We start from the raw sequence: 57,671 nt of genomic DNA, 5'->3' as shown, positions 1-57,671 counted from the left end.
ACGACTGCTGCGGCCAATGCAGCCTTCCAAGAAATAAAGCCCGAAGGCGGCTGGACTGATATCATTCCTATTCGGCCTATCGTCTTAGGTGGTGATGATATGACAGTGATTATTCGCGGTGATTTAGCCCTTCGTTATGTGACGGCCTTTATGAAGCAATTTGAAAAATATACAAGCGAAGGAACTATGCGAACCATTCTCGAACAGACTGGTTTGCAACGATTAACGATATGTGCGGGTGTTGCATTCATCAATTCGTCTTATCCTTTTTATTATGGTTATGAACTGGCAGAACAGCTATGTAAGGAGGCAAAGGATAATGCCAAGAAACAGAACGAAACGTTGCCTCCATCATGCTTGATGTTCCATAAGGTACAAGACTCTTTTGTAATGAAGTATGCAGAAATCAAGAAGCGTGAACTGACAACAGCTTCAGAAAATTCGCTTTGTTTTGGTCCTTATTATTTGGAAAAGCAACAGACGCCAACAGGCTATTTCACTATAGATGAATTAGAGCAACTGAGTAAAATGCTGAACGCTGAGAATGCAGAAGGTATCAAGACAGGTATTAGGCAATGGCTGACGTTAATGCATGAAGACGAAGCGAAAGCACAACAACGATTGAAACGGCTCAAGGCATTGAATGCAGGTCAGCACGAATTAATCGGAAAGCTAACTATAGGGCGTAGCATTGGCGATAATAAGACTGCCTACCCCGCTTATGATGTTTTAGCATTCCACACGATTATGAATCAACAAACAAAGGAGGAGAAATCATGACCGACGTAAAATATAAAATAACATTCTATTCGAATTGGCATTGTGGTTCAGGGCTAGCCGCTGGTGCTGATGTCGATGAGTTGGTGATTAAAGATCGCAATGGCTTACCCTATGTGCCTGGCCGCACCATCAAAGGGCTTCTCCGCGAGGCTGCTATGATGCTTTCGCAGTTTACAGATGTGCCGCAAGATAGCATCAAACGGCTCTTCGGTTTGGGTGGCGGTGAAGGTGACTTGGGTAGTCGTAGTGTTGTGTCATTCACTAATGCGTCGCTTAGTGCAGACGAACAAGCCGTTGTTATTGCCCAAAAACTTGCAGAACATTTATATCAATCGGTCGCCTCGACAGCTATTGATGCCAACGGAATTGCAAAGGATCATTCGCTTCGGAAGGTCGAAACCACTATCCCTTGTGTGGTCTATGGTCAGGTGTTGCATGTTGACGAATGCGATATTGAGGTGCTTTTGCAAACTTTCCAATGGGTGAAGCGCATGGGATTGGGGCGCAACCGTGGTTATGGGCGATGTGAAATCAGTAAAGTAGATTAAGCTATGGAAAAGATACAATTTAAATGTGAGTTACTGTCCGACGTGGTTTTAAACGATTCTCCAGCGACAGAAGGTAAACGAAGATGTCTTGATTTCATTCCTGGTAGTAACTTCTTAGGCATCGCCGCAGCGCAGCTTTATCACACCGAGAACGATGAAACATGGCTGTTGTTTCACAGTGGCCATGTTCGTTTTGGCGATGCTCATCCTTCGTGTGACGGCAAACGGGGGCTGAAAGTCCCGGCTTCTTTCTTCTACCCGAAGGGAAGAAAGATAGAAGAGGCTTGTTATGTGCATCATCTTTTAGAGGATGATGAAGTAACACGTGCGTTGCAGTTGAAACAATGTAGAAGTGATTTTTACACGTTTAACTGTAAGCATATTGCTACAAAAGTATTCATTGGCAAAGACTTTACCATCAAGTCTGCCTACGATAGCGACCAGCGCCGTGCCAAAGATAATCAGATGTTTGGCTATGAGGCATTGTGCAAAGGGTTGGTGATGTATTTTTCTGTAGAGTTTGATGACGATGCTATTCATTATAAGGATGGCATCATCAAAGCCTTGTGTGGGCAACATCATGTGGGGCGTTCTCGCTCAGCACAATATGGTTGGGTGGAGATTTCTTTGTGCCCTTATGAGGAAGTGGCAACACTGTCGCAGCCCATCTCAATCCAAGGCAAGTCTTATGTGGCGGTATATGCAGACAGTCGGCTCATCTTTTTCGATGAAAATGGCAACAGCACTTTTCAACCAACGGCAAAATATTTAGGATTTACAGATGATGCTACTATCGATTGGAGCCTATCCCAAGTGCGTACGTTTCAGTATGCACCATGGAATTATCAGCGTCAGGCCTTTGACGCCGATCGTTGCGGTATAGAGAAGGGAAGCGTATTCCTTGTAAAAACGAAAGAGAAGATGCCTGCGACGAGTACAATAGGCTTTTATCAGAACGAAGGTTTTGGGCATATTGTTTATAATCCCGTGTTCTTACAAGCTAATAGCGATGGGCGTTCTTCGTTTTGTTTTACAGAACAAAAGGTAGAATCCGAGGTGAAAACGCCTAAGAAAATAGACAGTCAGCTAATCGATTTCCTTCAAATGAAGAAAGCGCATGCGAAGAATCAGAATGACATTATTAAAGCAGTTAACGAGTTTGTTGAGGAATACAAGGATCTCTTCCAGCGCGGGTCGTTTGCTTCACAGTGGGGAAGTATTCGCAATCTTGCCATGGTTTATGAGGATGATGAGACACTTAGAAAAATGATTGAGGGCTTTGTGACGCATGGCGTTAAGTCCGATGACTGGCTACAACGAGGAAGATATGAAAAATTAGAAGGGTTCTTAAATTGTAATGAACACAAAGGTCATTTGCAAGAAGCCGTTATCAATTTAGCCTCTGAGATGGCAAAGATTTGTAAATCTTAAAAAGGTAAGCAAGTATGGAACAAAAATATCGATTCAGACAGTTGGCAAGAGTGGTGTTAGAGCTGAAGACACCGCTTGCCATTGGGAGTGGAAATAAGAATATAAAAACCGATTCTGTCGTAGCGAAAGATGTGAATGGGCTGCCTTATATCCCAGGAACAACGTTGGCAGGACTCATTCGTCACGCCTTACCTGAGGGCAAAGTGCAAAGGCAGATGGGCTGGCAAGAGAAAGAAGGTGGTGAGGGCTCGCGTCTCATTATCACAGAAGCGAAATTTCTTTCAGCCGATGGAACGCCTATTGATGGATTAAGTTCTCGACAAGATGCCATCACACGATTGTGTCGTGAGCTCCCTATCCGCCAACATGTGCGCATCAATTCTCAAGGCACGGCTGTAGAGGGTGGAAAGTTCGATGAGGAGATTGTTCCAAAAGGCACACGTTTTTGCTTCGAATGTGAGCTGCTTTGTGAGGAAAAGTGCGATGATTTGATGGATAAAGTGATAGCTATTCTCCAGACAAACGATTTCCGTATCGGCAGTGGTAGTCGCAGTGGGTTTGGACAAATAGCTGTCATTAAGGTTTGGCGAAAGCTACTTGACCTTAGTAAGCCGGAGGAATTAGCACTTTATCTCCAGAAGTCGTCCTCGCTAACGCTGCTTTGGAGTGGCTTTGAAGAGGTGCCAACACAAGTGCTCTCATCAAACAGTTATATTCGTTATCAGTTGCATCTCCAGCCAACCGACTTTATGTTCTTTGGTTCAGGCTTTGGTGATGAGCGTTCTGATATGACCTTTGTCCGCGAACCGATGATTGAATGGGATGGCGACCATGCCCATGTTGTGACGCGCGAACAAGTTGTTCTCATCCCAGCTTCATCTATAAAAGGAGCTTTGGCGCATCGCACGGCCTATCATTACAATAAGTTAGAAGGTTTTTTTGCTGACAATAAGCCGATAGAAGAACTTGAAGACTATAGTGATAAGGGTAAAGAAGCTGTGAAAATCCTGTTTGGTTCAGAAGGGAATAGTGAAGGCAAGGATAAGCGCCGTGGACTGATTCTTTTCTCAGATTTCATTAAAGAACGAAAGAAATCATCAGAGGCAAAGGTGTTGAATCATGTTAAAATCGATCGTTTCACGGGTGGAGCGATGGATGGCGCCCTCTTTTCTGAAGAGGTACTCTATGCTTCAGGCGAATCTTTTGATATGGAGTTGTTGCTACACAAGCAAGAAATAAAGGAAGGGCATGTTATCCCAGCCTTTGAAGTTGCATTGATAGACCTTTGTAAAGGCTTCCTGCCCCTTGGCGGAGGAGTGAACAAAGGGTTTGGTACATTTACAGGAAGTTTAACGAAAGATGGAGAAACAATTTATGTATACGATAAATGATATTGATTTCACACTGCCTTATGAAGGCTATTTGTGGATGAGCAATGAGCATGATCCACGATTATTTAAACCCGAAGCCGTGGTCGATGCACAATTATTTAGCCTACGAAATCCCTTTGTTGTAGAGGGTTATTTGTATCATCGTGCCACAGGTGTCTCACTTAGTATTAAATATGTTGATGGCCAATATCTTGTATATCAGCATAAAGTGGAGCCGTCTGATGAACAGCATCCGGATGTAGACCACATCAAATACCTCACCTTACGCATGAGCGGCTCTCCCACGTTGTGGGCAAAGTTCTTGCGTTATTGGAAAGAAAAAGCAAATGATGAATGTTTGGGCATGGGGGTATTGGAAGTAGAAAAAGAAGTGTTTGTTGGATTTAGTGATAAGGAGGAGTAAATTATGACCTATATAAAATCACCTTTTAATTTCGTTCCTGTATCCAAAAATGTATATTTCCCAGATTGGGCGGAACAGATTTCTCACGATGTACCCTTCTCAGATGGTATAAGTGGTGTTATTCATCTAAAGATAAAGAATCATACTCCTATGTTTGTTCGTAACGGACACACAAAGATGGATGCAGAAAATAATACTGCAGAATATAGGAGTTTCTCAAATGTTTCTAATCAATATTTTATTCCTGCAACATCTATTAAAGGTGAAGTGCGCAATGTTTTAGAGATATTGAGCTTCTCAAAAATGGATGTAGACCATAATGCTTTATTTGCACAACGCGAGTGGAATAATCCTGAACTCTACTCCATAAAGGGCAATCAGCTTCATATTCTTTGTGGTTGGTTGAAGCGAAAGGGTGATGGCTATGAAATCATTAATTGTGGAAAACCTTATCGGATCAGTCATAAGCATATAGATGAATATCTTGGGGATAATATTTTAGAGCGTCATTTTTCACGTAAAAGTGCCTTTGATTTAAATAAAGAATTTGATAAATATGACCCTAAGACGGCAACTTTCAAGTATCATCTTTTAGAGGAAGTTAATGCTAAACTGGAGAATTTGTCTTTTGAAAAAGATGAAAAAAATTGTACAAAGTATAATCCCCGCAAAGTGTTTGTATCAGGAAGTGGTCATATAACTGGGACAATTGTGTTAACAGGGCAGCCCGATAAATGGACTGATCGAGATGATCCTAAAATTGAGAAGCAGCAGGGTAAATACTATGAATTTGTGTTTGCGAATAATGAAGAAATAGAAGGAAAGAGGATTTTTGAGGTTACGAAAGAAACCTTCGAGCATTATAAATTTATTTATCAAGACGCTAAGGATTGGAAAAGAATCAGAGAAAGGATTGAAAGTGATCAAGGTGTGCCCGTATTCTTTAGGGTTGAAAATTCAGAAATAAAAGATTTTGGTATGGCTTATCTTTATAAGTTGCCTTATGAAAGGACACCTTATGAAACCTTGCCCAATGCGCATCGTAGCGGTGCGCCTGATTTAGCACAATGTATTTTTGGCTATATATCAAAAGATAAGAGTTTGAAAGGAAGAGTACAATTTAGTCATGCTTTTTCAACCGACGCGCGACAAGATGACAATGTGGTCTTAGTTTTAAATTCTCCCAAAGCATCTTATTATCCCATATATATCAAACAGTCAGGACAGAACGGTATTACTGCGAAATACGATACTTATAACGATGGAGATTTGTCTGGATGGAAGCGCTATTATATTCGCAAATCCACCTGGAGTAAGGCTATGGAAAAAGAAAAACTAAATACAGTTATTCATCCCATAAAAGGAGGGGCAGCTTTTCATTGTAATATAACCTTCCATAATCTTCGCCCTGTGGAGCTTGGTGCATTGTTGTCTGCATTAACTTTCCACAATACTCCTAATTGTTATCATAGCTTAGGACAGGCAAAACCTTATGGATTTGGAAAGGTCTCTTATGAGATAACGGGTTTTGATTGCGATGGTGATGCTAAGAATAAAGAAGATTATATGGCTTGTTTTGAATATGCCATTACCAAGAATCTATCAAAGCATTCATTCACAGGAGGACTTTTTGATTGGCCTGGTTCTGATCAAATAGTAGCCTTACTGACGATTGCTACCAGTCAAGTTGATGGTAAATGGTTCCAATATATGTCTATGGATATGGGAGGGTTGAATGAGTTTGTTGAAGCTAAAGGAGGTTCTAAAAAGGAAGGGCAGCATGAATATCTTTCCCCTGTAAAGGTTATATTGAACAGAAGTGTTAAGCCAAGCTCTTTATTCGAGCTTGGGAAAAAGATTAATCAGCCTAAGATAGATGCAGAAAATCGAAAAATAAAAGAACTGTATACTCTTCGTTTTGAATCTCTCCTAAGTACACCTGAACATGAAGCTACAGCAAAGTTTGATGAAATGATTAAAAGGTTAGATGAAGATATTGAAAGTGAGCAAGATAGCGAGAAGAAAGATTTCTTGAGTATTTTGAAACAAGAACTTTTAAATCGGAAGCAAGAACTAACGAAAATGTTAGAACAAGACAAGGATAAACAAACTTTCGGAAGGGGTATTCTTGAATATCTTGCAACGGCATCATCTTATGGTAATTGGGATACTCATGTACGAAAATGGAAGAAATGGAGTATGGAGTATGATCATGGAAGAAATGTACTTACAGAATCTGAACAGCAAGATGCTTTGACGCAGTTGGCAGCAGCATACCATCATGCAAAGAAAGCAGATAAGAAGAAGTTTAGTTGGAAGAAAGCTTCAGAACTTCTTGGAATTGAAGTCAATGAGAATAACATCATGAATTATTTTAAAGGATAAAGCTTATGTCAAAGATACTTATTTCGTTCTTAGGGACAGGGAGTATGAAAAGACCTCAAAATGGGGATATGTCGGAAGGTAATGAACGTGAATACAAAACGGCTAAATACCATTTTAGGGATGGAGACGAAAAGGAACATACCTTCGTCGCAGCTGCACTTGCCGAACATAGTAAGATTGATAAAGTCATATTGATAGGGACAGTACACTCGATGTGGGAAGAAGTGTATCGGTATTTTGCAGAGAAAAATAACAAGTCTATAGATGAAGATGCATATTATGAAATTTCAGATTATTGCAGCAATTCCAATCATACTTCAGGCTTATACATTCCTCATCGAGAACTTATAGAACAGGCTATAGGAGATAATGCCAAAATCGTTCTTATCAAATATGGTATTACAGATGAAGAGATAAAAGAGAATATCAATATTGTATTGGGGCTTGAAGAAGTGCTAACAACCGATGATGAGCTCATTGTAGATATTACACATTCTTTTCGTTCCCTTCCTATTCTTTTAATGAATCTGCTGATTTATTTGCAAACGGTCAGCCGCAAGCGGATAAAAATTTCACACGTATATTATGGAATGTTAGAGGTTATGAGGGAATTGGAATATGCTCCCGTAACCGAACTTAATAATATACTTGAAATCAGTAAGTGGGTTACTGGCGCATATGCTTTTGAAAACTTCGGGAATGCTTATCAAATTGCAGACCTGGTTGAAAGTGAAAATAAAAGTGTTAGTGAACATTTACGCCGCTTTTCCGATTTGATGAATCTGAATCACTTAGGGTTATTGCAAAAAGAAGTGAATAGTCTTAAGTCTATCAGGAATATCAAATATAACTCTTTAGTTCCAAGTCTCATCATTACGCCTATTGTAAATTCCTTCATTACACGATTCGGAAATATTAAATCGCATGCTGTTTTCCAGCTACAATTAGCAAAATGGCAGTACGAACACCATAACTATACTGCTGCTTATATTTCATTGATTGAAAGTATAATTACTTATACTTGTGAGGTAAATAAAAAATCGTGGGAGGATTATAACGTGCGAGAAGAGGCGAAAAGAGCTTTACGAGATTCAAAAAGTGTATGGAAAGTGGATTGTCATCTGACTGATATTTTTCGTAAAATGAATAAGGTTAGAAATAGTCTTGCCCATTCTTTAGAAACTGATAAGACTGCCCAGGAGATGATTAGATTATTGAAAGATGAACTTCAAATATTAGAAAATATAATAAAGTAATTCATATATGGCAAGAAAACTCTTTATATCAGTACTCGGAGCAGGTTTTTATGAAAATTGTGTTTATGTGCAAGATGATTTTAAATCATCTCAAACACGATTCATACAGCAAGCCACCCTGGAGCTAATCGACTGTAAAGGCAGTTGGACTACAGAGGATAAAATCTGCATTTTGCTTACAGACAAAGCTCGAGAGGTGAATTGGGAGGTCACTTCGCGTGCTAAACCTAAGACGGACAACGCTGTTCCTTATGTGGGCTTGAAGCATATTTTGAATCAGATGGGATTGTCGGCTCAGGTGGAAGGAGTATCTATTTTGAGTGGGATGAACGAAAATGAGATGTGGAAAATCTTTCAAACGGTCTTTGATTTAATCGAGGATGGTGACGAACTCTATTTCGATTTAACACATAGTTTTCGCTACCTCCCCATGTTGGTCTTGGTGCTTGGTAATTATGCAAAGTTCTTAAAGAATATTCGGATTGCACATATATCGTATGGAAATTATGAAGCCCGAAACGAGACTGGGGCACCTATTATTAATTTGCTACCTTTAGCAGCACTTCAAGATTGGACCTTTGCTGCAGCAGATTTCTTACGGAATGGAAACTGTGACCAGCTTGTGCAACTCACAAAACGTACAATTCGTCCAATTCTTATCGAGACATGTGGGAAAGATGAGGTGGCTAATAGTCTCCAAAGTTTGACAAATGAGCTGCAAACGATAACGAATAATATTCAGACTTGCCGTGGGTTGGCCATAACACAGAACGATAATATGGCACAATTAAAACGATCAATAGAAACACTCACGACAGAGATTATACCGCCCCTAATTCCCGTTGTTAAAAAGATAGAGCTTTCTTTTGCTAATTTCTCTATAGATAAAAATACACTTAATGGACTCCATGCCGCACGATGGTGTTATGATAATCGCATGTACCAACAAGCAATTACCATTTTGCAAGAAACAATTGTGAATTTAATTTGTGAGCAAACGGGGCTTTCTGTAGAAGATGAGGAGGAGCGGATGCTTGTCAATTCTGCATTCTATGTTGTTTATAATAAGAAGCAGCAACACGAAGAAACGTGGAAACTTCCAAACGATAGTAAAGGTGAAGATGCAAAAAATAAAGTGAGAGAGCTTATTCAATTACCAATCGTTAATGCGTTATCTGGAAGTTTTAAGGTTGCTACCAATTTGCGTAATGATTTTAATCATTCTGGATTTAGGAATAACCCAATGAAAGCTAATAAAATGATTAAGAGCATTGGTGAGCGGATACAAAAAGTGTGTGATATTTTAATTCCAAACAACGATGTTCATTAACCTATCCAATCATCCGTTCTCCTCTTGGTCAGCAAAGCAGCTTGAGGCTGCAAAACGGTATGGTGATTTAGCAGAAATGGCATTTCCCAATATTGAGCCTAACTGTTCTACTGAGGTTGTGCGAATGCTGGCTACAGCTTATGTAACGGATATTATGGAGCATTATCCCGTGCAGAACCTCACCGTACACATCATGGGAGAGCAAACTTTCTGCTATCATGTTGTTCGGCAACTCAAACAAAGGAATGTTCGCTGTGTGGCTTCTACTACAGAGCGTATTGTGAAAGAAATAAAAGGGAACAAGAGAATAGTTGAATTTACTTTTGTTCAATTCAGAGAATATTAAGATGGAATTAATACTCAATACTTACGGCGTTTCTCTCAATCGTGATAATGAAAGTTTCATTATCAGTACTACCGACGGGAAACAACGTATACCGGCGGTTGGGATAGACAGCATACAAATCAGTCGTGGGGCACAAATCACAAGTGATGCGGTGATGCTGGCCGTTGAACGTGAAATAGAAGTGATGTTTATGGATAGGACAGGAAAACCTATTGGTCGCATTTGGAGTCCTAAGTATGGCAGCATATCCACCATTCGAAAAGGGCAACTTAACTTTGTCTATTCTCATCATGCGGTTGATTGGATAAAGGAGGTGTTGCTCAAGAAGATTGAAAACCAGCAAGCTTTGATGCTGTTATTCAATTCTGATGGGCAAACAGAGGCGACCACTGAAAAAAATATTTCTCGATTGGAGGACTATCGTAATAAGATACGTGCTCTGGATGGCGACATCGTGAATGATATTGCGCCGAAGCTTCGTGGTTGGGAGGGACAGGCTTCACGTATCTATTTCAATATCATCAATGCCTTTCTTCCCGAACAGTTCCGCTTTGTTCTCCGTTCACAGCATCCGGCTCTTGATGTCGCCAATGCTTTCCTCAACTATGGCTATGGCATTCTCTATGGACGCATAGAGGGTGCGCTCATTAAAGCGGGCATTGACCCCTATATCGGTGTACTTCATCGCGATGATTATAATCGGCCAGTGTTGGTTTATGATGTTATTGAGATGTATCGTATATGGGTTGACTATGTAGTTTATACGCTCCTTGCCCAAGATATTATTACCGAAGAGTTTTATTCTGTCCGCGAAGACGGCTCTTATTGGCTTGAAGCTCTTGGACGGCGTGTACTCATCCAGTCTCTCAATGATTATATGGACGAAGTAATTACCATCAAAGGAATAACGCGGTCACGGCTCACGCAACTTTCTCTTTATGTGTAATCTCTTGCTCAACAATTTAAGAATGAAAAGTGATTATGCTATTATTCGGAACCAACATACAATCGGCTGCTGATGAACTGAAGAAAGTTCAAGAAGAATATCTTTACAACAGTCTGCGTAACTCTAAGCCCACTATTGCTGCCACCATTCAGCAACTGCGTATCATTTATAACATGGATGCGAAGGGCTATGCCCGGTTGAAGCGGAAGCTTCCTTATTTTGTTTGTGGGCAGTTTAATCCTGCATTCCGTCGTAAAGAGAATTTTGCCTATACCGAACGTTTCATACTCGACTTCGACCATCTCTCTTCCATGTTCTTGTCGTTGAAGACTGTTCGTGATGAGATTATTCGTGATGAACAGGTGATGATGTGCTTTGTTTCGCCCGGTGAGGATGGATTGAAGGTGATGTTTCGGCTCAAGGAACGCTGCTACGATGCCGGTCTCTACTCTATATTTTATAAATCATTTGCTACCATTTTCGCCATGCGTCACGACTTGATGCAAATCATTGACAATAAGACCTCAGATGTTGCGCGCGCATGCTTTGTCAGTGTCGATCCTTTGGCCTATTATAATCCAAATTGTATACCAGTGGATATGAAGGCTTATCTTGATGAGACCAATCCTGCAGCTGTTTTTGAGATAAAACATGAAAATGAAGAGCATGATAAGCTGGCTAAAAAGAATGAAGATAGCGCTGAACCACACCTGAAAGATCCCGATAAAGAAGTGATAGACCGCATCCGTCAACAGCTTAACCCCAATGCACGCCCACAATCCAATGCTCGTGTCGCTTTCGTTCCCGAGAGGCTCAATGAGATTATTGGCGAATTAAAAATCTTTATTGAGAAGATAGGGCTACAGGTCACGGAAATCCTCAACATTCAATATGCAAAGAAAATCAGAGCGCGCTTAGGACAAAGAGAAGCAGAGATAAATCTTTTTTATGGCAAACGAGGTTTTAGCGTCGTTATCTCTCCACGTCTTGGAACCAACGAAGAACTTAATAGCCTACTTGCAGAACTCGTAAGGGAATTTCTTGAAAAGTAAGAAAAGGATGAAGTATGCGAAAACCAATATCATATATTGATATTTTGCGGAAGCTAAGCAGAGCAGGGGTCGCAAGGTCGCCGGCTATCAACCGTCCGGTTGGCAATATCTCTGCTTTGCCGACTCTACGGGAACGCGTTGATTTTCTTCTCGGAATAGTAAACAAACCAATAAGACCAGCAACAAATATGTTGTTCTTTGTGATGTATGACATTGAAAGTAATAAGGTGCGCTATCTTATCGCCAAATATCTTGAGCGGCATGGGTGTACCCGTATTCAACGTTCTATCTTTCTTGCCGACCTCGACAAAGCCATATATGATCAAATTAAAGCTGACCTCACTGAGGTGCAGTCTCTCTATGATAATCATGACAGTATCATTGTGTGTCCGATTTCTACCGATCAGCTTCGTGCCATGAAGATTATTGGTTTAGACATTGCCGTCGATGTGATAACGCGTTCTCGGAATACATTGTTCTTTTGAATTAGCATTGCAGCCTTTTGATAAGGAATATTTAACATCATGCTCTTTGGCTTCTTGAATAAAATTATTACCTTTGCACCCGTTTCTCAAGCGGTTAATTTCTGTTAAGGACGGACGAGTATATTGTCTTATACTTATTGAGTTGCTTTATTTATAAGGATACCAAGTCTTTACTCTCTGTGAGTATCTTCCATTAGAACAAGGATTAAGACGCCCGACAGCAACACCATCAAAGCCTTTGGGTTCTCTGTGAGTATCTTCCATTAGAACAAGGATTAAGACAAGCGTAAGATAGACATTGAAATGGTCGGTGTCCTCTGTGAGTATCTTCCATTAGAACAAGGATTAAGACGATTAACTTCAGCATTTATTGTTGTCTTATTTTCTCTGTGAGTATCTTCCATTAGAACAAGGATTAAGACTTTCTTTGTTGCCATAATTTTGTAATTTTTAAGGGGTCTCTGTGAGTATCTTCCATTAGAACAAGGATTAAGACACCGAAGCACCATGTCGTTTCAAAAGGCAACCTGCCTCTCTGTGAGTATCTTCCATTAAAACTAAGGATTAAGGCACAGCATAGGTTTGGGATACTATACCATCAGTAACTCCCCTACTTTTCTACTTCGCGGAGCATGTGAAACTACTTCACGGAGCACGCGAAACAATTCCAGCCATATTAGGCGCTAATCTCAGCCATATTGCGTGGTAATATGGCTGAGATTAGAGCGCAATATGGCTGAGATTACGCGACGTGTCGGTCGGCCGGCCGACCGATGGCAGGCAAAGCGCTTAAAAAAATGAAATATGTGCACATTCTATCCATGTGGTGAAGCATCTTTTAATTATTTATATTACCTTTGCATCACTATTTCGAAATAAATCAGTATTCTAATAAATGAAACAGTACAAGTTAGTAGACAACGTGCTGGGTTGGCTCGCTTTTCTGATAGCCGCCTTTGTTTATTGTTCTACGATTGAGCCGACAGCCAGCTTTTGGGACTGTCCTGAGTTTATCACTACAGGCTATAAACTTGAAATTGGACACCCTCCTGGGGCACCGTTCTTCATGCTTACGGCTAATCTTTTCTCACAGTTTGCGAGCAATCCGGCAGACGTGGCACGCATGGTCAACATGATGAGCGCCCTGTTGAGCGCAACGACCATCATGTTCCTCTTTTGGACGGTGACGAACCTGACGCGCAAGCTCATCCTTAAAGATTGGAACGGGCTCACAACGGCCAAGCTCATTGTCATCGAGGGAGCTGGTCTTGTGGGCACACTCATCTATACATTCAGCGACACCTTCTGGTTTTCGGCTGTCGAAGGCGAGGTTTATGCCTATTCATCTGCCTTTACGGCCATCGTGTTTTGGCTCATTTTGAAGTGGGAAGACCATGCCGACGAGCCGCACAGTGACCGTTGGTTGGTGCTGATTGCCTATATGACAGGCCTCAGTATCGGCGTGCACTTGCTCAATCTGCTTTGTATTCCGGCCATCGTTTTGGTGTTTTGCTATCGCAAGTTCCCCCATATCGAACTCAAAGGTTCGCTCATTGCGTTGCTTGTTTCGTTTGCTATCGTGACAGCCGTGCTCTATGGAGTCGTTCCGGGCATCATAACCGTGGGCGGTTGGTTCGAACTTTTCTTTGTCAATGTGTTGGGTTGTCCGTTCAATACGGGCGAAATCATCTATATCCTGCTGCTTGTTGCCACTGTGCTTTGGGCCATCTATGAAAGTTATACCGACAAGAGCGAGAAGCGAAGCAACATTTCTTTCGTGGCTTCGGTAGCCATGCTCGGTATTCCGTTCTATGGTTATGGCTGGTCGGCCGTGCTTATCGGCATCGTTGTCCTGGCCATACTCTGGTTTGCCTTGAACTATAAGCACACGGTTGACAAGAAGAAAGTGAGCTATGTCACGTCGCGCATCAAGAACACGACCTTGCTTTGTCTGCTGATGCTGATGATTGGCTATTCAAGCTACGCGCTTATCGTTATCCGTTCAACGGCCAATCCGCCCATGGACCAGAACTCACCGGAGGATATCTTTACTTTGGGCAGCTATTTGAGCCGTGATCAGTATGGAGACCGCCCGTTAGGCTATGGCCAGGCCTACACTTCTCAGATAGCGTTACAGGTCGACGGCAACATGTGCAAGCCCGAAATGAGCGAAGGCGCACCCATCTACGCTCGTAAAGAGAAGGCGAACGCCGGGGAAAAAGACTCCTATTTCGTGGTGAGCCACAAGAACAAGTACCGCTATGCACAGAACATGCTCTTCCCACGCATGTACGATCAGGCGCATGCACAGGCCTATGAAGACTGGATGGGCGGTGTCGACGGCACGAATGTTTCGTATGATCGTTGTGGAGAACCCATGACGGTGAAGGTTCCAACACAGGTGGAGAACATTCGTTTCTTCCTTTCCTATCAATGCAACTTCATGTATTGGCGTTACTTCATGTGGAATTTCGCCGGCAGACAGAACGATATTCAGGGCAATGGTGAGTTGGAACATGGCAATTGGATTACGGGAATTCCGTTTATCGACAATGCACGATTGGGCGATCAGAGCAAATTGCCCGACGATTTGCAGAACAATAAAGGCCACAACGTGTTCTATTGTCTGCCACTTTTGCTCGGACTCATCGGTTTGTTCTGGCAGGCTTGGCGTGGACAGCGGGGCATTCGGCAGTTCTGGGTGGTCTTCTTCCTGTTCTTTATGACGGGTTTGGCTATCGTTATCTACCTCAATCAAACCCCGATGCAGCCGCGTGAACGCGACTATGCCTATGCCGGTTCGTTCTATGCCTTTGCCATTTGGTGCGGTATCGGCGTAGCTGCCATCTATGATTTGCTCAAGAAGCGGCTGCGTGTCAGCGAAACAGTTTTGGCAGCCGTGGTTTCGGTCCTTGCATTGCTGGTTCCCATTCAGATGGCCAGCCAGACTTGGGACGACCATGACCGTAGCGGCAGATACACTTGCCGCGATTTCGGCCAAAACTATCTGATGACGCTTCAGGACAAAGGCAATCCTATTATCTTTACCAATGGTGATAATGACACGTTCCCGCTTTGGTATAACCAAGAGGTGGAGGGTGTCAGGACCGACGCTCGTGTTTGTAACCTGAGTTATCTGGCTACCGACTGGTATATCGACCAAATGAAGCGGCCTGCCTACAACTCTCCTGCAGTGCCAATCAGCTGGCCTCGTCTTGATTTCTGCTCGGGAACGAATGATTATATCACCGTGCAGCCCGAGGCTAAGAAGCAGATTCTGCAGTTCTATAAGGAGAATCCGGCACAGGCTAAGGCGCAGTTCGGCGACAATCCGTTCGAATTGAAGAACATCATGAAGTATTGGGTGCGTTCAAAAGACGCCGACATGCACTTTATTCCTACCGATACGGTCTACGTAACGATAGACAAACAGGCCGTGAAACGCAGCGGTATGTTGATGGAGTCTGATTCCATTCCCGAAAAGATGGTGATTTCGCTTGCCGGGAAGAGCGCACTCTACAAGAACGACCTGATGATGCTCGAGATGATTGCGCAATGTAACTGGACACGTCCTATCTATGTGGCCCTCACTGTGGGTGAAGAAAACTACATGAATCTTGGGAACAACTTCATTCAAGAGGGCTTGGCAAACCGCATTACGCCGTTTACGACTAACATAGACGGTAAGGTTGTCAAGGGAATGACAACCTTCGACACGGCCAAAACCTATCGCAATCTGATGACACGCTACAAGTTTGGCGGCCTGCAGACCAAGGGATTGTATATCGATGAAACTGTGATGCGCATGTGTTACACGCATCGTCGTCTCTTTGCCCAACTGGCCAAGCAGCTCATCATGGAGCATAAAGATAAGCAGGCTTTGGCTGTTTTGGACAAATGTACAAAGGTTATCCCGGCTTACAACGTGCCCAATAACTATGTAAGCGGCAGTCTTGACCTTGCAGAATGCTATGCCATACTCGGTCAGAAGGCCAAGGCCAAGGCCTTGTTCAATGATGTTTGGAAGAACTCCACGCAGTACATGAATTGGTATCTGAGCCTTGATGGCAACCGATTCTCGCAATCCATGAGCGATTGTTTGCGTGAAATGTCCATCATGCAGGAGTGTAATAAGGTGGCAGGAGTGATAGATCCGAAGCTCGGAGAGCGTACAGGGCATCAGTTCCAAGCCTTATATAAGATGTATCGCGGGAAGGGTGGGGTGCTTCCGAGCCACGAGTAGACGTTAAAGCGGACGAAAGAGGATGTTTATAGAGCAGCCGGCAAAATGGTTGCGCTGGATTTATCCCGGTGCGACTTGGCGAATGGACAAGAACGAACATGCAGTTTATCTAACGTTCGACGATGGTCCGATTCCCGAGTCGACCCCTTTCATCCTCGAAACGCTGCGGAAATACGACATCAAGGCAACGTTCTTCATGGTCGGTGAAAACGTGTTGAGATACCACGACCTCTATAATCAAATCATTGAAGAGGGGCATCAAGTGGGCAATCACACTTTCAATCACATCGGGTCTTTCAAACATTGGACCATTACCTACGTCATCAACACGCACAAGGCCAACGAATTGATTCATTCACATCTGTTCCGTCCGCCGCATGGTTGGATGCGTTTGTCGGTTTATTGGTGGATAAAAAGGAAGTATAAGATTATCATGTGGGACCTCGTTACGCGCGATTACTCCAAATGGTTAACTGCCGAGGACGTTGTTTCCAATGTGAAACGATACACAAGAAACGGCTCTATCATCACTTTTCATGACTCTTTGAAGAGCATCGATAAGTTGAAGACGGCGTTGCCAAGGTCGATTGAGTGGCTGAAGGAACAAGGATATGAATTCAAGACCTTTGAATAAGCAAGACCTCACGAACGAAATTAAAGCCGAAGCACTGCGCCTCGGCTTTTTTGCTTGCGGCATTGCAGAAGCTGCTCCCGTGGAGAAAGCGACGGCAGACCATGTGAAACGGTGGCTGAAAAAGGGGAACCATGCCAATATGGATTATATGGCTAACCACACGGACAAACGACTTGACCCGCGATTGTTGATGACCGGGGCCCGGAGTATCATCTGCGTTGCCTTGAACTATGCGCCACATACCACCTTTCCTGACGGTGAATACGAACTCGCGGCCTATGCCATAGGCCTCGACTACCATGACATCATGAAAGAAAAACTGCGCCGGTTGGCTGCAAAGTTCGGCTATGAGGACGTACTTATCTGCCAAAATGCCAAACGGAAATGCCGTATTTTTGCTGATACGGGGCCGGTATTGGAACGCTATTGGGCCGAGAAAGCCGGTTTGGGATGGACGGGAAAGAACCATCAACTCATCATTCCGCACGCCGGAAGCATGTTCTTCTTGGGCGAACTTATCGTTGATGAAGAATTGGTTTACGACAGTCCGATGGAAAACCGATGCGGAAATTGCCGGCGATGTATTGAGGCTTGTCCGACAAAAGCCATCACTGAAGGTCACGAAATGAATGCGGCCAGATGCCTTTCTTACCAAACGATTGAGAATAAGAGTGCTCTTTCGAAAGACATTATCGTAGAAATGGGTAACACAATCTATGGCTGTGACCGATGCTTAAAGGCTTGTCCGTGGAACCGATTTGCTACACCTAATGATATTCCCGAGCTGCAACCGAAGGCCGAACTCTTTGAGATGACGAAGCAACAATGGGAAAATCTGACCGAAGAAGAATATCGCAAGCTGTTCAAAGGCAGTGCCGTTAAAAGGGCAAAATATGTGGGACTGATGCGAAATATTCAGGCCGTGGCTTGCTATTCACAGGAAAAACAGCTACCTTTACCACTTAAAATGAAAAACAATGAGCAAGAAAGTAAATAGTTACAAAGCTATGGCAGCCTTGGTAAGAGGCTTTTTTGAGGCTTTTGCCAACGGCATTATCGACAGTCTGATTACAGAAAACGACTTTGAAACGAAGAATGATCCGCGGCATATCAAGCAGGCTATGTTGAAGCATTACGAGGAAATCAGTTCGCATTTTCTTGATATTTTATTCCCCGCTTTGGCCCGTCTTAACTACGCAGATGACGGAAAAATGCAGACCAAACTGCAAGAAACGTTTCAGAATAAACAGCCGGATATGACCGAATATCTGCGGTTTGCCTGTAAAACGGACAGGCTCTACGAGGCTATGGTAACTGAATATAAATGCAATTTCAACATGCTTTTGCAAGGTCAGTTCACGACTATTCCAGAGCATTTTGAGGCATATTCGCGTGGTGTTCAGCTGTCTGTCGTCAACGAACCCATGGCGGTTTGCATCATGGTTAGGGTGCTATTGAAGGCCTATGCTGCCGGGATAAAGGCGTCAAAGACCAAGAAGTCCACCTTCAATCAAGTCACCGTCTATCGCTTATTGTTGCTGAATATCCAACTATTGCTGAACGATGGGCCCTTCAAATCAAGTTCCGAAGACCTGATGGCCCTGTTCAAAGAAGCCTGTGGAACAGAAAACAACTTGAATGTTTTATTCAATTCTCTGGACGATATCTATAAGGAATTGGCCGAAGAAGACGGTATTATCGCAAGCAATGACCAAGCAAACTAAGGAAAAGCTGAGAAACAGTAGGCTGTATAACCGTATGAAGCAGGTTACGAGGCTTACCGACGACTACTGTCTTGATGGTCTTATCGGTCTTGTGCCCGGAGGTTTCGGCGACATGATAGCCGGATTGTTTTCCATGGTGCATGTATATTTCGGGCTGTTCAAGCTCCGTTCTATTCCTTTGACGCTGGCTTTGCTCAATAATATGTTGCGTGACATTCTGTTGGGACTGCTCCCTTTCTACGTTGGAGACCTGATAGACTTCTTTCATAAGGCCAACAAGAAGAACTTCAGACTGATAGATGGTTTTGTGAACGACGATGCGAATATCGTTCACGAGGTTAACCGGAAAGCCGTTCAGGCTGCTATTATCTTCTTTCTGTTGATTGCTTGCATCTTCGCCATGCTGTGGTTGCTGGTTTGGATAGCCGAGAAAATCGGTACGTTCCTATTCACATAAGCCGAAAAAAACAGACCTTATGAACGCATTTCCTGCATTCACAAGGTCTGTTCGCCTTTTTAGTTATCGTTAAAGAACTTTCTTACTGCATATCATAGACTACCTGCATGAGCTTCTTACCCAAAGCGTCGGCTTCTTCCATTGTAGAGGCCTCACTATAGACGCGGATAATCGGCTCGGTATTGCTCTTACGAAGATGCACCCACCTGTCGGGAAAGTCGAGTTTCACGCCATCTATATCGGTCACCTGCACGTCTTTGTCCTTTCCATAAAGTGCTTTTACCTTTATTAAAATGGCATCCACGTCGGTCGAAGATGTCAAATCGATGCGGTTCTTGGCGATGAAATAGGTCGGGAATGTGGCACGAAGCTCGCTCACTTTGCAGCCTTTCCGTGCCAAACTTGACAAGAACAAGGCAATACCTACCAAGGCATCGCGTCCATAATGGCTTTCGGGATAAATCACTCCACCGTTTCCTTCGCCACCGATGACGGCATTCACGGCCTTCATCTTCGTCGTTACGTTCACTTCGCCCACGGCCGCAGCAGTGTAAACGCCGCCATGTTTCTCGGTGATGTCGCGCAAAGCACGTGTTGAACTCAGGTTAGATACCGTGTTTCCCGGCGTATGGCTCAACACATAATCGGCCACCGAGACAAGCGTATACTCCTCGCCGAACATCTTACCGTCTTCACAAATGAAGGCCAAACGGTCAACATCGGGGTCCACAACGATGCCAAGATCGTAGCCACCCTTGCCGATTTCGGCCATAATTCCGCCCAAATTCTTCTCCAACGGCTCCGGATTATGGGCAAAATCGCCTGTGGCTTCACCGTTCAAGAAAGTATATTCCACGCCCAAAGCCTTCAACAATTGGGGCAGAATGATGCCTCCGACCGAGTTAATCGCATCAACAGCCACCTTGAAATGCGCTTTCCTGATGGCTTCTACATCGACTAATTTCAGTGCCAGCACACTGTCTATGTGGCGTTGGTCGAAGTTTTCCTCTGTATATTTGCCCAAATGATCCACATCGGCAAAGGTGAAATCTTCCTTTTCAGCAATGGAAAGCACCTCGTTACCGTTGTCCTTTGTGAGGAATTCACCCTCATTGTTCAGCAGTTTCAGGGCATTCCACTGGCGCGGATTGTGACTTGCGGTGATGATGATGCCGCCTGCAGCCTGCTTCATCCTGACGGCCAGCTCGGTTGTCGGCGTGGTTGCGAGTCCGATGTTGACCACATCATAGCCCATGCCCATCAAAGTGCCGCACACAATGTTCTTTACCATCTCCCCGGATATGCGGGCATCGCGTCCCACGACAATCGTATTGCTGTCAGACTGCTTGCTGCGACGAATGAAAGTCGCGTAAGCCGATGTGAATTTTACGATGTCAAGCGGGTTCAATGTGTCGCCGGACCGTCCGCCGATGGTGCCGCGGATGCCGGAAATAGATTTTATTAAAGTCATATCTTGTGGTTTTTTATCGTCCTCGTTGGTAAGTAAGCTCGTAAAGGCAAGGGTAAACGGCACCCGAGGCCACTGCCGTTCCCTGCGCGGATGGCACAATCAGCCGCACTTTGGCCACCCCTTCCGCGCTTAATTTGCCTAATCGGATATAGGTAAGCGGTGCCAGCAGGCCGTTTGGTACCTTTGGCGTGCGATAAGTGCTCATAAAGACACCCGATTCGAACTGTGCAAAAGGCGAACCAGATATCATTTTGACCTTCATCACGTCAACCAAGGCCGAATAGCGCATGATATTGTTTGAAGAAATCACGGAGTCTGTCATCATGTTCACCTCCGTATATTTCAACAGCACGGTAGCTGTCTCGTTAGGTCCAAGGACTTTGCCCGTTCCGCGGCGGACAATCTGCATATAGACGCCCGAACTGTTGAAAAGCACAAATTGGTTTTTAGACAAATCCGTGGTCGTGTCCTGCGAAAGAAACTGCTCCTCGCTGATGACGTTCACTTTTTTGTCGGCTATATACTGGTTGATGACCGCGCGTTCTCTCTTCTTTTTCTCTGCATAAGTCTCCGAATCGCGACATGAGGCGAGCAACAGAAGACCCGTCAGAGCAAGAAGCAAGAATGATGTTTTCTTCATTTTCAATATTTTCAGTGATTGATTTGCATTATAAGATGATGAGACAAAGATACGAATTTCCCTACGGATAGTGAGGTTTCCATACTGTTTTTTGTGATATTTCCCATTTTTTAAGTTTTCAACAAGTCTGCATATTTCAGCAAGGCACGCTGCATCACGCGTTCGGCTTCGTCCAGACTGCAATGCAATTTGCCCCCGCTGGCATTGAGATGTCCGCCCCCGTTGAAGAATTCGGCAGCCATTTCGTTACATGGAAAGTCGTCAACCGAGCGCAGACTGACGAGCACAAGGTCGTCATGGCGGTCGTCTTCACGGAGCGAAACCGACAGTTTCTGCCCCTTGATGCGTAGCGGTTCGTTGACAAGTCCCTCCAAATCGCCCCGCACGAAATGGAATTTTTTCATGTCTCGACGGCTCACTGTGAAGTAAGCGGCATGCAGTTCGTCATACACTTTGAGGCATTCACTCATCAGGTAGCCCCTTAATCGAATGGCCCACTGGCTGTAGTTGTTGTACACATTGCGGTAAATCTTGTCCTTATCGATGCCGGTTGTGAGAAGCATTCCAATGATGGTATAAATCTCGGGCCGTGTCGAATTATACGTAAAGCCCCCAGTGTCGGTCATCATTCCGCAGTAAATAGGGGCCGCAATCTTTTGGTCTATCTGCTCAAATCCGCTCAATTGGCAGATGATTCTGAACACCAATTCGCACGTACTGCTGGCTTCTGGGTGCGAAACCGACAGGATTCCGGCGATAGAAGGATTGAGATGATGGTCGATCATCACGCGTTTTGCGGGTGCAATATCAATGGGTTCTTGCAACTCTTCGAGCCGGTTTGTCTCGTTAAAGTCCAGACAAAAGATTAGATCGGCATGCAAACAGAGAGCCTTTACCTCGTCGGTATGCTTGTCATAACGCATCACTTGTTCGATGCCCGGCAGCCATCTTAGGAAGTCGGGAAAGGCATCGGGCACGACAATCCGCGGCGACTTGCCCTGCCGGCGCAAGTATTCGGCCCACGCCAAGCAGGCACCCAAGGCGTCGCCGTCAGGACTTTTATGGCCCACGATGATGATATTCTCGGCATTGCGAATAGTCTCTTTCAAGATGGCGACTTCGCTTTCGTTGATGATTTCCAATTGCATAATGGGTGCAAAGATAGTAAAAAACGATGAGAGAAATGGAGATTGCGTGATGATTTCAATCCTATTGCGTTTCAATCTCACCCATTTTGCCGCGCAATATGGGTGAAATTATCGTGCAAAATGGCTGAGATTAGCATGCAAAATGGCTGAGATTGGAACGCAAGATGTAAGTCGTTGATTATCAATTTGAATAACCTTCCGGTTTATTCGAATGTATGTAGGGACGCACGACTCGTACGTCCACTCACATTGCAGTTGACAGTTGACAAGTAAACGGTTGAACAAGTTGATTGTTATACGGCATATAGGGGTGCACAGCTCGTGCGTCCGCTCCAATAACCGTATGCATTTGTTTGCCATTCACTTTGAGCGGACGCACAAACCGTGCGTCCCTATATATCTATCATAGCCGTCGTTCAGAACAGTTTGGCCGGATAGACGCCGTCGTTGATGAGCGTTTGAATTTTATCTACCACACTTTGACGGTCGGCCGCATAGGTAACGCCGAACCATTTACTGGTGGTGTCGAGCACTTTCACGGTGGCTGTCTTCTCACCAATGAGTTTATTGACCATTAATGGGATAAAGAACTCGGCTTTTAGGTTGGTCATGTTCTTCGGATCGGCAAGAAACTCCTTGAAATAGGCCTCACTATAGTCGAAATAGTCAGGCGTGAAGCCCCACACGTTCATGGAAACGGGCGTGCTGTCGGCCACGCTTACCCACTTGCCTTGCTCGTCTTTATACTGAACCGTGCCGTCGTGACGCTCGATTTCGGTGCGTTCCACAACGTCAGTCAGGTTGCCTTCGGCATCTTTCGAGCAGATACCGCGGGCTACAGTGCCGTTGTCACTGAGCGTATTCCCTACGCGGAAGCCCACCATGGCATAGCGGTTGCGGCTGCCTTCGGGCAAATCGCTGAGGAACTTGCCAATGACTTTGAAGCAATCCCGGTTGTAGAAATCGTCACAGTTGATGACACAGAACGGTTCTTTAATGACATCCTTCGCCATCAACACGGCGTGGTTCGTTCCCCAAGGCTTTTCGCGTCCCACGGGAACGTTATAGCCTTCCGGAAGGGCGTCGATTCCTTGGAAAACCAGCTCGGCTGGGATATGACCTTCGTATTTTGACAGGATTTTCGTACGGAATTCGGCCTCGAAATCCTTTCGGATTACAAAGACAATCTTGCCGAATCCGGCCTGAATGGCATCATAAATGGAGTAGTCCATAATGGTTTCTCCGTTGGGACCTAAGCCGTCGAGCTGCTTGAGTCCGCCGTAACGGCTACCCATTCCGGCAGCCAAAAGTAACAATGTAGGTTTCATAGAATATGTTTTATGTGTTATTTGAATTGCAAATATACCAAATTTCCGTGAATTCAGCCAACAGAATAGCCTTTTTCTTCTGCCAAAAAGCTTTTCAGAACGGCATTCCTATGGCGAAATGCAGGCTGTGGCTGTCCTTGAAATTGGGCAGATTGTAGAGTCCAGACTTGTAAGGCAGGTGCAAACCAACGCCCCAATCGATGCGAATGACGAAGAAATCGAGGTCGTAACGCAGGCCAAGGCCGGTACCTACGGCCATTTCGCGTGCCATGTTGCGGAGTTTGAACTTGCTTCCCGGTCGGTCGGAAGTCTCTTTCATGGTCCACACGTTGCCGGCATCAAGAAACAGCGCGCCATATAGGTTGCCCAACAGTCTTGGACGGTATTCGATGTTGGCCAAAAACTTGATGTCGCCCGTCTGATCAAGGTAAGATGTGGTCGCAGCCGTTGGATAATAGGCACCGGGCCCCACGCTGCGCACCGTGAAAGCACGAATACTGTTGGCTCCTCCCACGTAGAATTGCTCGCTCCAAGGCGCCATTGCGGAGTTTCCGTAGGCCCAAATGGCACCAAGGTTAATGTGTCCGACGAGCTGTGACTTATTGGCGAGCCTCCATGTCTTGCGGAATTCGGTCTCAATCTTGGCGTATTGCGCATACGGGTTCTTGAACATCGTCTTGTCTTTCTCGTTCCATTGTCGTCCGCCAAGCACATAACCGAGCGACAAGATGTTGGCCGCTTCGCTCACGGTTGTCTGCCACCAGATGGGGTTGCGGTAAGATTTGGGACTGGTGTAGATGTAACTGTAGCGCATCTTGGGTATGAATTGGTCTTTCATCGACACTTGAAGATAAGGACTTTTAGCCATCAAAGCATCGAACTTGGCCGAATGTGATGACATGTATTCATACTCTAACGTGAGCGGAGTGTACTGATGCATCGAAGTTTCAGAGGTTTGAAAGGTGTAGGACAGCTCGCCCGACACGATATGTCGCTTGAAATAACCCGCACGGTTGATGACACTCGTAGATGCTTTCAGGAGTGTAGTCGGCGTAATAAAGAAACGGCGCCGCTGCATGATGGGAAGTAGCAGGTGAGGAAACTCCAACGAGGCGTCACCTCCATATTCATAGGAATGAATATTGTCGCCTCTGCCGCTTGCGGCATGTCCCGTTTGCCACTCATAAGAGCCTTTCAGGTTGATATCCAGCTTCTCTCCGCCATGAAAAGCATTGCGTTTGGTGAAGCCAACCACGATTCCCGGCCCCATACGGCCGCTGGTACGCCCGGTATAGTTGGTCTCGAAGTAAACATCATAAGGCTTGTCGAACACACAATTCAGCTTCAAATCGAGCGTATCGCAGCTCGGTGACGCGTCACGCGGTGTAAACTGAAAGTCAACCAAGCTGAAAAGGCCGTTGCCTGTAATTCGGTTTGAAGACTCGATATAGTCATCATAGCTGAAAAGTTGGCGTGGACGCAATTTCAAGTCGCGCAGAATAACGCCCGGACGGACAGGAGAATGCTTCCCATTGAAGTATACTGTGAGGCGACGCAAGTGGATAGAGTCTTGCAATGTGTCGGAGAACTGTTTGCGGAGTTGTAGTTCAACATTGCCGATGTACCACTTTCGTAATGCTTTTGCAGGAATGGAGTCGGCTAATTGGAACTTGAGTTGCACCTTTCCCGGCACAAGAAGCGTGTCAGCCAGATAAGAAGCGTAGCCCGGTTGATAATAATAATAGCCATTATTGCGGAAAAGGTTGCTCACTCTCTGGCGTTCCGCGTCGAGCATCGCCACATCGAAGGCGTCACCACGCTTGATCTTCGCCTCTTTTCTGCTTGCTTGCAACAGACTGTCAGCGTCGTCGGGGAACCGGACATAAGAAATGCTGTCGAAAGTAAAGAGATGGCCCATATTAATGGTGTAGGCTATCTTCGCTTTCTTGGGGTTTCGCTGCGTAATAGCCTCGAAGTCGACCTTTCCATGGAAGTAACCGTGAGACTTCAATACGGATTGTGCCACCGAAGCACGTAGTTCTGGATTGACCCAACTCATCAAAACGGGAGCCTTCCCGAACGATTTTGTCAGCCATTTTCCTATGTGTCCGTGCGAAGTTGAGAAGGCGTTCCACACCCAAAGCCCGTAAGGAAAGGGCGTACGATAATAAGAACTGCCCAGGAGAGCACCGTTCGGGGCACATGCCAAAGCTGCTTCCAACTCGTCTTGTGTCGCATAAAAATGGCTATTATGGTCGTAATTCTTATACTCGATCTTTGTCAGACCGACATATAATTGGTCACCTTCGGGCACTTTATCGGTGGTAGAACAGGCGATTAGCAGTCCCGCCACCGATAAAACCAAGAGAAATCTATTTTTTTTCATTGCGTTCATTCTTGATTGTGGGCGTCTTGCTCGGCTTAACCGGAGCCGGCGGTACTTCATCCTTGGCTTCTTTGAATCTGAAAAGGTCTTGGAAATGCTGCAATTTACGCCGCCAGATAAAGCCTCCGCCATACAGTCCCATGTCACCTTCAAGCCAATCGTAGCTGTCTCGGTTGTAGAAGAGTCGCAAATACTGCGTGGAAGCCTCGTTCAAACGGTATTCGAAGGAGACGTTGCTAAAGAAAGATTCATTCTGATTGGCCACATCGGGGCCCGTTGACAGTTTCCCGCCGACGATGATGCGCAGTTTATTGTTCCAAAGTCGCTTGGCAAACTTGAATGAATAGTCCGTATGTTGGTTTCCACCAGCGTCCGTTGTGTTGTCCATTCCAAAGCTTAGGTCGAGTGTTCGCAGGGCATTGCCGGCAATACTGTTGATTTGGCTCTGCAAGAAGGCGCTCAAAGCAGAGTTCATGGAGAAAGAACTCGTATTACCATCCGTTAGATACATTCCCGTTGTAAGCATCGTTACGGCCACTTTTCCTCGTGCTTCCTTGCCCATAGTGTTGAGTTGGTTGCTCACTTCCATGTCTTCGGGTGCATCGATGATGAATTCCAGCCCCATATCCTTAAGGGTTTTGCTGATTTTTACACCGCAATCGAAATCTACACTGCGGCCGGTTCCGCCGTTCGAAGAGACAGCTGCCTTGATCTTTTCCGTGGCCGTGATGTTCAGTCCCGGGTTCATTGGGTCGCCATTGAACCTTATATAGCTTCCATCATGAATGCTGAAGGTCTTGAGCGGTATTACGGGAAGCGCGTATTTCATCTCTCCGTTGCTGAGTGTATAGCGACCATTGAGGCGCAAGTTGTCCACCATATTGTATTGCATGCGCAGGTTTCCCCCACCGATGAGGTCCACATAGTTCGACTTATCACTGTTCAGCGCGCAAAGGATGTGGGCACTTTCATTAATACTCATTGAGAGGTCCATGTTGAAACCGGTCAGCGGCGGTCGGTTTATCACCTGTGTTGTCTCGTCTTTGAAGTCGGTGAACTTCACAAGGTCGTCTAATTGGTTGTCCGTCGTAATGGGAGAGTCGCGCAGAATGTATGTCATATCGGTCGAACCGAGTATATCGAGCTTCCCTCGCATCGTAAGATTGTCAACTCTTCCTTTCATTTGTGCATAGAAGTTCACGAAGGCTTTGCCGAAAGCTTCAGAACGTGAGCTCTCTTTCGCATCGATAATGAGGAAGTTACGCGCCCTCATTTGCACGTCCAACCTCATTCTATCCAAGTCGCTAAAGTCGAAAACACCGGCCACCATCAATGGACTATCGTTGTGAGCATACATCTGGAAGTTCTCAAAAAGCAGTTTGCTGTCTTTGATTGTCACGGGATCGTTGTCGAACCTCATTTCCACACCGTACGGAATGCTCACTAAATAGGCTGAATCCAAGTAGACTTCACCGTTTACTCGTGGGCGACTTGGCGTTCCTTTCACCTCAAGATTACCTTCAGCATAGCCTTTGAAACCTATCACTTGCTTAGGAATGAACCCGTTTGCAAGCTCCATCGGCAGGCGTTCGAGGTCAAGTTGAACATCAAGTTGTCCGCTTCCTCCCGAACGATAAGAGCCATTTACCGTTGCAATCTCCTTGCCGTTCTGCGTCAGCACACCGTCTACAGCGTGCGTTCCGTCTTGTTTCGGCATGTAAACAAACTCTGTTCCGATATTACCCATGGGACAATGCTCATAAACAAAGTTGCGAATAGACATGTCGGAAGAGACAGAAAGCGCGTCATGGGTCTGTATCAGGTGATAGTCTCCATTCAGTTCGCCCGATATGGCCGGCATGTAAGGAAGCACAGAAAGGATATCTTGCAGTCTGAACCGATGGAGCGACACCGTCATGTCTTGCAAGGCTTCATGGTTAGCATCATTGGTATAGACTTGAACGCCCATGCCGTCAGAGGCCTTCAGTTCGAGATTGGCCGAGAGCCGACGGTCATCTCCGAGGTAGACATAGTTGCTATCGTTCACGGAAAAGGCCTTGTAGCCCAAGATGGGACGTGGGGATGAGACACTCAGGCGGAGGCCGTGGTCTTCCATTGCAGCAAGCAACGAGACGTCAATGCCCAATCTGTTGCTCTCATCGTAGAGCCGTGCTCGAAGTGAAGAGCCATGTTCGTTGAGCTGTCCGTCGGCAATTGCACGGAACACGTAATGCGGATTCTTCTTGTTATTGATGACCTCGGCTCGATATATGCCTCGTTCTTCGGCTGAATGAATGCGGAATTTCACCGTGTCGAGCAGGACACTGTCAACGACAAGTGAGTCTATAAGCATCGAACCGTTTAATCCCGACTGTCTTGATGAATGCATATCGATGTCAGCACGGGCGAATTGGCAGCCATACTGCTGGAGAAACCTGACGAAGATATTGTCTTTTCCACTCCGAAGGAACACGTGTGCATCGGGCAACCGATGGCGAAGCCGTGGCTGATCGATGGTGCGTCTTTTCAATTGTCGTTGCAATTCGTCCACGAATACCTGGCTTTCATTGAGCAACCGTTCATAGTTGCCCGAGCCAGCAAAGTGAAGTTGGAAATCACCGCTGCTGAATGCGGCGTATGTTGTGTCTCGTCTTGCCAGCACATCAATGAACATATCGTTCGGACGATAGCGTCTTTGGTTCTCTTCGATGGTGACTTCGCCGATATGTCCCTGAACCTTGTGGAATTGTTTGAAGTCCGAAGCGATGTCCAGATGGGCACATAGCGACGTCATCAAGGGCTTGTCAACAAGGTGCAACCGATAAAGATCGGCCTGTTTTAGGTCGCAAGCTACCGTACCCTTAAATATATGATGGCCCAATAAGGCTGCAAGACTGATGCTTCCTTTCAGCAACGGACTCTCACCGTGAATGAAAGCATTGGCCGTTCCCTTTGACAGCGTGGCCTCGGCCGTGACTCCTGAAAGGTCATATTGCGCATATCGGAAACGGTCGATGCGAGCTTTGGCCTTGATTCGGCTGTGGGGCGACATTAAATCAGTCCCCGTTCCATAGAGTTCGATGTTCCCTGTGAAAGGATATAGCTTTTGCCGGGGCACAAAGTTCCCAATAGGGAAACGCCGGGCCAGCAACTTTGCCTGATAGGTCATGCGTTTGGCATCGAGACGGGCCTGAACAAAAGCGCTTCCTTGACCTTGTCTGACAGTCACATCGCCTGCATAATACGCCGAAGAGAAACGTAGTCGGCCATCAACACTGATGCCTGCGGGAATATTGAAAGCCTTTTGCTGTTGCCGGGGAAGCATTGTTGTGGCAAACCCTATATAAGAAGTACGGGCATAAAGGGTCACATCGCCCTCTAAACGGGCTGGCTTATCCAAATGGGAAAGAAAGCCGTTGGCATATAAAGAACCCACCGTAGACAGTGAGACCGCTAAGTTAGTGAAGCGAAGTCGTTGCAGGTTGCCTCTCAAAAGCCCGCTGACAGTCAGTCCCCACGTGGGGCATTGCCGGCGAAAGGCAGAAGGAAGGGTCGCCATGAACGGCAAAAGGTCTTGCTTTCCCAATGTTGCATTCAGCCATACACGGAGTATTCCCGGCCGTTGCGCTGCGAAAGCGTCGAAAGGTAGGTCTACTCGGGCCTGAAGTGCTGAATGTGGTGTCTTGAGATAAAGGTCGGGCAGGCGAAGACGGGTCGTATCCATCTCGACTACACCTTTCAATGCAGTCAACTGTAGCCCGCTTTGCTCCTTAAAGGCCAACCGTCGCAGACGAAGAGACAGTTTTTCCGATACGTAACCCAGTGAATCGATGCCCACGGCCACTTCCGAGAGCGCCACATGGTTCGGATCGAACCCTTTCGTGCGGGCTTTCAGCCGATTGTCGTACTGAAAACGCCCTCCTGTCAGGTCGAACTTTTCCACTTCGTAGCTTGCTTTGAAAAGGTCGAACCGCCCATCTTCGACAACCGTCTCGCCTAAATAGGCCTTCAACCGAAGCGTGTCTCCGGGCAAATCAACCGTAAGTGCCGTGCGCATTACGCTCACTTTGCCCACTTCTATCTTCCAATGGTTCTCACTTTTGGTCGTATCTTTCGGCACAGTGTCGCTCATTGCAACGCTGAGCACGGCATCTTTCAAATGAGCCACGTCCACTTTCAATGTCTGTGCGGCCAAGTCAATGCCATGGGCCTGCAGATCAAGCCGCCCGATATGGCCTTTCACGCGTGCTTCATGAACAAAGTTGGCCGTGTTGAGTCGCATGTCTTCAATGGCCAACTCGTCAATCTCGACTTGCTGATGCAGCAAAGGCCACAGCCGAACATCGGCAATGAGCTTTCGAACATCAGCCACCGTGTCTCTCACTTGCGGGAGGGAGTCGTTCGGTTGAATGACTTTAACACCCTCTATGCCCAAATCTAAGGGGAATTCAAGGTTGACATGTGCCACGGAAATCTGCATTCCCGTTTTATCGGAGGCGTATGAAGCTACTTGTTTTACTGCCCAATTCTGAAAAGGTGGGAAATAAAACAGCAAAGCCAAGGCGGCAAAGAGTATGAAAGGCGCGGCCACGACAGCGCAGGCCCACTTGATTTTCTTCGTCATATACGCAGTTTTTTGCGCATTTCTATGGGATTTGTCTCCGTTTCTTATTGATATTTCTGTTTTGCGAAAGTAAAACAAAAAAACGAATTATGCAAGTTTCGAAGAAAAAAATGCCATATGGGTACGCTGTTGGCTACATTGTTGATGGTAAAACTGCCGGTAAAGGCAACGCACATGGCCCTTTTCGCGGTCGGAATCGGACAAAATACTCATTCAGCAGCACTGTTCCCACCATCAAGAGAAGCAATACCTTCTGCCAAAGCCGCCCATAAGCGATCGTCGGGAAGTGGAGATAAGATGTTGATGTGTGCTTTTGAAACGGGATGAATAAATTCCATGTGGTGTGAAAGCAGGGAGATACTGCCGTCGGGATTGCTCCGTGGGGCGCCGTATTTCAAATCTCCCTTGATGGGACAGCCCATATTGGCCAACTGACAGCGTATCTGATGGTGCCGACCCGTCAGAAGATGCACTTCAAGAAGGTGGTAATTGTCGGAACTGGCCAGTAGGCAGTAGTGGAGTATCGCCTTCTTTGCGCGGGGAACTTCATGGTTGTAGGCATAACTTTTGTTCTGTTTCTCGTTCCTGACCAGCCAATCCGTCAAAGTTCCCTCGGGTTTTTCGGGACTGTTCTTCGTGACAGCCCAATACGTTTTGTGCACCTCTCCGTCGCGAAACATCTTGTTCAGCCGCGTCAAAGCTTTAGAAGTCTTGGCAAAAACGACTAATCCCGCCACCGGACGGTCAAGCCGATGCACCACTCCGAGGTACACATTGCCCGGTTTTTGATACTTTTCTTTAAGGTAGTTCCTGACCGTTTCAGACAGAGGTTCGTCACCTGTCTTGTCACCTTGGACGATTTCGCCACTGCTTTTGTAGACAATCATCAGATGATTGTCTTCATAGATTACTTTCATCGGGCTGATATAAAAAACAAGCATCATTCATCGTGCCAAACGACATGATGAATGATGCATGATAAATCGCAAGGTCTTACATGTTCATTCCACCGTCGACCTGAATCACTTGGCCTGAAACATAGCTCGAAAGGTCAGAAGCCAAGTAGACAGCTGTGTTGGCAATGTCGTCAACCGTACCGCCCCGGCGAAGTGGAATCTTGCTGATCCACTCCTTACGCACGTTTTCTGGCAACGCTTGTGTCATTGCCGTGTCGATGAAACCGGGCGCAATAGCGTTGGCACGAATGCCCTTCGGTCCCATTTCCTGACCGATACTCTTGGCCAAGGCAATCAATCCGGCCTTCGAAGCCGCGTAGTTCGACTGGCCAGCATTGCCATGAACACCAACAACCGAAGCCATATTGATGATGGAACCGCCATGCTGACGCATCATAACCGGCACACATGCGTGGATAAAATTGAAGGCACTCTTCAGGTTTACGGCGATGACTGCGTCCCATTGTTGCTCGGTCATGCGGAGCATAAGGCCGTCCTTAGTGATGCCGGCATTGTTGACAAGGATGTCAACTGAGCCGAATTCCTCTTTCACTTGCTTGACAACTTCTTCCGATTGTGCGAAGTCTGCGGCATTACTTGCATAACCTTTGACCTTAACACCAAGTGCGGCAATCTCTCGTTCGGTAGCCAAACCGCCGTGTTCCTCATCGATGAGAAGGTCTGTAAACGCAATGTTTGCACCTTCAGAAGCAAATTTCAACGCGATAGCTTTGCCAATACCGCGCGCAGCTCCTGTAACCAGTGCGGTCTTACCCGCCAATAATCCTTTTCCGTTCATAGAAATAAATATTTAATGATTGATGATTTGCAACCTTCAATGAAATACTTTGCAAAGTTAGATATTTTTTTTCAATTATAAGCCGGTTGAGATAAAAAACCGAAATAATCCTTGGTTTCAAGGAAGATGCTCATGGAAGAACCTCAATTCTTACGTCCATGCGATGCTGTTTCAGCCATTAAATACGCAATAGGGCCGAGATGGAGCTGTAGGGACGTACGGTTCGTACGTCCGCTCGCGGTGAAATGAAAAACAAATGCACACGGTTGTTTGAGTGGACGTACGAGCCGTGCGTCCCTATAGCTATTTGGTTGGAAATCAACGGCTTGCATTTCGCTTTCTAATATGACCTATTTTGCGTGCTGAAATGGGCCATATTACAACGCAATATCAGCTATATTGCGCGACGAAATGGCTGAGATTGGAGCGCAAAGTGGTTGAGATTGGAATGCAAGGCGTAAGTCGTTGGTAATCAATATAGATGATATTAAAAAGTACTTGGGAGTATGTAGGGGCGCACGAGCCGTGCGTTTGCTTAAACAATCCTGCATATACGTTTCCGAACCCACTTGAGCGGACGTACGAACCGTGCGTCCCTACATCACTTCTCCTGCGCATTCAGATGTGCAGGAAATGCTCTTCCAGCTTCTCTTTCGGCAATTCGGTGCTGTCATGATAATGCAGGCTCTCGTTCACGCAGGCGATATGCTTGACATTGTTCAGTATTTCGGCGATATCATGGCTCACCATGACGATGGCGCACTGCTTGTTGAGGTCGTTAAGCATCTCATACATCTGCTCTTGAAAGCGTTTATCGATGTAAGTATTGGGCTCGTCGAGGATAAGCACGTCGGGTTTCTGCACGATGGCACGTGCCAATAGCACGCGTTGCAGCTGCCCGCCACTCAGCGTTCCAATGGCTTCGTGTTGCAGGTCGGCGAGTTCCATTTGCTCTATCGTTTGCCTTACCTGTTCGTTTTGGCTTTTGTTATAACGGGAAAAGCGTTTTTTCTTCAGCCCGGAAAGCACGACATCGTGGACAGAAATGGGGAAATGCCTGTCGATATCGGTGTATTGAGGCAGGTAACCCATGCGGATATGGTCTGCGGGACGACCGTTTTTGAAGAACCGAATGCTTCCTTCTGCAGGTTTCAATAGGCCGAGAATGATTTTAAGAAGCGTGGTCTTGCCACCTCCGTTCGGGCCTATAATGCCGAGATAATCGTCATCGTAGACCGTCAGCGATACGTTTTTCAAGGCCGTTTTCTCGGGATAAGTGGCCGTGACATGCTTGATTTGTATGATAGGAAGGCTCATTTCAGTGCGTTGGCTATGGTTATCATTTGGCGGTCCCAATGATAGTCAAGGGGATTGATTGTGGTTTTGGGGATGCCAATGTCTGCGGAAACGATGTCAATGTTGCGGTTTGCAAACTCTTTTTGCACAAAAAGCGTCTTTACTTTCTGTTGCTTGGCCACCCGGATGACGTTTTGAAGCTGGTTGGCACTTGGTTCCCGTCCCTCTTCTTCGATGGGAATCTGCATAAGATGATAGTCGCGGGCGAAGTAAGTGAGGATAGGATGATAGATAAGGAATGCTTTTGACTTCTGTTTCAAGCAGGTTGCGACCGCTTTGTCCGTGCGATCGATTCTTTCGAGCAGCGTTTTCAGGTTTTGTTTGAAGTATGTGCTGTCTTTGGCATCGCTTTGTTTGAGCGCATCGCATATGTTGATGGCAATCGTCTTAGCGTTCCTGCAACTCATCCACGTGTGTGGGTCGGCAATACCATTGCCGGTCAGTGTCGGTTTGATGCCTTCTGAGGTGTCAACGAAGCGGGTCTGCGGTGCATTAGCCTTGAGTTTGTCGGTCCAAGTGCGTTCGAAACCAATGGCACCGACCTTCATGTAGAGCACACTTTCGCTGAGATCGACCATCTGTTTGGGTGTGGGTTCGTAGGTTTCGGGGTTGGCTCCGCTCGGAACCATGGTCATTACCGTGAACTTTTCGCCTGCAATCTGTTCGGTGAAGTAGCGCAATGGCTCTATGCTGACGGTTATCTTCTGACCTGTATTGTTGCTTGTTGAGGGGCTACAAGCGGTCAATGACGTTACGGAAAGAGCCAGAATGATATAGCGCATCAGCTTTCCTGCGGTGATACTTATGGTAGAAATGATCAGATTTGAGCGCATCAGACCCAAAGCAATGGTGATTCCGCTTCCGATGATGGGCAGGAAAGCAAAGAATCCCATCCATGCTCCATGCCCACCCATGAAGCGTTGGGCTCTGGAAAGGCTTTCGGGCTTGACACGAAGATACTTTTCTATCCAGTCCATACGCCCTTGTCGCCCGATAGCATAATTGAAAAGGCCTCCCATTACGTTCCCGATAGTGGCATAAACTATCAAAGGCCAGGGTTTAAGACCTGCTGCCAGTAGGCCCAGCATAACGGCTTCGCTGCTGAAAGGAAAGAAACTGCCAGCAAAGAAGGCCGAAACGAACATGCCCCAGTAGCCCCAATCGATCAGAAAATCAATGATGGTATCCATAAGTTATAAGCTGTGAGCAGCAACACGAGGGCGATGAGCACGTGAAAAGCAACATTGGTGAGCCAAGTGTGGGTCAATGCAAGGAAATGTCCCAATAGTGCTGCGGTGGAAATAATCAGAATATGAATGAGAAAAGGGTAGTGTTGAGGTTGCAGAATGATGAAAATCATCGTGGCAACCTGCATCGTGACGAAGCAACCATAAAGCATACGGGTCTTTATTTTGTCCTGATAGCTGTTGCGTAAGAAGTGAATAATACCCGTCAAACCAATGAGACCGATGAAGACAAAGCCTACGGCTTGATGCTCGGTGTATTGATAATGGCAGATATTACCGATGTCTGTTAGTTTCAAGAAGTGGGAGAGTAGGTCGGGAAGCTGGTTCGTATAGGCATCATAACCTATCACAAACCAGTAGGGAAACAATAGTCCGAGAATGGAAGCTACGAATGTACGCAGGCTGAAAGCCAGAATATAGGCAATCATAATGACCCATAGAACAGGGACCAAATAGAGGATTTGAACAAAAAAGACACTGGCAATGCCAATCATTACAAATGCATAGAACACGAAGCCGGCAGCCTTTCGGTCCTGATAGGCTTCAAAGAAGAACATATAGAAGGCGATAAAACACAGCCCGACGACGGTATTGGCGATAGTAGTGGAGCGAAAACAAAGCATGGCTGACAAGAAAAGGTAGACAACGGGCACCATTCGGCTATACACTCTGATGAGCGAATGGCGGTTACTGAGTATAACCATCATCTCGGTTGCTACAAAAAGGGCGACTGTCTGAACCCATAATCCATGCTGAAAGGGCCCGGCAAGCAATGCTACAACGACTCCATAAAGGACTGTTAACGGCAGCGTGAACCTGCTAATTGCTATTCTTTCCTGTCTTCTTTTCTTTGTCATTTAAAGGTCCTGCCCTATATCTCTTCTGAAATACTTGTCGGTGAACGTGATTTTCTGTGCTTCTTTAAAACTCTTCTGCAATGCTTCTTCCTTGTCTTTTCCGTAAGATGAAACGGCAATGACACGCCCACCGTTGGTCACGACATGCCCGTCTCTGTAGGAAGTTCCGCTATGGAAGACGATGCTTCCTTCCACTTTGTCGATGCCTTTAATAGGATAACCTTTCTGATAGGCCTCGGGATAGCCTCCGCTTACAAGCATTACGCAGACTGCAGCACGCTCATCGAACACGATATCCCGCTTATCAAGGTCGCCATGGGCTATGCCTTCGAAGAGGTCAACGATGTCGCTTTTCAGGCGAAGCATCACACTTTCGGTCTCTGGGTCGCCCATACGACAGTTGTATTCAATAACCATTGGTTCGCCATTTACGTTGATCAAACCAAAGAAAATAAAGCCTTTGTAGTCTATTCCCTCGTTGGCAAGGCCTTCAACGGTAGGGCGGATGATGCGTTCTTCCACCTTTTTCATCCACTCTTTTGTGGCAAATGGAACCGGTGAAACGCTGCCCATGCCACCTGTGTTGAGCCCCGTGTCATGCTCACCGATGCGTTTATAGTCCTTAGCTTCAGGCAAAATCTTATAGCTCTTTCCGTCGGTTAGTATGAAAACACTGCATTCAATACCACTCAAGAACTCTTCAATCACGACCTGTGCACTGGCATTTCCGAACATGCCGCCAAGCATTTCGCGCAGTTCTTTTTGGGCTTCTCCGAGCGTAGGAAGTATCAATACGCCCTTACCGGCACAAAGTCCGTCGGCTTTCAGCACGTAGGGAGGCTGCAAAGTCTCAAGGAAACGCAGGCCTTCTTCAAGTGTTGTGCCGTCAAAGGTCTTATATTTGGCGGTCGGAATGCCGTGACGTTGCATGAAACCTTTAGCGAAATCCTTGCTTCCTTCAAGTACGGCACCGGCCTTGGATGGGCCGATTACGGGGATATCTTTCGTGCGTTCGTCTTGCTTAAAGCTGTCGTATATGCCCTTGACCAATGGGTCTTCGGGACCGACTACAACCATATTGATATTGTTTTCTACGGCAAACTGCTTCAGACTTTCAAAGTCGTTAGCTTGGATATTGACGTTTTCTCCACAGTCAACTGTGCCAGCATTGCCCGGAGCAATAAAGAGTTTGTCGCACTTTTTGCTTTGTGCAATCTTCCAAGCTAAGGCATGTTCACGGCCGCCTCCACCTAACAATAACAGTCTCATGATAGTGATTTATTTTAAATAATCAAAGAAATATTGGCTAATCCGCTCGTGTAGATGCACGCTTTGATGTCCTCTCATGTTGTGAGGTTCGCCAGGATAGACGAAGAAGTCGGGCTGAGTGCCGGCAGCAATGCAGGCTTTCAGGAAAGAAAAAGCATGTTGTGGCACGACAACGGGGTCGTTGAAACCGATGATAATCTCTAATTTTCCTTTCAAGTTCTTGGCTTTTGGTAACAGACTGCAAGTCGCATAACCTTCCGGATTGGCCTGCGGGGTGTCCATATAACGCTCGCCATACATCACTTCGTACCATTTCCAATCGACAACGGGGCCGCCGGCAACACCCACTTTGAACACATCGGGATAGGTAGTCATTAGGTTTATGGTCATAAAACCGCCGAAACTCCAACCATGAATGCCCAATTTGTCTGCATCAACGTAGGGCAATGACTTGAGAAACTTCACGCCTTCCATCTGATCTTTCATCTCTTCTTCGCCCAAACGACGAAACGTTACTTGTTCAAAATCCTTGCCTCTGTGCTCGCTTCCCCGGTTATCTAAGATGAAAAGTAGATAGCCTTTCTCTGCCATAAAGGCCTCCCAACCGCGGCTACAATAGTGCCATCGCGCGTCAACATTGTGGGCATGAGGACCTCCATAGACGTAAACAATCGTGGGATATTTCTTGTTTGGATCGAAATTCAGCGGCTTTACCATGCGATAATAAAGGTCGGTCGTTCCGTCTGCGGCCTTGATAGTGCCGCATTCATAGCTGGGAACGGTGTAACCTTGCCAAGGATTGGGTGCTTTGAAATAGCTTATAGCCTCTCCGTTCTTGGTATTCACGATGGCAATGTTGCGAGGAATGTCGGGCGTTTGATAGTTATCAACGAGGTAAAGTCCACTTTCACTCAAGCTTCCTGTATGCCATCCTTGACCGTTAACATCGAGCAATGTCTGCTTACTTGTCTCGGTATCGACGGCGAAAATATTCTTTTGAATAGGGTTACACGTGTTGCTTTCGATGAAGATACGCTTATGTTTGGCATCGAACCCCAAGAGTTTCATCACCACCCATGGTCCTTTTGTGAGCTGACGGACTTCTCCCACCTTATTATATAAGTAGAGATGCATGTAACCGTCACGTTGGCTCCAGAGTACAAACTTGCTTTTGTCCCATGGAAGAAAGGTTATGGGGTGCAGAGGTTCCACATATTTGGCATCGGTTTCGCGGTAAATCTCGGCAATCGGCTTGCCGGTTGTGGTGTCATAGCTCATCAATCGGCAGTCGTTTTGGTCGCGGTTGAGTTCAAACATGTAGAGCGTTTGGTTGTCAGGACCCCAACTAATGTTCGTGAAATAACGGTCGGTAGGGTCTCCGGTAGCAAGATAGGTGACCTTTCCCGTAGTAAGGTCGTAGATGCCTACAGTTACCTTGTGACTTGTTTCGCCTGCCATAGGGTATTTGTCCGGTTCAAATGTCGCGATACGGCTTTCCCCTTTGACAGGCTTCCAATCCAATTCGGGAATGTTAACTTGTGGATAATCGCTCACCATACTTTGGTCCATACGATAGAAAGCCAATCGAGTTCCGTCGTTACTCCAAAAGAGTCCCCCCGTAATACCGAACTCGTTGCGGTGCACACTCTGTCCATAAACAAGCTCACGGCTGCCATCTGTGGTCACCTGATGGTTGTTTCCATGCGCATCAACCACATGTAATTGATGGTCTTTCACATATGCCAAAGCCTTGGAAACGGTATTGAAGTCTTGTACTTCAGCCCCTTTCGCCATACTGACATCGCCTTTCCAAAGCACTTTTTTATGCTTCCAATTGAACAACATGCATTGTTTTCTGTCGTTGAGCCATACAAGTGGTTTTCTTGTTTCCGGAAAACTGATGTCGTAAAGATGCCGAAGCGTCATGCCACTCCACTTGTTCAGTTCGGAAAGTGTGAACAGTTTGTGTTCCTTTGCTGTTGTTTTATTGACGACAAAGCAGTCTTCTGTGTCGAGATGCACAAGCTCATCGCCCCACCAAGTGGTGTAACGTGTCTTGGGAACCATGTTGTGATAGTTCGTACCTCCAAAGTTCAAGTCCTCTAAAGTCAAGGACTTTAACTCCTGTGCATGACCTGTCAATGCTGCAACCATAGTCAATATCGATATGAAGAACGTTCTCATTGTTTAGTCCTCTTCGTCAAAATGACTTCTTTCTTGGTTAAAGTTGCTCCGCTTCGTGCCTTTTTCAAAGTGTTTTCCACCCTTTCTTTTGTCACGACTTCCAAAGCGATTGTCACGTTTTCCACGCTGTTCGCTCCGCTCATTGCGGTCATCACGCCTTTTAGGATTACGCTTACGATCCTCAAAACTTTCAAGTTCGTGCTTATGGAACGTGAAACTGCGTATGTCCCCCGCCTCATTATTGCTCTCTTCTTCAAGACGTTTCTTGAATTCGCGGTTCTTTTTGAAGCGGTGTTTCTGTGCCATTTCCCGCTTATCCTCGGCAGTTTTCACGATACCTCCCTCTGCACGGAATGCCTTCATCTTGCCTTCAAAGAGCGAATATTTGCGGAATTCGCACTCCAAACTACCGTTATAGACAGGTATCTTGAGGCTTGGTTTCAAGCCAATTTGGTCGAAACATTCTTCCCGATAGCTTAAAATCCATGCTTCATTTCCGCCGAATTCGTGTTTCAGACGCTCGCCAATCATTTTATAAGTGGCTAAGAGATTAGGCGTAGATATGCGTTCTCCGTAAGGAGGATTCATGATGATGAGGCTCTTTTCGGCCGGTTTTGTGAAGTCCTTGAAGTCTTTTTGCTCCACTGTTATTAGTTGTGTGAGCCCTGCCGCCTTTACATTTAGTCGTGCAGTGTTGACGGCTTTCATGTCAACATCATAGCCATAGATATGATGTTCGAACACTTTTTCCTGCGAATCATCGTTGTAAATCTCGTCAAAGAGGCCTTGATCGAAGTCTGGCCACTTCTCAAATGCAAATGCTTTCCTGAATACTCCCGGACTGATATTGCGTGCAATGAGGGCCGCTTCGACGAGAATTGTGCCCGAACCACACATCGGATCGATGAAATCCGTATCGCCTTTCCAACCACTCATCAGTATCATTCCGGCGGCAAGTACCTCGTTTAGCGGTGCTTCCACGCTTTCTTGACGGTATCCTCTGCGGTGAAGACTCTCGCCACTTGAGTCTAAACTCAACGTAGCCTTATCCTCTGCGATATGTATATTCAGCCGAATATCAGGGTTACTTACGCTGATATTCGGTCTTGTTCCAGTTGTTTCGCGGAACTGGTCTACGATAGCATCCTTCACTTTATAGGTGACAAAGCGCGAGTTTCTGAACTCTTCTGAGTAGACAACTGAGTCAACACTGAACGTTTTTCCTTTCATTATATATTGGCTCCAGTCTATTTTCTTCACCTCATCGTACATGTCTTCGGCCGAACGGGCTTTGAAATGGGCAATCGGTTTGAGTATTCTTATGGCCGTATGCAGTTGGAAATTGGCACGGTACATTGTCTCTTTGTTACCCGTAAACGATACCATACGGCGTCCTATCTGTACATTGTTGGCACCCATTTGGGTGAGCTCCTGAGCCAAAACGGGCTCAAGTCCCATGAAAGTCTTGGCGATGAGTTCAAATTCCTGTTCCATTATTGTATTGAATGTCTAATGTATCTCTTTTTATTTTCTTGTATTTCTTCGTCTTGGGACGCATATCTTCCATCACCCAAGTGTTTGCTCCGATGACACAACTCTTCCCAATAGTGATGCGACCCAATATGGTTGCGTTGGAATAAACAACGACATTGTCTTCCAAAATGGGGTGGCGTGGGATGCCTTTTATGGGATTTCCGTCCTTATCAAGAGGGAAACTCTTGGCTCCAAGCGTTACACCTTGATAGAGTTTCACGTGCTTTCCGATGACACAAGTGGCCCCAATGACGACGCCAGTTCCATGATCTATCGTGAAATATTCACCGATTTTGGCACCCGGATGAATGTCTATACCGGTCTCTGAATGGGCCATTTCGGTCATCATTCTTGGTATCAATGGCACCTGCATCTCATAGAGTTCATGGGCAATACGGTAGTTGCTGAGGGCCTTAATGACAGGATAACACGAAATGATTTCGGCAAAACTGTCGGCCGCAGGGTCTCCATTGTAGGCCGCTTCGACATCGGTTGCCAGCAATTTACGTATAATTGGCAACCTTGCAATCAGTTTAATGGATAGCGTTTCGGCCTGTTCCCGACGCATGACGAACTTATCATAGTCGGGTTCTTCGCACATATCGACGAAGCAAAGACCGGCCAAAATCTGCTCGAACAGCATTTTTTGCAGGCATTCCACATTGACGCCGATGTGGTATTTGATAGTTTTTGTGTTGACGGTTGACTTTCCGTAATAGCCCGGAAAGATGATAGCACGTGATAAATCAATGATTTCTTCGAGCGCTCTACCCGAAGGTAACGGATATCCGTCACGATGATTGTGGCACAATCCCTTTAATGAAGAAGTCTCTGATAGTTCATTAACGGTTTGTGTCAGGACATGAGTCAGGTTGAAATTGCTCATCTCTTTAGTTGTCTCAATATGATAGTGCTGCAAAGGTAATAAAAAACCGAAGAAGTTAAAAGCTTAAACCGAACTTTTTAGGCTGCAATCGTGAAAAAGACAGCACATTTCTTCCGCAAATGTTCCTATCGTTTCATCAGACTTGCCCGTTCTTCGGGTGCGAACTTCTCAATAGCATAGCGAAGCATGGTGCGTGGCATGCCCTGCCGATGCCTGTCTACGTAGTCATAAAGGCGTTGTGGATTGCGCTTTCCTGCCTCGCGTAGCATCCAACCGCATGCTTTGTGCATCAAATCATGGGGATGTTGCATCATTATATCACAGAGGGCATACGTGTCTTCAAGTTGTCCTTTGCGGATAAAGGCAATGGTAGAGACGATGGCGATGCGGTTGTCCCACAAGAGCTTGCTTTGAGCGAGGCGATAAAGCCTTTCGTGCGACTGGTCCAGCAGATATTCGCCGACAAGGGTAGGGCAGGAAAGGTCTACAAGGTCCCAATTGTTGATGTGTTCAGTCATTGAAAGGTAGCAATCAAAGAGCTGTTTGCGCAGTTTCTCATCGGCTTTCCGACTCTTTTCCACCATCATCAGCAGTGCACAGAGCCTAACTTCGTGCCATTCCGACTGCATTAGCGGTTTGATTTCCTGCAAAGTGAGGTCCTTATGCAGCTTTGCCACGGCTCTGACATGGGGAACTGTGACGCCAAGGAACTTGTCTCCTTCGCCATACTCACCTTTTCCGGTCTTGAAAAAGCGAGGAAATATCTCACGTTTCTCGGCAGAAGAGCGCGCTTGAAGCTCATTGGTGACGGCAGTTACAATCGTTTCCATATTGTTTTATCGGTCATTTCTCATGCAAAGATACGTCTTTTTCCGCATATCCTTCGCTTTTATAGCTTTTCTTTCATATTGTCTTACATTGCAACTTTTCCTACAATATCAACGTCTAAACAGCATAACAACTAAAAAATGATATATTTATGAAACGTTTTTCTTTATTTTTACTCTCGGTTTTTGGCTTTATTTCTCTTTCTGCCTGCCATGTTAATAGTAGTGATGTGCGTGCCTTGACTGGTCGATCAAGTGGTCCGAGCGTCACACGTCTGCTCAATGCGAAGTATTTCTCAGAGATTGAGGCCGACATGGTTGGTAGCATTGTCTATACACAGTCCGATTCTTTGAGCATTCGTTTAGTCGGACCGAAGAGTGAAGTAGAGCGAATGCGTGTGAGTTTCATAGGCGAAGAGCTTCATATCACAATGGATAAAGGCATGAAAAGGGCATTCCCGTTCACCAAGCGCAAGGGAGTGGACATCTATGTGAGTGGTCCTGATTTGGTAAAGATAGATATTGAAGGCGTAGTTGACTTCAAAGCCAAAAAGATTGATACGGATAGGCTCGAAGCCTCTGTCGATGGGGTGGGCGATATACAGATAGACAGCCTTATCTGCGACCATTTCAAAGGCTCTGTCGATGGAACTGGCGACCTTCGGGTGGGCTATTTGGAGGCTTTATCGGTTAATGCTTCGCTCGACGGAACAGGAGATATCAAACTCACGATGGTCAAAGTGCCTAACGTAAAGCTGGAAATCGACGGCACAGGCGACATTCGTGCACACATGAAAGACTGCGGAACGGTTAAAACAATGGTTGATGGAACGGGCAATATCGAGCTGAAAGGCACGTGTAAACATTGGATTCGCTATAAGGATGACGACGATAAGCGGCCACAAGAGCGGTATAACGTCAACATCAAATAAGTCTTTTTGCGCAATCTTGGCGGTTTCGCATAGCGAAGTTTGTCGATTTTTTCCTATCTTTGCGCTTGTGAGCGATGAATTCCACATCAAATTAAAACATAATATAATGTATAACGAGGAAATCAACAAGATGATTATGACTTCAATGAAGTCGGGAGAGAAAGACAAAGCTGCCGTTTATCGACTGCTGAAGAGTGAGTTCTTGAAGTTCAGCACGGCCAAAGATGCCAAGCCTTTGGACGATGTTGCCGAGATACAAATCATTCGTAAGATGGTAAAAGAGCGCAAAGAGTCTGAAAAGGTCTATGCCGATGCCGGTCGAACCGACCTTGCCGAGAACGAGAAGAAAGAATATCTGCTTCTTGAAGCCTTGCTCCCGGCTGCACCGAAAGCCGAAGAAATCGACGCTTTCATCGTTGCTGCCTATCCAAACGGCATCGATCAGAAGCTGATGGGCAGTGCAATAAAAGCGGTGAAGGCCAAATGGAACGCTGCTGATGGCAAAACTGTTTCGGAATTGGTGCGCAAACATATCGTGAAATAAGGCATCTTCCAGCGCAATACGGCCATGACAAGTATGTAGGGACGCACGGCTCGTGCGTCCGCTCAAGGTGAATGGCAAGCAAATACACGCGGTTATTGGAGGGGACGCACGAACCGTGCGTCCCCTCATGTCGTATAATAATCAACCTGCCCACCCGTTTACTTCCCACTTGTCAACTGTAATGTCAGCGGACGCACGGGCCGTGCGTCCCTACATGCATTCGAGCAGGTCGCCCTCTCCTTCATTTTACGCATTAATCTGGCTTATGTGGGTATGTAGGGGCGCCCGGTTCGTGCGTCCATTCAAGGTGAATGGCAAGCAAATACACGCGGTTATTGGAGCGGACGCACGAGCCGTGCGTCTCTACATGCATTTGAGCGGCTTGCCCTCTCCTCCATTTTACGCATTAATCCGGCTTATGTGCGTCCCTACATGCAACTAAATTGATAATCAACGACTTGCACCTTGCATTTCAATCCCAGCCATTTCGCCGTTCAATCTCAGCTATTTTGTGCGGTAATCTCAGCCATTTTACCGCGTAATATGGCTGAGATTGAAATGTAATGGGATTGAAATCATTTTGTTCAAAAAGTGTACTGAAAAACCATTATGAAGTGGATTTTCATGGAATAAAACAAAAAACAAGTGAAAAGTTTTCTGCTTTTGATAGATAATGTGTAATTTTGCAGCATCTAAGTGCTATAAAATAGGACGTATGAATTATGCAATTATCGCGGCAGGTGAAGGCTCTCGGCTGGCACAAGAGGGGATTAGGGAACCGAAACCCCTGGTGAAAGTCTGCCATGAACATTTGATAGACCGCCTGATTCGTATTTTCATGGCCAATGAAGCCAACCGGATTTCGGTGATATGCAATGCTTTGACGTCGGAAGTATGCCGGCATTTGCAGGCTATAAAAACTGGGGGAATGGCGGGAAGTCCTGTCCCTTTGGACTTCATCGTGCAGACTACGCCGAGTTCTATGCACAGTTTTTATGAACTAAGTAAGGTCATGGAGCCCGGACCTTTCGTCATGACGACGGTCGATACCATTTTTATAGAAGACGAATTTGCCGACTATGTCCGCGCATTCAAGGCGCAGTTGGCAGCCGGTTTCGATGGATTGATGGGCGTAACCGATTTCATTGACGACGAAAAACCGCTGTATGTGGGCACCGACGAGGCCATGAATGTGACGGGATTCTACGATGACGACCCTGGAAACCGATGCAGATTCATCTCCGGAGGCATCTATGGTTTGACCTCAAGCGCCTTTGATACGCTTCAAAATTGTATGGAACGGGGCGAAAGCCGCATGCGGAATTTCCAGCGAGGTCTTGTCCGTGACGGGCGAAAACTCAAGGCCTACCGGTTCTCAAAGGTCATGGATGTGGACCATGCTGCCGATATTCGGAAAGCAGAAGCATTTATACAATGAGGATATTGGCTGTAAAACGCGACGAAAAGCTCTCGCCGAATTCGGTAGAAAAGGACAGAATGATTTTGCAAGAGAGCGTCGATTGCCTTGGTGGCGCAGCTGCAATGATAGCCGAAATGCAGTTGACGGCCGATGAAAATGCCGATGTTTACGTGTCAATGGCACGGCTTCCGCATACGCTGGAGCTGCTGAAAAGGAAAGAAGATGAGGGGAAAATCGTTGTCAATTCAGCCTATGGTGTAGCCCGATGTGAGCGAGGTTGGCTTAGCCGTGCACTGCAAGCGCAGGGCTTTCCCGTTCCTCCTGCCGACGGAGACGACGGCTATTGGCTGAAAAGGGCCGACATGGCGGCACAATGTAAAGGTGACGTTGTCTATTGCAAAAGCCGAAGAGAGCTGGCCGAACAGCAGGCCGCGTTTGCCATGCGAGGCGTAACCGATTGGGTGGTTCAGGCACATGTGCCCGGCGACTTGGTGAAATTCTACGCTGTCCGTGGTGGTTTTTTCAGGTATTATTACCCCGGTGACGATGGCATCTCCAAGTTCGGCGACGAAAAAATGAATGGTAAGGCACAGCATTATGCCTTCGATGAAGCGCAATTGCAGGCAGTGGCTGCGGCTGTTTCCATGCTTACGGGCGTGGAGGTCTATGGAGGTGATGCCATCATCACGGCCTCCGGAGCCTTTTATCTCATTGATTTCAACGATTGGCCCAGCTTCTCTCGTTGTCCGGAAGAGGCGGCCCGGGCCGTTGGTAAACTGATTATGGATAAAATAAACAAGAAATATGAGCAGATTTAATGCGTTGTTACAGGCCTCATTCAAGTCAAATGACACAGAAGAATGGCTTGATGTGCACTTCACCCGCCCCATAGGACTGGTGTTTGCACTGCTATGGAACAAGCTAAACATACACCCTAACGTCATCACAATACTGTCAATCTTCCTCGGAGCTGGGGCAGGTTGCATGTTTTACTATACAGATTTGACGCACAATCTCATAGGCGTGGGCTTGCTAATGCTGGCAAACTTCTGTGATTCTACCGACGGACAGATGGCCCGACTCACGGGAAAGAAGACGCTGATCGGCCGAATGCTCGACGGTTTTTCAGGCGATGTGTGGTTCCTCTTCATTTATGTTGCCATCGCCATGCGCCTTTATCATCAGCAAATACCCTGCACAGATGTAGCTTGGGGCATTGGAAGTTGGATTCTTTGCAGCGTTGCCGGCTTCCTTTGTCACTCTCCCCAAAGTTCCTTGGCCGACTATTATCGGCAGATACATCTCTTCTTTTTAAAGGGAAAAGACGGCAGTGAGCTCGACAGTTATCAGAAACAAGTAGACACACTCAAGGCATTTCCGAAGCAAGGAGCATTCTGGGAGCGCCTCTTCTACACGAATTATGCGAAGTATTGTCATAGTCAGGAGAAGCGGACGCCGGCTTTTCAGAGGTTCTTTATGAAGTGGAATGCAAGTCAAAAAGAGGAGACTCGTCTTCGTTTTCTTGAAGGTTCGCGCCCATTGATGAAATATACCAACCTGCTTACATTCAATTTGCGGGCCATTGTCTGCTATATCGCTTGCTTGACAGACCATGCTTGGCTTTATCCCTTGTTTGAAATCATCGTCATGAGCGCCATGTACGTTCACATGCACCGCACACATGAGCGGTTATGTGAGGAATTAAGCCGGGAGTTGGCATAGTTTTCGCCGTTCAGCATCACCCATTAAAAGAGCAAAAACGTATGATAAAAGGATATATTTTCGACTACGGCGGTACGCTGGATACCGCAGGTCAGCACTGGGGAAAGGTGCTTTGGCATGCCTATGAGCGTCAGCAAGTGCTCGTTGATGAGTCACATTTCCGTGAAGCTTACGTCTATGGAGAGCGCACTTTGGGCAGTATGCCCATCATAAAGCACGATTATACGTTTCGCAAAACACTTGAAATCAAGTTGCGATTAGAGTTAGAATACCTCTGTAAACAGGGCATTTGGGATGCCGATGAAGCAACATTCAGGCAGCTTCATCAGGCCATCTTGGAAGATGTTTACGCTCAAGTTGTCGCCACGACCACGCACAGTCGCGAGGTATTGGAGCGATTATCAGAACGTTATCCCATGGTTCTTGTGAGCAATTTTTATGGGAACATGGAAGTTGTTTTGAAAGAATTCGGACTCAATCACCTGTTTGGTGACGTTGTAGAAAGTGCCATTGTGGGTATCAGAAAGCCCGATCCAAGGATTTATAAGTTGGGAGTTGAACGCTTAAGATTGCTGCCCGAAGAGGTCATTGTCGTTGGCGATAGCTTCTATAAAGATATAGAACCGGCACGTAAAATAGGGTGCAAGACCGTTTGGTTCAAGGGAGAAGGGTGGACAACCCGGCAATATGACGAGCGCATTCCCGATGGAATTATCACGGATATTGCGCAGCTTTCATCAATAGTACTATAATATAGGTAAAAAGGTTTATGAGTTTCAGGAGATATATATCAGGTCTTTTATTGCTCGTGGCAGTATCTTTGTCAGCAACGGCACAGATAAGTGGTGTCGTAATCGATGCCCAGACCGGCGATACCATACGCTATCCGAGTGCAACTTACAAGGGACATCACATCGCAATGAGCGGAGATGCAGGCGGAAAGTTCTCTATTGAGCGTCACGATGGCTGGCTATTGACCATCAGTGCCGTGGGCTATCAGAGCAAGGATTACGCGATTAGGCCCGGTTCGGCAGCCTTTCTCAACGTCAAACTGAAGCCCGACACGCGGACATTGAAGGGCATTACCGTCAAGACAAAGCGCAATCGGTACAGCCGAAAGGACAATCCTGCGGTCGAATTGATGCGTCGTGTGATTGCAGCTAAGAAGAAAACAGACCTCAATAACCATGACTTCTATCAGTATAATAAGTACCAGAAGATTACAATGGCGGTCAATGACATTCAGCCGGTGGACATCGATAGCGGCTTCTTTGCCAAGAAACAGTGGCTCATCGACCAAATCGAGACCAGTCCCTACAACCATAAACTGATTCTTCCCCTGTCGGTTGACGAGACGGTTACGCAGCACCTGTATCGCAAAAGCCCCAAGACAGAGAAGGATATCATCATGGGTCAGCAGAGTACGGGCATCAACCAATTGTTCGAAACGGGCGATATTCTGAACACGGTTCTGAAAGATGTCTTCACAGATGTAGACCTTTACGACGACCAAGTGCGCCTTCTTCGGTTCCCATTCACCAGCCCTATCGGTAAGGATGCCATAGCCTTCTATCGCTATTACATTGAAGACACAGTCTATGTGGACCGTGATCTCTGCTATCACCTGCAGTTCTTGCCCAACAATCAACAGGATTTCGGGTTTCGAGGTGACCTTTATATCCTCGCAGATTCAACGCTTCACTTGAAGCGTTGCGACCTTTCGATACCCAAACAAAGCGATGTCAACTTCGTAGAGAACCTGAAACTGACGCAGGAATACACCAAGTTGCCGAACGGCGAATGGGCTTTAAGCGTCGATGATATGGTGGTTGAGTTGAAAGTTGCCAACTTTTTGTCGAAGGCACTCGTTGTCCGTACGACGCGATTGAGCGATTATGCTTTCGATGAATTGCCCAAACAACTCTTTAAGGGCAAGGCCGCTACACGCCGGGAGGCCAATTCCATGATGCGTGATGAGGCCTTTTGGAATCGCTATCGCACTGTGGGACTCACCAAAAGTGAAAGCGGAATGGACGCATTCATACACAGAATAGAGCAGCTCAACGGCTTCAAATACGTCATATTCGGGGCAAAAGCCTTGATAGAAAACTTCGTTGAGACGGGCAATCTGAACCATCCCAGCAAGGTAGATATAGGACCTGTCAACACAATGTTGACGTCTAACTTCATCGATGGCCTGCGAACACGCGTCAGTGTACAGTCAACTGCCAACCTTGACAAGCATTGGTTCCTTGCCGGTTACTATGCACATGGCTGGCGAAGTCACCGCAATTATTACAAAGGAGAGCTGACCTATTCGTTCAACCGCAAGGAGTATCTGCCGCGGGAGTTCCCGAAACGCACGCTGACGTTCACGTCTACGTATGACATCATGTCGCCTTCTGACAAGTTCATGCACACGGATAAGGATAATGTCTTCACGGCTTTCAAGTGGGCAAAGGTTGATAAAATGATGTTTTATAACCGACAACAACTGGCTTTCGAGTGGGAATCGGAGTGGGGACTACGCTCAATACTGGCCTTGAAGACCGAAAAAAACGAGGCAGCGGGAGCCTTGTCGTTCCCCGTAAGCTACTTGCGGACAACCGAATTGAGCCTGAAATTCCAACTTGCTCCGGGCAGAACGTACATCAATACCAAGCAACGTCGCATTCCGGTGAACCTTGATGCGCCCGTGTTCAGCCTTGAACATACGACCGGAATGAGGCTCTTTGGAGGCGATTATCGCTATAATCTCACCGAAATCGGCATATACAAGCGTTTCTGGATGAACTCTTGGGGCAAAATAGATGCCCGTCTTAAGGCTGGTGCACAATGGGATAAGGTGCCTTATCCACTGCTCATTATGCCCGCAGCCAACCTGAGTTACATCGTACAGAAGGAAACTTTCAACATGATCAACAACATGGAGTTCCTCAACGACCGCTATGCAAGCCTCGATATGAGCTGGGATTTGAACGGAAAAATATTCAACCGCATTCCCTTGTTGAAGAAGTTGAAGTGGCGAGAGTACATTGGTGTGAAGACACTTTGGGGCAAGTTGACCGATAAAAACAACCCTATGCTGCCCATAAATGCAGGAGATACGCAGCTGTGGGCATTCCCTGAAGGAAGCTATGTGATGGATCCGAAGCGCCCATATGTGGAATGGGTGGCCGGCATTCACAACATATTCAAAATCGTTCATGTGGAGTTCGTGCACCGATGCAACTACACTTCGTTGCCAACGGCAAAGAAAAACGGCATTCGTTTTATGCTCCACATGACTTTCTGATGGTTGGTAAGCGTTGATAATCGGGCCTTTCAACGGCCGATGAGCAACTTTTTGGGTTTCTTTTTCCGCCTTATCATAATTTTATTTACTTTTGTATCGGAAAGGAAAAAACATGGAAATACTCTTAGCCGACAAGCAAGACATCACGCGGGCAGGCCTGATGTATGTCCTCGAAAGCTTTGATGGGGTCACGTTCAAGTGCATTGAGGACAAGGCCGAACTGCTCCTTGCATTGCAGAAAGACAGTAATCGCGTGGTTGTTTTGGACTACACGCTGTTCGATATCAATGATGTGGCCGAACTGATGATCCTCTGTGAGCGCTTTGTTGCAACGCGTTGGCTGCTTTTCAGCGAGGATTTGAGTCTCGATTTCGTGCGACTTCTCATTGCAAGTTCGCCGCGTTTCAGCATTCTGCTCAAGGAAAGTGGCCTCAGAGAGATAAGAGAAGCCCTCGATTATGCCATTCATTGTCGGCGTTTCATCTGTCAACGAATGACAGAAATGCTACTCGTTCCTGCGCAATCCGAGCCGGAACACGTCAGACTGACACGCACCGAGGGCGAGATTCTGAAGGATATTGCTCTCGGAATGACCACGCGTGAGATAGCCGAAAAGCGCATTTCGAGTTTCCACACGGTGAATACGCATCGCAAGAACATCTTCCGAAAGCTCGGTGTCAATAATGTTCACGAGGTAACGAAGTATGCCTTGCGAGCCGGATTGATTGATTCCGCCGAATATTATATTTGATGTTTGGGTTCAATCCGGGGGACACAGAGCTCGTATGTCCGTTCCGTCGCACCTGTTTGTAGGCATTGTAAGAACTCAAAAGGGAAGAATAAGCAGCATGCAACCTAAAAACTGTATCGCGGTTTCGTTGTTTACGATTGTCCTATACGCCGATTTCGTTGATGAATCAAATAAAAACCGCATCGGGGTTCCGTTGTTTATAGGGCAGGATTGCCAAACGTAGTGAAACAACCCTGCCCCGTAAATAGCGAAACCCCGGTGGGGTTTGTTCGTTACGTACCATTCATTCTCTCCCCATTAAATACCCATTGAGGGATAATACCGGTTATTTCGGTTTTCAATATCACCCATATTGCGCGGTAAAATGGGCCATATTAGGCGGTAAAATGGCTGAGATTGCACGGCAAAATGGGTAAGATTGAAATGCAAGGTGTAAATCGTTGATTATTAATTTGGTTGACAGTAGACAAGTAAACGGGTGGACAAGTTGATTGTTATACGGCATATAGGGACGCACGGCCCGTGCATTTGCGATTTTATTCACATTGAGCGGACGCATGAACCGTGCGTCCCTACGGCTTCATCTCGGCCAAAAAATGGGTTGAAACTGTCTCGCGACAATGCCAACCCTAAAAGTTTTTTCAACTAATTTGATTATCAACAATCTTTTAGTGTAACATATTTATTTCGCAAATATAGTGTTTTTGTTCCATGATGTTAGTGTTTTAGTATAAAAATCTACGTAAACGTTTGCGTTTTTGCGCTAAATTTGTAATTTTGTAAGCTGAGAATAAGTTTGCAAGTAACTTTTGATAGTGTTTATTTTTGAATGAAGCAACGTAGAACTTCTTTGAAAGATTTAGCCGAAGAACTGGGCGTGAGCATCGCAACAGTGTCTCGTGCCCTGCGCAACAGCCATGAGGTGGGCGAGGAAATGAAGGCGAAAGTGAAGGCATTGGCCAAGCGATTGAACTATCGTCCCAATCCTTTTGCACAGAGCCTGCGCAAGAAAACGCCGCGAGTGATAGGCGTTATCGTTCCCAATCTCGTCACCCATTACTATGCTTCTGTGCTTGATGGTATTGAAGATTACGCTTCGTGCTTCGGTTATTCGGTCATCAGCAGCAACAGCCACGAGAGCCATGAGCGGGAAGAAAAGGCCGTTGAGAATTTCATCTCCATGCATGTGGACGGCATCATCGCCTGTCTTGCGCAGGACACTGTGGACTATGGGCATTATCTTCAGCTGCATGACATGGGGATTCCCGTGGTTTTCTTTGCCCGAACCTGTCTGCCCGACATGTTTTCACAGGTGGTTGCCAACGGTGATGAGGCCGCACAAGAGGCCACTTCTCATCTTATCGGGGCAGGTTCGCGCCGCATTGCCTTCATTGGCGGCCCAAATCATCTTGATATGGTAAAGCGACGCAAGCACGGTTACCTTGAAGCACTGCGCGAACATCATTTACCCATCGACAGAGAACTGGTGTGGTGCGGAAGAATTGACTTCGATGAGGCACGGAATGCCACAGTTCGGCTGCTTCAAAGCGAGAAACGGCCCGATGCAATCCTTGCTTTCAACGATATTCTCACGTATGCTGCCTTCGATGCCATCAAGACTTGCGGCCTATCTATACCCAATAACGTCGCTATCATTGGCTTTACCGATGGCGATTCGGCTGCTTTCGTCACGCCAAAGCTCACTGCCATCATGGATCAAGCTAACGAACAAGGGCGCAAAAGCTGCGAACTGCTGTTGCGTCATATCAAAGGCGACCAGCATATTTACAAGGAAATCGTACCGATGATATTGAAAATCAGGGAGAGTTCTGAGAAACATTAGCCACCGAAAGCGGCATAACGGCAAGATAGTCTTATCTCTCCGGTTGTGCGAAAGTGGCCTTTACGGCACCGAATCCCATGCTCCTCATCATGCTTTCCATTTGTAGACAGGCGTTACGGCGGGCTGTTTGAATGTTGGCCGTCGTGACGCAACGTTGCATCATGAGCTTGTAAGCACGGTCGTAAAGGGCTTGTTTGTCGGCTTCAGTCCAACTTCCGCTCTCATAAAAAGCTTTCGTTCGCGCCTCATCAATAAAATCTTTGTCAAGCAAACGAATGGGAGGGAGCATCAGGCGCAGCGTGTCTTTGTCCTGTTTGAGCCAACCAGGGCCGGCTTCATGCAGGTTGAAACCCAGCCGAAGCGTGCCATAATAGATGCGAACCAGCCTGCTGTCGCCGAAAAAACCATGTTTAATGGTGTCTACAAGTTCCTCGTCGGTAAGTTGAAGGAACTCCCATTCGCCGATTTCCTCAATGGATTTGATGAGCGTGGGCGTGAGGTCGATGCGCTTGTTCTCCTCAATGTATAGGCTATTGCTTTTGTCTATCCAACGGAGAATGAGGCTTACGACGACCAAAAGCAGTAGGACGGAGCCGAGCATCAGCGCGCCCTTGAGCGACAATTTGTTGATGATGGAGCGCAAAAAAGAGCGTCGTTTGTTACTTTCCATGTTCGTTTGTTTTATCAATCAGCGTAGGGATATCTCCGGATTGCAGGTTGTTTCTGAAACTGATCGTGATGTCTTTCTCGTTATATCCGGCTTGTCGGAGTAGGGGAATGAGGACTTTTGCGGCACCAAGTCGGGCATTTTCCAAGATATCCGTCTGCGAAATGTCATGTATAATCTGTGCTCTGCCTTGCCGTTCGAAGTCGGAAAGCTCGGCATCGGTAAAGTCTGAGCGCATGAAGTTCACGAATTGCTTCACGTGGTTGTGGTCGATTTTCGTTGCGGTCATTGTGATCCGAGGGTCAGGTAGGGTGATTTCGATTTTGTTTCCCGTTCGTTTGACGTTCTTACTGCTGAAAGAATAGAAATCGATATATCCTTTTATGGTGGCATCCATGGGTATGGCAACCATGCGTTTACTCATCGGAATGTCGAGACTGAAAGCTTTATTGAAGAGCGATCCCTTGATGGTTTTCCGGTCATCATGGGTGATAATCTTATGAATTTTATATTCCACGGTGTAGAGGCGCGAGCACTTTTGAATCTCATTGACAAGCATCGGGATGGTGTCAAAGGCCTTTTGCGTCTGTTCTTCCCGCTTTCCTTTGCAGCCGGATAGGCTAAAAACGAGGAGCAGAACCATGTAAAGCAAACCTATTCTTTTCATAAACAGCGTTGTTAGAATGCTGCAAAGGTAATAAAAAAAGTTATTCTGCATTACTTTTCTGCCACTTTCGTTGTGTCGTCATTGCTTCTTGAAGAGACGAAAACTCGTGTTTTCCTTTGCTATCTGGCTCGTTTTTATTATTTTTGCATGACATAAACGATGAAAACGATGAAAAGATATTTCTGTTTTATGGTGGCCGTAATCGTTGTGTCGGCCTTTACCGGGTGCAAAGACAAGAAGAACACGGGTGATATTATCACGAAAAAGCCGATGATAGTTGTCCATCGGCAAATCCAAAAGACGGGCAATTATAAGCAGAGTCGTAAGGTCAAGTGGCTTGGCGCGGCCTATACTGTTGAGATGACGCGTTCGGCCGACGCCTCATTACCTGTGATTGTCGATGGTGATACAAAGTATTATGACAACCGTATCACAATCCGTGTGCTGCGTTCTGACGGTAGCGCGTTCTTCAGCCGCACGTTCACAAAGGCCGATTTCAGGCCTTATATCGACAAGGCTTATGCAGACGGTGCCCTCGTGGGGATTGTTCTCGACCGTGCCGAGGGCGATAATCTATTGTTTGCTGCCAGTGTCGGTTCGCCGGACAAGATGAGCGACGAATATATTCCGTTGCTGATGAAGCTGTCGAGAACGGGAAAAATCACGATAACAAAAGATACACAGTTGGATACAGGCAGCAATAATGGAGTCTCAGGAAGAATACGCTCTGAAGAGGAAGATATATAGAGAATATAATGCTCTTTACAATTAGAAGTGCAAAATACTTTCGGGCTCCTTCCAGATAGACAGGATAATCGACTGGAGTCTCCATACGAAGCATTATAGAAATCGCCTATACCAGGGGCTATAAATCAACCGGTCGTCCGAGTTGTGACGGCTTGGTGTCGTTCAAGCCCGAACTTCTGCATACGTGGGTATGGACTGAGTGACGGTGAGGTTGAGGAGCTGAAGAAGATGGAGGAGGAGAGGGCAGAGGTTTCATTTTATCTTATTTTCCCCGTTATTTAAACGTAATTAACTTTTGTTCTGCAGTCGTGTGTAAGTATTCACATACCTTTGCAAAATCTTTATCAGCGTTCAATGTCAAGGTTGAGAAATGGAATAAAGAGGCATATATAAAGAAAGTGTATGCTACTGCTTGACTTTTGTTTGTTCCGAATTCTTGTCCAACTCAGGGCAAGACATTGTGAAAACTAATTGAAAGGCAGGCAACTTTGCACCTTACACATTTTTTTATAATATGTACTGTAAATTGAGATACAGAGTCCCGTCATAGGTGCTGCGGGTATTATCACAGGTTGTAAGATGCTTTTTAATTCTTTTGAATTTTTATTATTCCTGCCGATAGTCTTCGGATTATATTGGTTGGTTGGAAAGTCTCATAGGTGGCAGAATATAACGGTCTTTATTGCCAGCCATGTATTTTATGCTTGGTGGGACTGGAGATTCTGTTTTCTTCTCCTTTTTACCAGTTTGATGACCTACTTTATTGGCTTGGGTATAGAACAGAGCGAAGGAAAGCGAAAGTTACAGAAGTGGCTGAGTGCGACCAACATTATTGTGAATGTCGGTATTCTTGGCATTTTTAAATACTTCAACTTCTTTGCAGAAAGTTTTGCCGAACTATTTTCTGCATTCGGCATACATTTTGACTCCTTTACACTCCAACTGATTTTGCCTGTCGGTATCAGTTTCTACACATTCCAAGCACTCGGGTATTCTATTGACGTCTATCAACATAAGATAAAGGCAACCCATGATATATTTTCATTCATGGCTTTTATATCATTCTTTCCCCAGTTACTAGCAGGACCTATTGAGCGTGCCTCAAACATGTTGCCTCAATATCAAAAGAAACGTTCTTTTGACTATACTTTGGCAGTTGACGGCTGTAGACAAATCCTGTATGGGGTCTTCAAGAAAATGGTTATTGCCGATAACTTGGCAGCCGTGGTCAATACAGCTTGGGATAGTCTTAATGATTTGTCAGGATTTGCTTTGTTGGTTTATGCATTTGCTTACTCCATGCAAATCTATAGTGACTTCTCCGGATATTCCGATATATCAATCGGTATAGGAAAGCTATTTGGTATACGGATTATGCAGAATTTCAACTATCCCTATTTTTCGAGGAATATACCCGACTTTTGGCGCAAATGGCATATCTCATTGATGAAATGGTTTCAGAATTATATTTATTTCCCATTGGGGGGAAGTCGTTGCTCCAAATGGAAAGTTATTCGTAACACTTTTATTGTTTTTGCCGTTAGTGGTCTTTGGCATGGAGCAAATTGGACGTTCGTTGTGTGGGGGCTATACCATGCATTGATTATTTCCGTATTCATCTTCTTTGGGCTGAAAAGCAAATACATTGATGCAGAGTCTGCCAAACAGTTGCCAAGCCTGAAGGTCTTCGGTCAGATGGTACTTACATTCGTCCTTGCTACCTTTGGTTGGATTATTTTCCGAGCTGACAACTTCACGTTGTTTGCCGAATATGTCTCCAAGCTTTGCTCTCCCTCCATCTTCACAATATCCGATTTTGAGGGAAAGAGTATTTTAGCAGCAAGTTTCCTTTTGCTGGTATGGGAATGGCTGATGCGGAAAAGAATACATGGCTTGCAGCTTGCCAATCATGGACTGTTGAAATACAAGGTGTGCCGAATAGTCCTTTATTATACTATTCTTATGTTAATTTTCCATGAGGCAGGGAAAAATGTTCAATTCATTTATTCACAGTTTTGCACGACAAAAGAGCCGACTCTTTATAACTCTTTGATTATAAGCACTTATAAAATTGGAAAAAGGAAAAGGGTTACGATTTGGTTACTACTCAAATTCCCCGGACTTCCTTGATTTGCTGTCGTTTCAAACAACTCTTGTTATT

General features: G+C 46.0%; 46 protein-coding genes, 1 pseudogene and 1 CRISPR repeat array (1 of these 48 running past the window's edge). Of the genes and pseudogenes, 29 read left to right on the top strand and 18 right to left on the bottom strand.

The genetic code is table 11. The annotated features are described in order from the left end of the window. The 17 genes from H164_RS0111085 to H164_RS0111005 all read left to right on the top strand — a co-directional run. Positions 1 to 780, top strand: the 3' portion of a protein-coding gene (locus H164_RS0111085) for a Cas10/Cmr2 second palm domain-containing protein (protein ID WP_026356348.1). 696 nt of this gene lie to the left of the window's left edge; only the last 780 of its 1,476 coding nucleotides appear in the window; its start codon lies beyond the left edge, outside the window; it ends in the stop codon at positions 778 to 780. Next, entirely contained in the window at positions 777 to 1,328 is a 552-nt protein-coding gene (locus H164_RS0111080) for an RAMP superfamily CRISPR-associated protein (RefSeq protein WP_019968680.1), read from the top strand. The genes H164_RS0111085 and H164_RS0111080 overlap by 4 nt, the downstream gene beginning before the upstream one ends. A gap of 3 nt (positions 1,329 to 1,331) precedes the next feature. After that, positions 1,332 to 2,759, top strand: a complete 1,428-nt coding sequence (locus H164_RS0111075; RefSeq protein WP_019968679.1) for a hypothetical protein — start codon at positions 1,332 to 1,334, stop codon at positions 2,757 to 2,759. A 14-nt stretch (positions 2,760 to 2,773) separates the two neighbouring features. Then, positions 2,774 to 4,150: an RAMP superfamily CRISPR-associated protein gene (locus H164_RS0111070; RefSeq protein WP_019968678.1), complete on the top strand. Its 1,377-nt coding sequence runs from the start codon at positions 2,774 to 2,776 to the stop codon at positions 4,148 to 4,150. Then, positions 4,119 to 4,553, top strand: a complete 435-nt coding sequence (locus H164_RS0111065; protein ID WP_238315349.1) for a TIGR04423 family type III CRISPR-associated protein — start codon at positions 4,119 to 4,121, stop codon at positions 4,551 to 4,553. Before H164_RS0111070 ends, H164_RS0111065 begins: the two co-directional genes overlap by 32 nt. A 3-nt stretch (positions 4,554 to 4,556) precedes the next feature. Beyond that, positions 4,557 to 6,938: a TIGR03986 family type III CRISPR-associated RAMP protein gene (locus tag H164_RS0111060; RefSeq protein WP_019968676.1), complete on the top strand. Its 2,382-nt coding sequence runs from the start codon at positions 4,557 to 4,559 to the stop codon at positions 6,936 to 6,938. A gap of 5 nt (positions 6,939 to 6,943) precedes the next feature. After that, positions 6,944 to 8,194, top strand: coding sequence for a TIGR02221 family CRISPR-associated protein (gene csx2, locus H164_RS0111055; protein ID WP_025830381.1), 1,251 nt, complete (start codon positions 6,944 to 6,946; stop codon positions 8,192 to 8,194). A gap of 7 nt (positions 8,195 to 8,201) precedes the next feature. Further along, the gene (csx2, locus tag H164_RS0111050; protein WP_019968674.1) at positions 8,202 to 9,524 is read left to right on the top strand and encodes a TIGR02221 family CRISPR-associated protein; all 1,323 of its coding nucleotides are present in this window, start codon (positions 8,202 to 8,204) and stop codon (positions 9,522 to 9,524) included. Further along, positions 9,514 to 9,870, top strand: a complete 357-nt coding sequence (locus H164_RS15955) for a hypothetical protein (RefSeq protein ID WP_019968673.1) — start codon at positions 9,514 to 9,516, stop codon at positions 9,868 to 9,870. The genes csx2 (H164_RS0111050) and H164_RS15955 overlap by 11 nt, the downstream gene beginning before the upstream one ends. 1 nt (position 9,871) lies before the next feature. Continuing rightward, entirely contained in the window at positions 9,872 to 10,816 is a 945-nt protein-coding gene (cas1, locus tag H164_RS0111040) for a CRISPR-associated endonuclease Cas1 (protein WP_019968672.1), read from the top strand. Between the two features lie 35 nt (positions 10,817 to 10,851). Continuing rightward, the gene (locus H164_RS0111035) at positions 10,852 to 11,868 is read left to right on the top strand and encodes a CRISPR-associated primase-polymerase type B (protein WP_019968671.1); all 1,017 of its coding nucleotides are present in this window, start codon (positions 10,852 to 10,854) and stop codon (positions 11,866 to 11,868) included. Between the two features lie 188 nt (positions 11,869 to 12,056). Next, positions 12,057 to 12,353, top strand: a complete 297-nt coding sequence (gene cas2, locus H164_RS15950) for a CRISPR-associated endonuclease Cas2 (RefSeq protein WP_238315353.1) — start codon at positions 12,057 to 12,059, stop codon at positions 12,351 to 12,353. Positions 12,354 to 12,528: 175 nt separating this feature from the next. Further along, a CRISPR array of direct repeats spans positions 12,529 to 12,849; the repeat unit is 37 nt; unit sequence CTCTGTGAGTATCTTCCATTAGAACAAGGATTAAGAC. A 399-nt stretch (positions 12,850 to 13,248) separates the two neighbouring features. Then, a complete protein-coding gene (locus H164_RS0111025; RefSeq protein WP_019968669.1) occupies positions 13,249 to 16,596 on the top strand; it encodes a protein O-mannosyl-transferase family in 3,348 nt (1,115 codons plus the stop codon). Positions 16,597 to 16,618: 22 nt separating this feature from the next. Continuing rightward, a complete protein-coding gene (locus H164_RS0111020) occupies positions 16,619 to 17,230 on the top strand; it encodes a polysaccharide deacetylase family protein (protein ID WP_019968668.1) in 612 nt (203 codons plus the stop codon). Beyond that, positions 17,208 to 18,227, top strand: a complete 1,020-nt coding sequence (gene queG / locus H164_RS0111015; RefSeq protein WP_019968667.1) for a tRNA epoxyqueuosine(34) reductase QueG — start codon at positions 17,208 to 17,210, stop codon at positions 18,225 to 18,227. Before H164_RS0111020 ends, queG begins: the two co-directional genes overlap by 23 nt. Next, on the top strand, positions 18,208 to 18,954 hold the full coding sequence (locus H164_RS0111010; protein ID WP_019968666.1) for a hypothetical protein: 747 nt from the start codon (positions 18,208 to 18,210) through the stop codon (positions 18,952 to 18,954). The genes queG and H164_RS0111010 overlap by 20 nt, the downstream gene beginning before the upstream one ends. Further along, positions 18,938 to 19,411, top strand: a complete 474-nt coding sequence (locus tag H164_RS0111005) for a DUF4112 domain-containing protein (protein WP_008566324.1) — start codon at positions 18,938 to 18,940, stop codon at positions 19,409 to 19,411. The genes H164_RS0111010 and H164_RS0111005 overlap by 17 nt, the downstream gene beginning before the upstream one ends. Before the next feature lie 82 nt (positions 19,412 to 19,493). Here H164_RS0111005 and glmM read toward each other — a convergent pair whose 3' ends face one another. The 16 genes from glmM to H164_RS0110925 all read right to left on the bottom strand — a co-directional run bounded on the left by glmM (position 19,494) and on the right by H164_RS0110925 (position 42,925). Beyond that, the gene (gene glmM, locus H164_RS0111000; RefSeq protein ID WP_019968665.1) at positions 19,494 to 20,882 is read right to left on the bottom strand and encodes a phosphoglucosamine mutase; all 1,389 of its coding nucleotides are present in this window, start codon (positions 20,880 to 20,882) and stop codon (positions 19,494 to 19,496) included. A gap of 13 nt (positions 20,883 to 20,895) precedes the next feature. Continuing rightward, positions 20,896 to 21,522 carry a DUF4827 domain-containing protein gene (locus tag H164_RS0110995; protein WP_019968664.1) on the bottom strand — a complete coding sequence of 209 codons (627 nt, stop codon included), beginning with the start codon at positions 21,520 to 21,522 and terminating at the stop codon, positions 20,896 to 20,898. A 110-nt stretch (positions 21,523 to 21,632) separates the two neighbouring features. After that, positions 21,633 to 22,670: a DHH family phosphoesterase gene (locus H164_RS0110990; RefSeq protein ID WP_019968663.1), complete on the bottom strand. Its 1,038-nt coding sequence runs from the start codon at positions 22,668 to 22,670 to the stop codon at positions 21,633 to 21,635. 416 nt (positions 22,671 to 23,086) lie between these two features. Next, complete coding sequence (locus H164_RS0110985) at positions 23,087 to 23,998, bottom strand: glycosyltransferase family protein (protein WP_019968662.1); 912 nt, start codon at positions 23,996 to 23,998, stop codon at positions 23,087 to 23,089. A gap of 94 nt (positions 23,999 to 24,092) precedes the next feature. After that, complete coding sequence (gene tamL / locus H164_RS0110980; RefSeq protein WP_455430846.1) at positions 24,093 to 26,384, bottom strand: translocation and assembly module lipoprotein TamL; 2,292 nt, start codon at positions 26,382 to 26,384, stop codon at positions 24,093 to 24,095. Then, entirely contained in the window at positions 26,371 to 31,008 is a 4,638-nt protein-coding gene (locus tag H164_RS0110975) for a translocation/assembly module TamB domain-containing protein (protein WP_019968660.1), read from the bottom strand. The genes tamL and H164_RS0110975 overlap by 14 nt, the downstream gene beginning before the upstream one ends. Positions 31,009 to 31,217: 209 nt before the next feature. Beyond that, positions 31,218 to 31,925, bottom strand: a complete 708-nt coding sequence (locus tag H164_RS0110970; RefSeq protein WP_025830258.1) for an RluA family pseudouridine synthase — start codon at positions 31,923 to 31,925, stop codon at positions 31,218 to 31,220. 76 nt (positions 31,926 to 32,001) lie between these two features. Then, entirely contained in the window at positions 32,002 to 32,763 is a 762-nt protein-coding gene (gene fabG / locus H164_RS0110965; protein ID WP_008566309.1) for a 3-oxoacyl-[acyl-carrier-protein] reductase, read from the bottom strand. A 618-nt stretch (positions 32,764 to 33,381) separates the two neighbouring features. After that, positions 33,382 to 34,080 carry a metal ABC transporter ATP-binding protein gene (locus H164_RS0110960; protein ID WP_019968658.1) on the bottom strand — a complete coding sequence of 233 codons (699 nt, stop codon included), beginning with the start codon at positions 34,078 to 34,080 and terminating at the stop codon, positions 33,382 to 33,384. After that, positions 34,077 to 35,309 (bottom strand): metal ABC transporter solute-binding protein, Zn/Mn family, encoded by a 1,233-nt coding sequence (locus H164_RS0110955; RefSeq protein ID WP_019968657.1) that lies wholly within the window; start codon positions 35,307 to 35,309, stop codon positions 34,077 to 34,079. The genes H164_RS0110960 and H164_RS0110955 overlap by 4 nt, the downstream gene beginning before the upstream one ends. Further along, positions 35,285 to 36,223, bottom strand: a complete 939-nt coding sequence (locus H164_RS0110950; RefSeq protein WP_025830259.1) for a hypothetical protein — start codon at positions 36,221 to 36,223, stop codon at positions 35,285 to 35,287. The genes H164_RS0110955 and H164_RS0110950 overlap by 25 nt, the downstream gene beginning before the upstream one ends. Then, positions 36,224 to 37,492, bottom strand: coding sequence for a phosphoribosylamine--glycine ligase (gene purD / locus H164_RS0110945; RefSeq protein ID WP_019968655.1), 1,269 nt, complete (start codon positions 37,490 to 37,492; stop codon positions 36,224 to 36,226). Between the two features lie 9 nt (positions 37,493 to 37,501). Then, positions 37,502 to 39,676, bottom strand: coding sequence for a S9 family peptidase (locus tag H164_RS0110940; RefSeq protein WP_019968654.1), 2,175 nt, complete (start codon positions 39,674 to 39,676; stop codon positions 37,502 to 37,504). Between the two features lie 3 nt (positions 39,677 to 39,679). Next, positions 39,680 to 41,170, bottom strand: a complete 1,491-nt coding sequence (locus tag H164_RS0110935; protein WP_019968653.1) for a THUMP domain-containing class I SAM-dependent RNA methyltransferase — start codon at positions 41,168 to 41,170, stop codon at positions 39,680 to 39,682. Further along, a complete protein-coding gene (gene epsC / locus H164_RS0110930) occupies positions 41,154 to 42,095 on the bottom strand; it encodes a serine O-acetyltransferase EpsC (RefSeq protein ID WP_019968652.1) in 942 nt (313 codons plus the stop codon). The genes H164_RS0110935 and epsC overlap by 17 nt, the downstream gene beginning before the upstream one ends. A gap of 125 nt (positions 42,096 to 42,220) precedes the next feature. Continuing rightward, positions 42,221 to 42,925, bottom strand: coding sequence for a DNA alkylation repair protein (locus H164_RS0110925; protein ID WP_019968651.1), 705 nt, complete (start codon positions 42,923 to 42,925; stop codon positions 42,221 to 42,223). A 149-nt stretch (positions 42,926 to 43,074) separates the two neighbouring features. Between H164_RS0110925 and H164_RS0110920 the strand changes: the two genes are divergently transcribed. The 9 genes from H164_RS0110920 to H164_RS0110880 all read left to right on the top strand — a co-directional run bounded on the left by H164_RS0110920 (position 43,075) and on the right by H164_RS0110880 (position 53,429). Then, positions 43,075 to 43,854 carry a GIN domain-containing protein gene (locus tag H164_RS0110920; RefSeq protein WP_026356347.1) on the top strand — a complete coding sequence of 260 codons (780 nt, stop codon included), beginning with the start codon at positions 43,075 to 43,077 and terminating at the stop codon, positions 43,852 to 43,854. Between the two features lie 106 nt (positions 43,855 to 43,960). Further along, on the top strand, positions 43,961 to 44,398 hold the full coding sequence (locus H164_RS0110915) for a GatB/YqeY domain-containing protein (protein WP_025830260.1): 438 nt from the start codon (positions 43,961 to 43,963) through the stop codon (positions 44,396 to 44,398). 715 nt (positions 44,399 to 45,113) lie between these two features. After that, a complete protein-coding gene (locus tag H164_RS0110910; RefSeq protein ID WP_019968648.1) occupies positions 45,114 to 45,836 on the top strand; it encodes a nucleotidyltransferase family protein in 723 nt (240 codons plus the stop codon). After that, positions 45,833 to 46,636, top strand: coding sequence for a hypothetical protein (locus H164_RS0110905; RefSeq protein ID WP_019968647.1), 804 nt, complete (start codon positions 45,833 to 45,835; stop codon positions 46,634 to 46,636). The genes H164_RS0110910 and H164_RS0110905 overlap by 4 nt, the downstream gene beginning before the upstream one ends. Further along, positions 46,623 to 47,540, top strand: coding sequence for a CDP-alcohol phosphatidyltransferase family protein (locus tag H164_RS0110900; protein ID WP_019968646.1), 918 nt, complete (start codon positions 46,623 to 46,625; stop codon positions 47,538 to 47,540). Before H164_RS0110905 ends, H164_RS0110900 begins: the two co-directional genes overlap by 14 nt. 41 nt (positions 47,541 to 47,581) lie before the next feature. After that, positions 47,582 to 48,292, top strand: a complete 711-nt coding sequence (locus H164_RS0110895) for an HAD family hydrolase (protein WP_019968645.1) — start codon at positions 47,582 to 47,584, stop codon at positions 48,290 to 48,292. Positions 48,293 to 48,309: 17 nt separating this feature from the next. Continuing rightward, positions 48,310 to 50,835 (top strand): DUF5686 family protein, encoded by a 2,526-nt coding sequence (locus tag H164_RS0110890; RefSeq protein WP_026356346.1) that lies wholly within the window; start codon positions 48,310 to 48,312, stop codon positions 50,833 to 50,835. A 112-nt stretch (positions 50,836 to 50,947) separates the two neighbouring features. After that, positions 50,948 to 51,586: a response regulator transcription factor gene (locus tag H164_RS0110885; protein ID WP_019968643.1), complete on the top strand. Its 639-nt coding sequence runs from the start codon at positions 50,948 to 50,950 to the stop codon at positions 51,584 to 51,586. A gap of 829 nt (positions 51,587 to 52,415) precedes the next feature. Then, positions 52,416 to 53,429 (top strand): LacI family DNA-binding transcriptional regulator, encoded by a 1,014-nt coding sequence (locus H164_RS0110880; protein ID WP_019968642.1) that lies wholly within the window; start codon positions 52,416 to 52,418, stop codon positions 53,427 to 53,429. Between the two features lie 31 nt (positions 53,430 to 53,460). Here the strand turns inward: H164_RS0110880 and H164_RS0110875 are convergent, their stop codons facing one another. Continuing rightward, positions 53,461 to 54,099: a DUF4230 domain-containing protein gene (locus H164_RS0110875; RefSeq protein ID WP_019968641.1), complete on the bottom strand. Its 639-nt coding sequence runs from the start codon at positions 54,097 to 54,099 to the stop codon at positions 53,461 to 53,463. Further along, on the bottom strand, positions 54,089 to 54,763 hold the full coding sequence (locus tag H164_RS0110870) for a DUF4230 domain-containing protein (RefSeq protein ID WP_019968640.1): 675 nt from the start codon (positions 54,761 to 54,763) through the stop codon (positions 54,089 to 54,091). The genes H164_RS0110875 and H164_RS0110870 overlap by 11 nt, the downstream gene beginning before the upstream one ends. Before the next feature lie 159 nt (positions 54,764 to 54,922). Between H164_RS0110870 and H164_RS0110865 the strand changes: the two genes are divergently transcribed. From H164_RS0110865 to H164_RS14600, 3 genes and pseudogenes are all read left to right on the top strand, one after another. Continuing rightward, positions 54,923 to 55,510, top strand: a complete 588-nt coding sequence (locus H164_RS0110865) for a DUF4738 domain-containing protein (protein ID WP_019968639.1) — start codon at positions 54,923 to 54,925, stop codon at positions 55,508 to 55,510. 52 nt (positions 55,511 to 55,562) lie between these two features. After that, positions 55,563 to 55,729: pseudogene (locus H164_RS15945) on the top strand (IS5 family transposase); the annotation flags it as partial. A 360-nt stretch (positions 55,730 to 56,089) separates the two neighbouring features. Beyond that, on the top strand, positions 56,090 to 57,640 hold the full coding sequence (locus tag H164_RS14600) for an MBOAT family O-acyltransferase (protein ID WP_081622293.1): 1,551 nt from the start codon (positions 56,090 to 56,092) through the stop codon (positions 57,638 to 57,640). Positions 57,641 to 57,671 lie beyond the last annotated feature (31 nt).

The organism is Segatella maculosa DSM 19339 = JCM 15638 (assembly GCF_000382385.1).
Lineage (GTDB): Bacteria > Bacteroidota > Bacteroidia > Bacteroidales > Bacteroidaceae > Prevotella > Prevotella maculosa.
This window is presented reverse-complemented; position numbering and strand designations above follow the sequence as displayed.

Coding starts and splice junctions, on each gene's coding strand:
- H164_RS0111080 (WP_019968680.1), top strand. CDS start 777: ATGACCGACGTAAAATATAAAATAACATTCTATTCGAATTGGCATTGT.
- H164_RS0111075 (WP_019968679.1), top strand. CDS start 1,332: ATGGAAAAGATACAATTTAAATGTGAGTTACTGTCCGACGTGGTTTTA.
- H164_RS0111070 (WP_019968678.1), top strand. CDS start 2,774: ATGGAACAAAAATATCGATTCAGACAGTTGGCAAGAGTGGTGTTAGAG.
- H164_RS0111065 (WP_238315349.1), top strand. CDS start 4,119: ATGGAGAAACAATTTATGTATACGATAAATGATATTGATTTCACACTG.
- H164_RS0111060 (WP_019968676.1), top strand. CDS start 4,557: ATGACCTATATAAAATCACCTTTTAATTTCGTTCCTGTATCCAAAAAT.
- csx2 (WP_025830381.1), top strand. CDS start 6,944: ATGTCAAAGATACTTATTTCGTTCTTAGGGACAGGGAGTATGAAAAGA.
- csx2 (WP_019968674.1), top strand. CDS start 8,202: ATGGCAAGAAAACTCTTTATATCAGTACTCGGAGCAGGTTTTTATGAA.
- H164_RS15955 (WP_019968673.1), top strand. CDS start 9,514: ATGTTCATTAACCTATCCAATCATCCGTTCTCCTCTTGGTCAGCAAAG.
- cas1 (WP_019968672.1), top strand. CDS start 9,872: ATGGAATTAATACTCAATACTTACGGCGTTTCTCTCAATCGTGATAAT.
- H164_RS0111035 (WP_019968671.1), top strand. CDS start 10,852: ATGCTATTATTCGGAACCAACATACAATCGGCTGCTGATGAACTGAAG.
- cas2 (WP_238315353.1), top strand. CDS start 12,057: ATGTTGTTCTTTGTGATGTATGACATTGAAAGTAATAAGGTGCGCTAT.
- H164_RS0111025 (WP_019968669.1), top strand. CDS start 13,249: ATGAAACAGTACAAGTTAGTAGACAACGTGCTGGGTTGGCTCGCTTTT.
- H164_RS0111020 (WP_019968668.1), top strand. CDS start 16,619: ATGTTTATAGAGCAGCCGGCAAAATGGTTGCGCTGGATTTATCCCGGT.
- queG (WP_019968667.1), top strand. CDS start 17,208: ATGAATTCAAGACCTTTGAATAAGCAAGACCTCACGAACGAAATTAAA.
- H164_RS0111010 (WP_019968666.1), top strand. CDS start 18,208: ATGAGCAAGAAAGTAAATAGTTACAAAGCTATGGCAGCCTTGGTAAGA.
- H164_RS0111005 (WP_008566324.1), top strand. CDS start 18,938: ATGACCAAGCAAACTAAGGAAAAGCTGAGAAACAGTAGGCTGTATAAC.
- glmM (WP_019968665.1), bottom strand. CDS start 20,882: ATGACTTTAATAAAATCTATTTCCGGCATCCGCGGCACCATCGGCGGA.
- H164_RS0110995 (WP_019968664.1), bottom strand. CDS start 21,522: ATGAAGAAAACATCATTCTTGCTTCTTGCTCTGACGGGTCTTCTGTTG.
- H164_RS0110990 (WP_019968663.1), bottom strand. CDS start 22,670: ATGCAATTGGAAATCATCAACGAAAGCGAAGTCGCCATCTTGAAAGAG.
- H164_RS0110985 (WP_019968662.1), bottom strand. CDS start 23,998: ATGAAACCTACATTGTTACTTTTGGCTGCCGGAATGGGTAGCCGTTAC.
- tamL (WP_455430846.1), bottom strand. CDS start 26,384: ATGAAAAAAAATAGATTTCTCTTGGTTTTATCGGTGGCGGGACTGCTA.
- H164_RS0110975 (WP_019968660.1), bottom strand. CDS start 31,008: ATGACGAAGAAAATCAAGTGGGCCTGCGCTGTCGTGGCCGCGCCTTTC.
- H164_RS0110970 (WP_025830258.1), bottom strand. CDS start 31,925: ATGAAAGTAATCTATGAAGACAATCATCTGATGATTGTCTACAAAAGC.
- fabG (WP_008566309.1), bottom strand. CDS start 32,763: ATGAACGGAAAAGGATTATTGGCGGGTAAGACCGCACTGGTTACAGGA.
- H164_RS0110960 (WP_019968658.1), bottom strand. CDS start 34,080: ATGAGCCTTCCTATCATACAAATCAAGCATGTCACGGCCACTTATCCC.
- H164_RS0110955 (WP_019968657.1), bottom strand. CDS start 35,309: ATGGATACCATCATTGATTTTCTGATCGATTGGGGCTACTGGGGCATG.
- H164_RS0110950 (WP_025830259.1), bottom strand. CDS start 36,223: ATGACAAAGAAAAGAAGACAGGAAAGAATAGCAATTAGCAGGTTCACG.
- purD (WP_019968655.1), bottom strand. CDS start 37,492: ATGAGACTGTTATTGTTAGGTGGAGGCGGCCGTGAACATGCCTTAGCT.
- H164_RS0110940 (WP_019968654.1), bottom strand. CDS start 39,676: ATGAGAACGTTCTTCATATCGATATTGACTATGGTTGCAGCATTGACA.
- H164_RS0110935 (WP_019968653.1), bottom strand. CDS start 41,170: ATGGAACAGGAATTTGAACTCATCGCCAAGACTTTCATGGGACTTGAG.
- epsC (WP_019968652.1), bottom strand. CDS start 42,095: ATGAGCAATTTCAACCTGACTCATGTCCTGACACAAACCGTTAATGAA.
- H164_RS0110925 (WP_019968651.1), bottom strand. CDS start 42,925: ATGGAAACGATTGTAACTGCCGTCACCAATGAGCTTCAAGCGCGCTCT.
- H164_RS0110920 (WP_026356347.1), top strand. CDS start 43,075: ATGAAACGTTTTTCTTTATTTTTACTCTCGGTTTTTGGCTTTATTTCT.
- H164_RS0110915 (WP_025830260.1), top strand. CDS start 43,961: ATGTATAACGAGGAAATCAACAAGATGATTATGACTTCAATGAAGTCG.
- H164_RS0110910 (WP_019968648.1), top strand. CDS start 45,114: ATGAATTATGCAATTATCGCGGCAGGTGAAGGCTCTCGGCTGGCACAA.
- H164_RS0110905 (WP_019968647.1), top strand. CDS start 45,833: ATGAGGATATTGGCTGTAAAACGCGACGAAAAGCTCTCGCCGAATTCG.
- H164_RS0110900 (WP_019968646.1), top strand. CDS start 46,623: ATGAGCAGATTTAATGCGTTGTTACAGGCCTCATTCAAGTCAAATGAC.
- H164_RS0110895 (WP_019968645.1), top strand. CDS start 47,582: ATGATAAAAGGATATATTTTCGACTACGGCGGTACGCTGGATACCGCA.
- H164_RS0110890 (WP_026356346.1), top strand. CDS start 48,310: ATGAGTTTCAGGAGATATATATCAGGTCTTTTATTGCTCGTGGCAGTA.
- H164_RS0110885 (WP_019968643.1), top strand. CDS start 50,948: ATGGAAATACTCTTAGCCGACAAGCAAGACATCACGCGGGCAGGCCTG.
- H164_RS0110880 (WP_019968642.1), top strand. CDS start 52,416: ATGAAGCAACGTAGAACTTCTTTGAAAGATTTAGCCGAAGAACTGGGC.
- H164_RS0110875 (WP_019968641.1), bottom strand. CDS start 54,099: ATGGAAAGTAACAAACGACGCTCTTTTTTGCGCTCCATCATCAACAAA.
- H164_RS0110870 (WP_019968640.1), bottom strand. CDS start 54,763: ATGAAAAGAATAGGTTTGCTTTACATGGTTCTGCTCCTCGTTTTTAGC.
- H164_RS0110865 (WP_019968639.1), top strand. CDS start 54,923: ATGAAAACGATGAAAAGATATTTCTGTTTTATGGTGGCCGTAATCGTT.
- H164_RS14600 (WP_081622293.1), top strand. CDS start 56,090: ATGCTTTTTAATTCTTTTGAATTTTTATTATTCCTGCCGATAGTCTTC.